Below are 56,350 nucleotides of genomic sequence, written 5' to 3'. Positions count from 1 at the left end.
CGTGACCCGCGTGATATCGACCCAGAAGTTGCCGATGGTCTGCGCGGTATGGCGCGCGAAACCACGAATCAGCGCGATCACAACGACGATACCCGTAGCCGCCGACAGGAAGTTCTGCACCGTGAAGCCGAGCATTTGCGCCAGGTAGCCGACCGTCTGTTCCGGCGAGTAATCCTGCCAGTTCGTGTTCGTGACGAAGCTGACGGCGGTGTTGAATGCGCCGTCGACAGTCATCGCGCCGAACTGTTGCGGATTGCCCGGCAACCAGCCCTGCACGCGTAGCAGCAGATACAGGAAGGCAGCGCCCAACGTGTTGAACGCAATCGTCGCGATCGCGTAGTGTTTCCAGCTCATTTCGCTCGAAGGATCGACGCCCGCGATGCGATACAGCAGGCGTTCGAGCGGCGCGCCGAAGCGCACGGCGCGTGAGCTGCCATCCATCACCTTCGTGATGTAGCGCGAGACGGGCACCGCCGCCGCGAGCAGGACGACCAGAAAGAGCACGCTTTGAAAGACATTGTTCGAGTTCATTCAATGTCCTCCGCGCGCAGGAGCGCATAGACGAGATAGGCGAACAGCAACGCGGTTGCCGAGCCCGAGAGCCACAGGATCCAGGTCATGAGCGCGCTCCCTGGCCACGGCGGAACTGCATCAACTTCTCGCAGCCGGCGATCAATGCAAAGGTCAGCGCTGAAAACAGCACCAGGCCCCCGATGTACAGCACATCCATTTAGAGTTCTCCATGTACGGACTTTGGATGACTGCCAGGATATGCCGATGCACGTAAAGGACGGGTCAAAGCTGGCGGCGGCTGTGTAAAAAACGCGTAAACGTGAAAAGGCCGCGCCCGGTTTCCCGGGCACGGCCTGTGTGGTTGCGTCCTTGCTTCTGTTACGGCGTTACGTCATATCGGCTGGCGCGCTAGCGCCGCATGCGTCAGGGCAGCAACACCGTCGATCCCGTAGTGCGACGACCTTCCAGATCCGCATGCGCCCTTCCGACATCGGCCAGCGCGTAACGCTGGTTCACGCTCGTCTTCACCTTGCCCGTCGCGATGACATCGAAGAGTTCGGTGGCCATCGCATCGTAATCGGCGCGCTTGCCGATGTACGTAAAGAGCGTCGGCCGCGTGAAGAAGAGCGAACCGCGTCCGGCGAACTCGGACGAATCGATCGGCGGCAGCGGACCTGACGCGTTGCCGAAGCTCACGAACATGCCAAGCGGCGCGAGACAGTCGAGCGACGCGGTAAACGTGTCCTTGCCGATCGAGTCATAAACAACCGGCACGCCCGCGCCGTTCGTGATTTCACGCACGCGCTTCGTGAAGTTCTCGCGCGTATAGACGATCGCGTGATCGCAACCGTGCGCCTTCGCGATTTCGGCTTTTTCGTCTGAGCCGACTGTGCCGATCACCGTCGCGCCCAACGCTTTCGCCCACTGGCACGCGAGCAGGCCGACGCCGCCCGCCGCCGCCTGGATCAGGATCGTGTCGCCCGCTTTCACCGGATACGTGCGGCGCAGCAGGTATTGCGCGGTGAGGCCCTGCAGCATCGCCGACGCCGCGTCTTCATAGCTGATGGCATCGGGCAGCTTCACGACCTGCGCGGCCGGCAGCACGCGCTCCTGGGCGTAAGCGCCCGGCGGCCGCGCCACGTAGGCGACGCGATCGCCCACCTTCACGCCCGTCACGCCCGCGCCAGTTTCCGTCACTTCGCCGGCGGCTTCCATGCCGAGGCCGCCCGGCAGCGGCAGCGGATACAGGCCCGTGCGGAAATACACATCGATATAGTTGAGCCCGACCGCGTGCTGACGGATACGGATCTCGCCTTCGCCTGGCTTGCCCACTTCGACGTCGACCCATTTCATTACTTCCGGGCCGCCGGTCCTGTCGAATCGGATCGCTTTCGTCATGGTGTCTCCTGATGTTGCGACTGGCTGCAAAGAATCAGCGTGTCGAGGCTCTGCTTCAGATCTTCTGCGTGAGACGCAGTGTGAGCACGTCGAGGATCATCCGGGCGGTCGAGATGTTCGTCGCACATGGAATGTTGTGCACGTCACAGGCCCGCACCAGCGCGTTGATATCCGGTTCGTGCGGCTGCGGCGTCATCGGGTCGCGCAGGAAGATCACCATGTCGACCTTGCCTTCCGCGAGTTGCGCGCCGATCTGCAGGTCGCCGCCGTGCGGACCCGACAGCATCCGCTCGACCGTCAGCCCGTGCGCCGCGGCGATCCGCGAGCCGGTCGTACCCGTCGCGAGGAGTTCGCAGCGCGCGAGCGTGCTGGCGTATTCGCCGGAGAGCTGGACGATGTCGTCTTTCTTGTGATCGTGCGCGATGAGCGCGACGCGGGTGGTCATGAAGCCATACTCCTGAGTGTGCTTGTTAGGGTTGGTCAATACGTTCGGGCGGAGAACGAAAATCAGAACGTGCCCGGATACGCGCCGCCGTCGATGAGCCAGTTCTGGCCGGTAATGTAACCCGCGTGCGCGCTGCACAGGAACGCACAGGCGCGGCCGAACTCGTCGGACGTGCCGAAACGGCCCGCCGGAATCGACGCCATCCGGCGCCTGCGCGATTCCTCGATCGTGATGTCCTGCGCTTTCGCCTGGGCTTCGATTGTGCCGACAATGCGGTCGGTATCGAACATGCCCGGCAGCAGGTTGTTGATCGTCACGCCCTGCGGCGCGACCTTGCGAGCGAGGCCCGCGACGAAGCCCGTCAACCCCGAGCGCGCGCCGTTCGACAGACCGAGCACGTCGATCGGCGCCTTGACCGCCGAGCTCGTGATGTTGACGATGCGGCCAAAGCCGCGGCTGATCATACCGTCGATCGTCGCGCGCATCAGTTCGATCGGCGTCAGCATGTTGGCTTCGAGCGCGCGGATCCAGTCGTCGTGGGTGAACTGACGGAAGTCGCCTGGCGGCGGGCCACCCGCGTTGTTGACGAGAATGTCCGGTTGCGGGCACGCCGCGAGCGCGGCGGCGCGCCCTTCGGGCGTGGTGATATCGCAGGCGACGGCTTTCACATCGACGCCGCTCGCGGCGCGGATCGCCGCGGCGGTCGCCTCGAGCGTCTCTGCCGTGCGGGCGACGATCACCACGTTCACCCCTTCGGCGGCGAGCGCTTCGGCGCAGCCCCGACCGAGACCCTTGCTCGCCGCGCATACCAGCGCGGTCCGTCCTGCAATGCCCAGATCCATTTCCGTATCCTTTTTGTCAGTGTCGAGGGTTCAGTGCCGAAAGCTCAATGACGGCCTGGCTGGCCTGCCATGCGGCCCTGCGGTGACCATGCGGCCGCACCGATGCCCCGATTCTAGAAGAATCGACGGTGCGCTGCCGGTGCCCGCCTCGCAATCTCCGGTATCTTCCTGCGGCACTTTCGGTAAACTTGCAGCCGTGGTGCGCGCTGCCGGCCGGTTTCCGGCGCAAGGCGACGTGCCAGCCGATCCCTCTTGCCGCCGCCCGCGCATACGCCATGACACAGGACAGCCGTTTTCCCAATCTTTTCATCCTCGACCACCCGTTGATCCAGCACAAGCTGTCGCACATGCGCGACCGGGACACGTCGACGCGCACGTTCCGCGAACTGCTGCGCGAAATCACGCTGCTGATGGGCTATGAGATCACCCGCAACCTGCCGATGACCACCCGGCCGGTCTCGACGCCGCTCGTCGACATCGACGCGCCCGTGATCGCCGGCAAGAAGCTCGCGATCGTGCCGGTGCTGCGCGCGGGCATCGGGATGTCGGACGGGCTGCTGGAGCTGATTCCGTCGGCGCGCGTCGGCCACATCGGCGTGTATCGCGCCGACGATCACCGGCCGGTCGAATACCTCGTGCGCCTGCCGGATCTGGAAGACCGGATCTTCATCCTGTGCGATCCGATGGTCGCGACCGGCTATTCGGCGGTACACGCCGTCGACGTGCTCAAGCGCCGTAACGTACCGGGCGAGAACATCATGTTCCTCGCGCTGGTGGCCGCGCCCGAAGGCGTCCAGGTGTTCCAGGACGCGCATCCGGACGTGAAACTGTTCGTTGCTTCGCTCGATTCGCACCTGAACGAGCACGCGTACATCGTGCCGGGTCTCGGCGACGCCGGCGACCGGCTGTTCGGTACGAAGAACTGAGATCGGGGCGCCGGCGTCAGGCCGGCACCACGGAAAGCTCGAGGCGCTTGCCCAGCGCCGCAAATGCCGACGCGATCGTGTCGATCTTCGTCACGTGGCCGATATCGATGACACGCTGGATTTCCTGCGGCCGGGTATGAAGGCGTCTCGCCAGCTCGGCCGGTGAAACCTTTTGCCTGAGCATTTCGTTCAGCAACAGTACCTTGGCGGCCAGACTTGCCGGCAGTTCGATCAGCGCTTCTCCGCGCCGGGGTTTCGAAGGCGACGGCACCGGGCGCTTGTCCTCGAAATAGAAATCCATCGCAGTAGCCAGCGCGTCGACAGCCATTTCCCGCGCTTCGTCGAGCGTCGCGCCCGAAGTCAGCGCTTCCGGAATATCGCGGAATGAAACGGTGAAGCCGGCCTCGTCCCTTTCGATGCGGGCGGGATAACGAAACATGTAACTCTCCGTGTGTCATGTTCCCGGGCAGTCAGCACGGGCATCAGCAAGCCCCTTGCGGGGCCTGGCCTTATTTACAGTTCAACTGCTTCAGAATGGCCTTTCGAAGCGGCTCAGAAATCTCATGAGCGGGATGCCTCGGCAGCGTTGTCTGCCGACCGTTCAGATATACCTTCAAATGCTTTGTGCCCTGTTCGAAAGTTGCCCCACGGTCAGCGAGCCAGCGTTTGAACTCGCTTTGTTTCACCTTCCCCCCTGTGTCCGTGAACACCCTCATAAATATAAACAAAAATGTTTATATTTGCAATCGCTGCTTCTGCCTGTACCAAACCCACCGCATTTCCCCGCCCTTACCCTCTGCCGCCCCGCGCCGGCATGATAAAATTCGAATCCGCTCATCACGCGGCGCAAACCGGCCTCCACGCTGCGAGGCGCGCCCAAAGCGTCTGTACGCGCGTGATCAGGCAACAAAAACGCATCGACAATCGGATTAATGCGTGCGCCCCACAGGCGCATGCGACGGAGAAAGTAATGGCGGGTCATTCGAAATGGGCCAACATCAAGCATAAGAAAGCGGCGACCGATGCCAAACGCGGCAAGGTCTGGACGCGGCTGATCAAGGAAATCCAGGTCGCGGCCCGCATGGGCGGCGGCGACGCCGACACGAACCCGCGTCTGCGGCTCGCCGTCGACAAGGCGTACGACGCCAACATGCCGAAGGACAACATCAACCGCGCGATCCAGCGCGGCGTGGGCGGTGTCGACGGCGCGAACTACGAGGAAATCCGCTACGAAGGCTACGGCATCGGCGGCGCGGCGATCATCGTCGACACGATGACCGACAACCGCACCCGCACGGTCGCGGAAGTGCGTCACGCGTTCTCGAAGTTCGGCGGCAACATGGGCACGGACGGCTCTGTGTCGTTCATGTTCGATCACGTCGGCCAGTTCCTGTTCGCGCCCGGCACGCCGGAAGACACGCTGATGGACGCGGCGCTCGAAGCCGGCGCCGACGACGTCGTCACGAACGATGACGGCAGTATCGAAGTGATCTGCCCGGCGAACGATTTCCCGAAGGTGAAGGCTGCGCTCGAAGCCGCCGGCTTCAAGGCAGAAGTGGCGGAAGTCACGATGAAACCGCAGACGGAAGTCGAATTCACCGGCGACGACGCGGCAAAAATGCAGAAGCTGCTCGACGCCCTGGAAAACCTGGACGACGTGCAGGAAGTCTATACAAACGCAGCCATCGCCGACGAATAAGCGGCCGCGCGGTACGGCCGGGCGCCCTCTGCGCGCCGCCCGCCGGTTCCGCGCTCCGTGCGTCTGGCGGCGAGTCGAGCGGCCATGGCCGGTTTCACGGTTATCGCGCCAGGGTGATGTCGAAGGTTATAGCACCTCGGGTGCAGTTGTTGCGGCAAACCACGGCCGATGCATGCGCGTCGGCCGTCATTGTTTTTTAGTCTTCGGGGAATCACATGAAGTTACTCGTCGTCGGGTCCGGCGGTCGCGAACACGCGCTCGCATGGAAGCTCGCGCAGTCGCCGCGCGTTCAGCTTGTCTACGTGGCGCCAGGCAACGGCGGCACCGCGCAGGACGAGCGTCTGCGCAACGTTGATATCACCGACCTGAACGAGCTTGCGGATTTCGTCGAGAAAGAACAGATCGCCTTCACGCTGGTCGGGCCGGAAACGCCGCTCGCCGCCGGTATCGTCAATCTGTTCCGTTCACGTGGTCTGAAGATTTTCGGACCGTCGCGGGAAGCAGCACAGCTCGAAAGCTCGAAAGATTTCGCGAAGGCCTTCATGAAGCGTCACGCGATCCCGACCGCCGAATACGAAACGTTCGCCGATGTCGCCGCCGCGCACGCGTATCTGGACTCGAAGGGCGCGCCGATCGTCATCAAGGCTGACGGCCTCGCCGCCGGCAAGGGCGTCGTCGTCGCGACCACGCTCGAAGAAGCGCACGCGGCCGTCGACATGATGTTGTCCGACAACAGGCTGGGCGACGCAGGCGCGCGTGTCGTGATCGAGGAATTCCTGGAAGGCGAAGAAGCGAGCTTCATCGTGATGGTCGACGGCAAGCACGTGCTGCCGCTGGCGTCGAGCCAGGATCACAAGCGCCTGCTGGACGACGATCAGGGCCCGAACACCGGCGGCATGGGCGCGTACTCGCCCGCGCCGATCGTTACGCCGCAACTGCATGCACGCGTGATGCGCGAAATCATCCTGCCCACCGTGCGCGGCATGGAAAAAGAAGGCATCCGTTTCACCGGTTTCCTGTACGCCGGCCTGATGATCGACGCGCAGGGCAACCCGAAAACGCTCGAATTCAACTGCCGCATGGGCGACCCGGAAACGCAGCCGATCATGGCGCGCCTGAAGGGCGATTTCTCGAAGGTCGTCGAGCAGGCGATCGCGGGCACGCTCGATTCGGTCGAACTGGAATGGGATCGCCGTACGGCGCTTGGTGTCGTGTTGGCCGCGCATAATTATCCGGACACGCCGCGCAAGGGCGACCGGATCAGCGACATCCCGGCCGAATCCGCCGATTCCGTGACGTTCCACGCCGGCACGACGCTGAAAGACGGCAAGCTGACCACTTCGGGTGGACGCGTGCTGTGCGTGGTCGGTCTCGCGGATTCGGTGCGCAGCGCGCAGTCGGTGGCCTACGAAACGATCAACCAGATTTCGTTCGACGGCATGCAGTATCGCCGCGACATCGGTTATCGCGCCGTCAACCGCAAGCACTGAAGCCGCAGCGCAGCAATGGCGCCCTTCGCCGGGACGCTACACTTCGGGATGTCACGAGGTGCAGCAGCCTGGCAGAAGCGCGCCCCGTGAACCGCTGCAGGGCCGCTCAGATTGCCACTTCGGCGACCGGCCACGCCTGGCTTCAGGGCGGTTTCGGGTCTGGCGTAGTAGCAGATAACCCGCCCGAAGCTGAACCACGTTTTAGCGGGCCCTTCGCAGGGCCCGGTTTCAGGCGCTTGTTCAGGCTGTTTTACGGGCAACGTCGCGGGCGCGCCGCCCGCTTCAACACCGCCCACTCACGAACCCGCGGCCAGACAATCCGGCCGCCGACCAGCATCCATGACCGATTCAACCTGTGACGTACAGGCCGTCCGCGTGTGGCTCCAGAGCCTGCAGACGCACATCGCCGACACGCTCGGCGCCTTCGACGGCAAGCCCTTCGCGACCGACGCATGGCAGCGCGCGCCCGGCGAAAAGCTGCGCGGCGGCGGCGTCACGCGCATTCTCGAAGGCGGCAACTTCTTCGAGCGCGCGGGCATCGGTTTTTCGGACGTCGCCGGCGACGCGCTGCCGGGCTCGGCCAGCGCGGCGCGGCCACAGCTCGCCGGACGCGGTTTTGAAGCGATGGGCGTGTCGCTCGTGCTGCATCCGCACAATCCGTATTGCCCGACAGTCCACATGAATGTGCGTATGCTGATCGCAACGAAGCCGGGCGAAGCGCCCGTCTTCTGGTTCGGCGGCGGCATGGATCTGACGCCCTACTATGGTTACGAGGAAGACGCGCGGCACTTTCATACGGCCTGCCGCGATTCGCTCCAGCCGTACGGTGCGGACCTGTACCCGCGCTTCAAGCAATGGTGCGACGAGTATTTCTTCCTCAAGCATCGTAACGAGCCGCGCGGCATTGGCGGGATTTTCTTCGACGATTTCGCCGAGCCCGGCTTCGATCGTTCGTTCGAGATGGTGAAGAGCGTCGGCGATGCGTTCCTGAACGCGTATCTGCCGATCATCGAAAAACGCCGCTCGCAGCCGTATGGCGAAGCCGAGCGCGATTTCCAGGCGTATCGACGTGGCCGTTATGTCGAGTTCAACCTGGTCTTCGACCGTGGCACACTGTTTGGGCTGCAAAGCGGCGGACGCACCGAGTCCATCCTGATGTCGATGCCGCCTGTGGTGAACTGGCGCTATAACTGGCAGCCAGAACCCGGCACGCCGGAAGCGCGCCTGTATTCCGATTTTCTCGTGCCGCGCGAATGGGTTTGATGCGGGCCAACGCCCGCCATCCAGCCCGAACGCAGTGTCACGAAAGGACCCGCACCTGAATCCGAACGCTCATCCTGTCGCGCTGCCCCGCCGGATTGGACTGCTTGGCGGCACCTTCGACCCGATCCACGACGGCCACCTTGCGCTCGCGCGGCGTTTCGCCGACGTGCTGCGTCTGACCGAACTCGTGCTGCTGCCCGCCGGCCAGCCGTGGCAGAAAGCAGGCGTGTCGGCGGCGAAGCACCGGCTGGCGATGACGCGCGCGGCGGCTGACTCGCTCGTGCTGCCGGGCGTGAAGGTGCGCGTCGCGACCGACGAGATCGACCACGCCGGCCCGACCTACACGGTCGACACGCTGCAACGCTGGCGCGAGCGTGAAGGCGCGAACGTCTCGCTGTCGCTGCTGCTTGGCGCCGACCAGCTCGTGCACCTCGACACATGGCGCGACTGGAGACGGCTCTTCGACTACGCGCATATCTGCGCGGCGACACGGCCCGGTTTTGAATTGACGACGATCCCGCCAGTGGTGGCCGACGAGATCGCCGCGCGCACGGCCAGCGCGGAAGTTTTGCAGGGCTCCCCCTGCGGCCATCTGCTGATCGATACGACGCTTGCGTTCGACGTTTCGGCCACCGACATCCGCTCGCATCTGCGCGAGCGGCTCCAGCACCACGCGGGCGGCAACACCCAGGACATCGTCGTGAGCCATGTCCCTGAAGCCGTGTGGGACTATATTCTTCAACATCATCTGTACCATCGGTAAACATGGATATTCGCAAACTGCAACGCGTGATCGTCGACGCCCTCGAAGACGTGAAAGCGCAAGACATCAAGGTGTTCAACACCACCCATCTGACCTCGCTGTTCGACCGCGTGATTGTCGCGAGCGGTACGTCGAACCGGCAGACCAAATCGCTCGCGTCCAGCGTGCGTGAGAAGGTCAAGGAAAATGGCGGCGACGTGATCAGCACCGAAGGCGAGGACATCGGCGAATGGGTGCTGGTCGATTGCGGCGACGCAGTCGTGCACATCCTGCAACCGGCGCTGCGCCAGTACTACAACCTCGAGGAAATCTGGGGCGACAAGCCGGTGCGCATCAAGCTGTCGACGCCGAATCCGTTCGGCGGCGCGAGCGCCAGCGAGCCGCTCGACGACGAGGAAGAAGACGAAGCGCCGGCGGCAAAGCCTGCACGCAAGGCGCCGGCACGTCGTCGCTGAACGCTGGCGGGAAGCTGCCGTGAAGCTGCATATCCTCGCCGTCGGTCACAAGATGCCCGACTGGATCGCGACCGGCTTTGACGAGTACACGAAGCGCATGCCGCCCGAGCTGCGCATCGAGTTACGCGAGATCAAGCCGGAGCAGCGCTCGTCTGGCCGTCCGGCCGGGAGCGTGATGGCTGCCGAGCGTGTGAAGATCGAAGCCGCGTTGCCGAAGAACGCACGCATCGTCGCGCTCGACGAACGCGGCCGCGACTGGACCACCGTGCAGCTGGCGGACGCCCTGCCCGGCTGGCAGCAGGATGGGCGCGACGTCGCATTTCTGATCGGCGGCGCGGACGGGCTCGATCCCGATCTGAAGGCCCGTGCAGACATGCTGCTGCGCGTGTCGAGCCTCACGCTGCCGCATGCGATGGTTCGCGTGCTGCTCGCCGAACAGCTTTACCGTGCGTGGACCATCACGCAGAATCATCCCTATCACCGCGCGTGAGCGCCGGGCGGCACACAGCCGCCGCTCCCGATCCCACAGTGTGACGATCCCGCTTTGCTCCGGAGAGGCTCCGGCCAGTTGCGCGCGCTAACAGCGATTTGTTTTCACGAGATCCGTTCATGACTTCGTCGCCCGCTGCGTCTTTTCCGTTCGTTTATCTCGCTTCGCAAAGTCCGCGCCGCCAGGAGTTGCTTCAGCAACTCGGCGTGCGCTTTGAACTGCTGCTGCCCCGCCCCGATGAAGACGCCGAAGCGCTCGAAGCCGAGCTGCCCGGCGAGCGCGCGCATCATTACGTGATGCGTGTATGCGTCGCGAAGGCCGAGGCGGCGCGCGCGCGGCTCGTCGCGGGCGGCCATGCGAATGCGCCGATTCTGGTTGCGGACACAACCGTCACCATCGACGGTGCAATCCTCGGCAAACCCGCCGGCGCCGACGATGCGGTTGCGATGCTCACGCGTCTTGCCGGACGCGATCACGAAGTGCTGACGGCCGTCGCCGCGGTGACGGCGGACGGCACGCTGCTGCCCGCCGTGCTGTCGACTTCACGCGTGCGGTTCGCGGCCGTCACGTCCGATGCGCTGCGGCGCTACGTCGCCACGGGCGAGCCGCTTGGGAAGGCTGGCGCTTATGGCGTGCAGGGCCGTGCAGCGGAGTTTATCGAGCATATCGACGGGTCCTATTCAGGTATCATGGGTTTGCCGCTTTTTGAAACCGCTGCCCTCCTGCGCGCAGCGCGCATCGACTTCTAGAACAAGACCATGAATGAAGAAATCCTGATCAACGTCACGCCCCAGGAAACGCGCGTCGCGCTCGTCCAGCAAGGCGCTGTGCAGGAGCTTCATGTCGAGCGCACGCTCTCGCGTGGCCGCGTCGGCAATGTGTATCTCGGCAAGGTTGTCCGCGTGCTGCCAGGCATGCAATCGGCCTTCATCGATATCGGGCTCGAACGCGCGGCGTTCCTTCATGTGGCTGATATCTGGCATCCGCGCATCGCCGGCGAACCGCAACATCAGGCGCCGCATCAGCCGATCGAAAAGATCGTGTTCGAAGGTCAGTCGCTGATGGTGCAGGTCGTGAAAGATCCGATCGGCACCAAGGGCGCGCGCCTCTCGACGCAGGTCAGCATCGCGGGCCGCACGCTCGTCTATCTGCCGCAGGAGCCGCATATCGGCATCTCGCAGAAGATCGAAAGCGAAGCCGAGCGCGAAGCGATCCGTGCGCGGCTCACGGCTGTGCTGCCGGTCGACGAGAAAGGCGGCTACATCGTGCGCACCATCGCCGAAGATGCGACCAGCGAAGAACTCGCCGCCGACGTCGCCTATCTGCGCAAGACGTGGACGACGATCGTCTCGCAGGGTCAGCGCATGCCGCCCACCAGCCTGCTGTATCAGGACCTGAATCTCGCGCAGCGCGTGTTGCGCGATTTCGTCAACGACGAGAGCTCGCGTATCCAGGTCGACTCGCGCGAAACGTTCCAGATGCTCGCCGAGTTCGCGGCGGAATTCACGCCGGCTGTTTCGTCGAAGCTGCATCACTACACGGGTGAACGGCCGCTCTTCGACCTGTACAACATCGAGACGGAAATCCAGCGTGCATTGTCGCGGCGCGTCGATCTGAAATCGGGCGGCTATCTGGTGATCGACCAGACCGAAGCGATGACCACCATCGACGTGAATACCGGCGGCTACGTCGGCGCGCGCAATTTCGACGATACGATCTTCAAGACGAACCTCGAAGCGGCGCACACGATCGCGCGGCAACTGCGTCTGCGCAACCTGGGCGGCGTGATCATCATCGACTTCATCGATATGGAAAATCTCGAGCATCGCGACCAGGTGCTCGGCGAACTGAAGAAGGCGCTTTCGCGCGATCGCACGCGCGTGACAGTGAACGGCTTTTCGCAGCTCGGCCTCGTGGAGATGACGCGCAAGCGCACGCGCGAATCGCTCGCACACGTGCTGTGCGAGCCGTGCCCGGTGTGCCTCGGCAAGGGTCAGGTGAAGACGCCGCGCACGGTCTGTTATGACGTGCTGCGCGAGATCCTGCGCGAATCGCGTCAGTTCAATCCGCGCGAGTTCCGGGTGGTGGCTTCGCAGCAGGTGATCGATCTCTTCCTCGAAGAGGAATCGCAACATCTGGCGATGCTGATCGACTTCATCGGCAAGCCGGTGTCGTTGCAGGTGGAGTCGAACCTGAGCCAGGAACAGTACGACATCGTGTTGATGTAGACGCCACAAATGGGCCGCGTGTACTCACGCACGGCTTTGGCTCGCTGAACACGTGTGGTTTGCTGGTTTGCCTGCGATCAAGCTCACCGTCAAAGCGGATTCAACTGCAGCGCCCGCCGACGTCCGTTTGCCATCGTGCCTTCTGCCGCACGCGTTCGCGCGTGGCGATTCCGGCAAATCGACCAGATGAGGCACGAATCTCCTGTTTGCACTGGCGATAGCCCGTCTTGCAGGAAACGCGCAGGCAGAGCCGCCCGGCGCAGGCATGGGGTTCACCCTAAGCGTTGTCTCGCGCACCGACGCTATTGCCGATCGTGCACCGTTTTTTTATTGAGATGGTTGGCAGAACGCGAAATTCGTTCTACATTAATCGTCAGACGTAAAAGCACAACAGGTCACCGACCAATAATCCAAAGCGTCACGGGGGCAACATGATGACCTTGATCGACCAGGACATCGCGCACATCACGCGCGTGATGCGGCCATCGTTACATGGAGACCTGGGCGGGCCGATTCTGCCCCCCACCTACTGGCGACAGCGCCTTTACCGGCTGCTCGATACCGATCATCTTTCCAAATCCCAGCTCTGTTCGATTGACAGCCTGCTGCTGCAACTCGAAGAGTTTGTGCGCGCCGGGATTCCACAGCGTGCAGCGGCGGCCGAGTCGACCTCGCATAGCGAGATTCCGGGCGAACTCGTCAGTCCGTAGCCCGCACGCTGTCCTGACAGCGCGATGCAGGTTGTCGTTGAGCCGTCTGGCATAACGGCAGGCACCGCCATCTTCAATTATTTATAGATAATCCTTCAATCTGAGCCCCAATTATCAAACGGGACAGACTGCCTGAAAATGCGTTGGACGTCTTACACAACGCATCTTCAACGGAGCAGTCATGTCCAGTCAATCGTCGAAACTTTCCCGCGTCGCTTTCCTTGCTGCCTTTGCCGCAGCAACCGCGCTTTCGTCCAGGCTCCCGCACACTGCGCATGCCGCGGACGACGTGCTCCCGCATCCGCACCACCTGTCAGTCGGTGGTTCAACGACGCAGACGGCGCCAGTCGTGCTCGCCGCCCGTCGCTACGCTGCGTTCTGGAATACCGGCGACGAAACGTATGCGAAACAGGCGCTGTCGCCGGCGTTCATCGATCGCACGCTGCCAGAAGGCCGTCCGCAAGGCCCCGGCGGCCCGCTTGCCGCATCGAAGGGATTTCGCACCGCTGTGCCGGACCTGACCGCCGAAATCGACGATCTCGTCGTGGCAGGCGATCGCGCGTCAGTGCACCTGCACTTTCGCGGACATTTCACAGGTCAGTTCCAGAACATCAAGGGCGAAGGCCAGACCGTCGATTTCCAGGCGTTCGATCTGTATCGCGTTAAGGACGGCCAGATCGTCGAAAACTGGCACCTCGAAGACAACCTGACCCTGTTGAAGCAGCTGGGCGTGATCAAGCCGTAATGCATCGCACGACACGACTCGGGGTGGTCAAGGCGGCGGTCGTTTCCCTGCGGATCACCTAGAATTCCTGGTATGAGGTCGATCTGGACGGAGGCTGCCATGGCTGAATCGATGGTCAGCATCGTGGTCGGGCTGGCGGCGGTGATCGTCGCCGTCTTGCTGGGGGCGTCGCGCTACCGGCGCGATCATCGCGGGCTCGGCGAACTGCATCACGCACGCGGGCGGCTCGACGGGCACCGCCTCTGGGATCGCATGCGTCACCGGCATTGACGCGGTACGGCAACACCTGCAACGCATCGCGTCGCATCACGCCGCGAAAACCGCCTAATGGAGACGAACATGTCCGACGAACACGCGCCCTGGCAGGTTGTCGAGTACGAAGGCTTCGAGATTCACGCGGCCCCGTTTGCGAAAGACCTGGAAGAAAGCGAACCGCGCCGGGCGCCTGGACCATTTACCTATGTCGGCTACGTGTGCCATCCGGGCGCCGATCCGGCAATTCCGGGGCACGCAGTGCAGTTTCACGCGGACGGGGAAGAAGCGTTCGCGACCGGCGAAGATGCGCTATACGAAGCGGTTCATGTCGGACGCAGTATCATCGATGGCACGCATCCGGATCTGTCGGTGTTGCCGCTGGTGACGGGTGGGGTTTGACGGCACACTTCGCGCTCACCCGACGCGGCAGATTGCGGCCGGGTCACGCGGCAGGGCCACGGGCCCGACGCCAGGATTTCACCTGAGCGCGCCGCTCAGGCTGTCTGCTGCTGATACTGGATGCGATGCAGATGCGCGTAAAGACCGCCCTTCCTGAGTAGCTCCTCGTGGCTGCCCTGCTCCGCAATCTGTCCGGCTTCGAGTACCAGAATGCGGTCGGCGCGTTCGATCGTCGAGAGGCGGTGAGCGATGACGAGAGTCGTGCGTCCCTTCATCAACGTCTCCAGCGCGGCCTGCACGTGACGCTCCGATTCCGAATCGAGCGCTGAAGTTGCTTCGTCGAGAATCAGGATCGGCGCGTCCTTGTAGATCGCGCGCGCGATCGCAAGGCGCTGCCGCTGGCCGCCCGACAGCCGCATACCATTCCCGCCCACGAGCGTATCCAGTCCGGCCGGCATGGCCGACACCGCATCCATCAGGTTCGCCGCACGCAACGCCGCCTCGACGCGCGCGCGATCCGGCTCGTGACCGTAGGCCACATTCGCGGCGATCGTATCGTTGAACAGGACGACGTCCTGACTCACCATCGCCATCTGGCTGCGCAGGTCGTGCAGGTCATATTCCGGAATCGGAACGCCGTCGACCAGAATGGCGCCGCCCGTTGGATCGAAGAAGCGCGGCAGCAGATTCACAAGCGTCGTCTTGCCGCTGCCGGAGGGACCGGCGAGCGCAACCATTTCGCCTGGCTGCACCTTGAACGAGATACTGGCGAGCGTCGGACGATCGACTTCGCCGTAGGTGAACGACACCTCGCGGAACTCAATGTCGCCACGCGCGTTGCAGAGGCTGCGCTCGCCGCCCTGCGGCTCGGCGGGCTCGTCGATCAGGCCAAAGATCAGTTCGGCCGCGGTCATGCCTCGCTGCAGCGGCTGATTGACGTCGATCAGATGCTTGAGCGGCGAAATAACCAGCAACATCGAGGTGACGAACGCAACGAAACCGCCCACCGTCGTCTGGTCGCTCGCCGACTGGACCACCGCGATCGTGATCACAATCGCGAGTGCGATCGATGCGAGGAACTGCGTGAGCGGCTGCGCGAGGCCACCGGAAATCGACATGCGCATCGCGTAGCCCTTCAGGCGCTTGCTCATCGCCGTGAAGCGGTCGATTTCGTACTTTTCGCCGTTATGCACCTTGACGACCTTGTAGCCGCCGACCGTCTCTTCGACGATGTACGACAGTTCGTTCGTCAGCGTCTGATGCTCGCGGTTGAGGCGCCGCAGGCGACGGTTGATCTTGCTGACGAGCCAGCCAATGCCGGGCAGGATCACCGCGACGATCAGCGTGAGGCGCCAGTTCAGATAGAACAGGTAACCCAGCAGGAAGATCACCGTCAGCGAGTCTCGCACCAGCGTAACCATGACCCCCATCAGCACGTTAAGGATCTGGTTGACCTCGAACACGATTGCGTTGATCACCGTGCTCGCAGTTTCCCGCTGGAAAAACGAAGCGCTCGTGTGAATCATGCGTTCGAACATCTCCAGCCGAAGTTGCAGCAGGATGCGATTCGATACGTAGGCAAGCAGATAGCCCGACGCGTATTGCGCAAGACCACGCACGAGCGCGAGGCCGATAACGGCAACCGGAACAAACCACTTCGCGCTATTGCTGCCGTGCTCGCCGAACCCGTGGTCGAGCAGCGGCTTCAGCAGCGCCGGAATACCGGCTTCGGTCGCCGCGACAATGCCCATCGTCGCGACCGCAAGCACCACGGCCCCGATCAACGGCTTGATAAACGGCCACAGACGCCTCAAGACCGCAGCCGACGAGGTCCGCTCCGTGCCGCCCACCGTTTTCCGTAGTGTGTTCTGCGTTTCCAAGAAATTCCCTTCTGTTACCTGTAAGCCCGCGAGCGGGGCCAGATCGTGACCGCACCGGTGCGTTTTACGCGGTTACCGGCCAGCGACGATCTCCGCCGGCTGCGGCGCCGGCACAGCCTCGACGCGCGTGCCGCGATAGATGATGGCCAGCATGGTCGCCCACAGCAATGCAACCAGCGACACGTTCATCACCAGCGAAAAGACGTCGATGCTGAGGCCGAAAATGATGACCGAGCCCGTCGTCGCGAGGCCGCAGTAGGCGGCGGTCGAGACCGTGCTGTCGGTCGATTTGCAGTTCCTCAGAAAATACAGCATCGGCCCGAAATACACGAGAAGAAGGCACACCACGCCGATTGCGCCCAGTTCCGCGATGGTCGAGAAAAACTCGCTGTGGGCCCGGTCGTTCACGATCACCTGCGACGCCTGTCCCGCGTCGGCCAGCGACTGCAACGAGCGCTTGAAATGGCCCTTGCCGACGCCGAATACCGGATTCTGTGCGAAGAGTTCCGTCGACGCGCGCCACAGCTGCAGGCGCTGCCCGATCGACGAATCCGCGTCGCCCTTTTCGAGCCTGGCAAAATCGGTCGATGTATCGGTCAGCCGCTGCCGCACGACGTGCGTCGACACCAGCGCCGTGGCGCACACGACGAGCACGCTGCAGACCGCGAGTACGCGCATGCGGTGACGGGTCCAGCCGAAATTCGCAGCGCACAGCCACGCCAGCAGCGGCAACGCGAGCCACCCGCCGCGTGTGCCCGACAGATACGACGCGTAACATCCTGCCAGCAGCGCGACGGTCTTGACGACGATCGCCGTCCGGCGATACGAGGTGTCCCAGCGGATCGACAGTAACGCGAGAAATCCCAGCAGCAGCGCCGTGTTCCCGAATGGAATCGGGTTCGTATAGTCGTTGCCGAGGCGATGTGTATCGCTCCACGTCTGGTGGATGCCGCTGATAATCGCCCAGCCGCCCGCGCCCAGCGCACCGGCGGCACATCCCCAGCCGATCAGGACGAGTCTTCTCGTCGATACCGTGCATAGCAACAGGAAGACCGGCAGGCTCAGGACGAGGCGGGACATCGCGTCAAACTGCTGCGGAAGATAGTAATGCTCAACGATCTGCTGCAAGGGGAGCACGATCGCGAACGCCGCCATACTCCACGCGTAGAGCGGGTACTGCCGCACGGGGTCGAGGTACGCCCGCTCGCCGCGCATCGCGACGAGTTTGCCGATGCCGACCAGCACAAGCAGCACAAAACAAAATGAAGTTCCGCCCCGATAAGTCAGGATTGTTGCAGGCGCAAGAATCAACAGCACAGCGGCGACAGGGGTAATAATTCTGCTAGCTGTCATAGCGCAACGAAAGGGCCATAGAAAACGGGGTCTTTATTGAGAAAAGTCGGTGCATTATAGCGTCCCCGCCCCCAGGGCTCCCCGAGTTTGAACTGAGGGCCGGAGTGGAAGTGCTATCCTCCGCAAACGTCCAGTTTTCAGATTTTTACAATGGTCAAAGCCGTACCTGATGGACTTCCCGCCCCGCGCGCCAGCCTGCTGCTGATTGCATACAACCAGGAATCGACGATCGCCGCGGCGATTGACGGCGCGCTCAGCCAGACGTACTCCCCGCTGGAAATCATCATTTCCGACGACGCCTCGACCGACCATACCTTCGACGTGGCCCGGCGCTGCGTCGACGCCTATTCGGGCCCTCACACGGTGCATCTGCGGCGCAATCCGTCGAATCTCGGGATCAGCGCGCACCTGAGTCTGCTGGCCGGGGCCGCGACGGGCGAGTTGCTGTTCGTTGCCGCCGGCGACGACATCTCGCTGCCCGAACGGTGCCAGGCCGTGGTCGATCTGTGGATTGCCCATGGCCGCCGGCCCGACCTGATCGCCACAGACCTCTGCGACCTCGACGCCGAAGGCCGGGTTCACGACGTGCTCGAAGTGACCGATCTCGGCCCTTACAACACTTTCGACGACTGGGCGAGCCGTCGCCCGCACGTTGTCGGCGCGGCGCACACATGGTCACGACGCCTCTTCGACGTATTCGGCGGTATGGAACCGGGTATCTATGGCGAAGACCAGATCATGACGTTTCGCGCAATCGTGTCCGGCGGCGCCCTGACGCTGCGCAAACCGCTCGTCCAGTATCGCCGCGGCGGCCTCTCGCGCAAACGCAAGTGGAAGTCGCCCGACGCATACGTGGTCCGTATCAAGCTTGCGAACCGCAACGGGGTCGGCGAAACACGCCAGCTGATCCACGACGCCGAACTTGCCGGCTCCGGCGACGCCATGCGCGCGCTACTCGCGCGCAAGTCCGCGCGCGAGCGGTATACAAGCGGCGTCTTCGATACGTCATCGCTTCTCACGCGACTCGCGCTCGTGCTGAAAAGCCATGACGTGTCGCTCGGGTTCCGTTTGCGCATGTTCGTGTACGCAACCTGCCCTTCGCTCTACAAGCCGTTTTTCTTCGTGAAATGGCACCTGCGCCGCTAGTGGTCGCAGGTGCCGGCCGCGACAATGGCCGCTGCGTTCGACACGCCCGCTATACTCGCGTCGGCGCTCTCCTCCACCCGGCTAACTGACGATCGTCCACCGACTCCATGGCGGAAAACACACTTGGCGTTGCCCTGATCACGCACAATGCGGCGGCACGGCTCGCGCAATGCCTCGAAGCGCTGTCGTTTGCCGATGACATCGTCGTCGTGGATAGCGGCAGCACGGATGACACGGTATCCATTGCCCGTGCCCACCGCGCGCGCGTGATTGTCGCGGCCGACTGGCCAGGCTTCGGGCCGCAAAAGAATCGCGCAGTAGCCGCGCTTTCGACTGACTGGATTCTGTCCATCGATGCCGACGAGATCGTGTCGCCGGAACTCGGCACGTCAATTCTCGCCGCGGTCCGCTCGCCTTTAGTCGATGTCTACGTCGTCGACCGGCTGTCGAGTTTCTGTGGACAATGGGTTCATCACAGCGGCTGGTACCCGGACTGGATTCCGCGACTTTTCCGGCGCGGCGCCGCGCGCTTCTCCGACGACCTCGTGCACGAGCGACTGGTGTTCGAGACGGCAGCCTCGCGACTGGAAGGCAAACTGCTCCACTACTCTTACGAGGATTTTGGAACGGTACTGCGAAAGCTCGATGCCTATTCGGACGCAGGTGCCCGGCAACGCCACGCGGCGGGTCAGCGCGCCAGCTTCGGCAAGGCTCTCGCGCGCGGCGCGTGGGCTTTCCTACGGACTTACCTGCTGCGACGCGGCTTTCTGGACGGCCGCGCGGGCTTCATGATCGCGGTCTTCAACGCAGAGACCGTCTACTACCGGTTCCTGAAACTCGATGCACTGAATCGCCAACGCGACGTCGCGTGAAATTGCGGGGCTTCAGCGCGACTGCGTCGCCCGAACCTGAACGACGAGATCGAGCAACGCATTGACGTGCGGCGCAACGCCCGGGTCGTAGCTGATCGACACCGGCCCCGGCGGCATGCGATCCGCGCTGGCGGCGCTGTCAACGGCCTGGGCTAGCGCCTGCCGCAGACCTTCGACGTCACCCGGCGCGAACACGATGCTCGCTTCGCCCGACAACACCTCACTGCACCCGACGTTCGACGACAGGATGATCGGCGTTCCGCACAGTACCGATTCGACGCCGACAAGGCCGAATGGCTCGTAATTCGACGCGAGAATCGAGTAGTCGGCTGCTCGATACCAGTCCTCGATGTTCTTCGCGTAGCCGATAAACCGGACACGCGACGATGTGCGCTCCGGTGCGCGCCCGGCGACGGCGACAACGACAGGCAAGGTTGTCTCGCGCAATGCCGCTTCGATCAACGGCAGTCCTTTTCGCTCGTGACTGCTTGACGGAAACAGCAGTACCACTTCGTCATCGGCAAAGCCAAACTGCCGGCGCAGGTCGGCGCGGGTGGCCTGATCGACTGGCGTAAAGCGTTGCGTGTCCACCGGCGGATACAGCAGACGGATTTTCTCGTCGGCCACGCCGTAGAGCTCGATGAGTTCATCGCGCATCAGCCGTGAATGCGCCATGATGAATCGTGCCTCATCGTATTGCCGCTGTTCGAGGTCGATCTGCGCACGATCCGAACGCTTAAGTCGACGCCCGGATGCACGCAGATATCCGCGATGCGTGCCGCCGCAGATCGCGATTTCCGACGAATCCACGCGATTGCAGCCAACCAGCACATCGACATTCTCCGCCCGTCTTGCGCGGCGCAGATTCCACGAGAAGTAGTGGTCGCGAAGTTTGCCCGGAAGCCAGTTCACGGCGATGCGATGTGGATCGACCAGCCGGAATTCAGGCAGCGAGCGGTCGAACCGGCGGGCGAAAACGACTGGCTCGATGCCTTCGGCGCTCAGTCCGCGCACGAGATCCATCGCATACCGCTCGAGGCCGCCGCTGTGACGAAACGCATTGCATGAGAGCCCAATCTTGCCAGGCACTGCATCACGGACATCCTGCCCGCGGACATGCCGTTCGACGGCCGTCGTACCCGTCGCCATCAATACACAATCTCAATCGAACTACCCGCGAACTCGCCGCGCAACGCCGCGATGAGTTCGTCGGTGGGCTTGACGCGCCAGGCGTCGCCCAGACGCACTTCGCCTTCCGCGTGCTCGCTGCGGTAGACGACCTGCACGGCGAGACCGTTGGGGATGTGGACGGGCGTACGCTGGCGGTCGCCGCCACCATAACCACCACCTCCGTTGCCCCCGCGACCGCCACCACCGCCGCCACGCGTGACCGCCGGCGCCGGCGCGGCCTTCGCAGCTTCTTCGGGGCCTGCGCAATGCGCTTCCAGCACGCGACGCAGCGCGATCGCATCCGCATTCCCGTTCATTTCGAGCTTCACTGCCTGCGCATACCGGCTACGCGCGCGCTCCAGATCCATCACGGTATCGACGGTGAAGCGGATCCCGCCCGTGAACGCATCGTTGCGTGCCTGACCTAGCACCACCAGCAGCTCGTCTTCCCTGAAGAGCTGCTTGTGCGCCTCGAACGTTTCGTTGAACACCGTGACTTCGCACTGGCCCGTACCGTCATCCAGCAGCGCGATCAGCATCTTGCCGCGCTGGGTCATCTGTGTGCGCAGCGACGCGATCACGCCCGCCACCAGCTTGTCGCGCCCTTCCTTCAGCTCGCCAATCTTCTGACGCACGAAGCGGCGCACTTCCCCCTTGTACGCATCGAACAGGTGGCCTGACAGATAAAAGCCAAGCGCCGCCTTCTCTTCCTGCAGCTTTTTCTTTTCCGCCCATGCCGGTTCATCGACGAGCTCATGCCCTTGCGAAGGCTCGTCACCCATGTCGAACAGGCCAGCCTGCATCGCGTTGGCGCTGGCCTGATCGGCCGCCTCCATGGCGAGCGACACCGACGCGATCAGCTGCGCGCGGCTGTCATGCAGCAGATCGAACGCACCCGCGCGAATCAGCGCTTCGACCGTGCGGCGGTTCACCACGCGACGGTCAATACGGTTGCAGAAATCGAAGATATCGATAAACGGGCCGTCTTCGCGCGCACGAAGGATTTCTTCAATCGCGTTCTGACCGCTGCCCTTGATCGCGCCAAGACCATAGCGGATCGTTTTCGAGCGCTTGCCGTCGGTTTCCGCAACCGGCTCGAAGCGATACGCCGACTGGTTGATGTCCGGCGGCAAAACCTTCATGCCGTTCGAGATGCAGTCTTCGAACAGGATCTTGACCTTGTCGGTGTCGTCCATGGCGAGCGACATATTCGCCGCCATGAATTCAGCCGGATGGTGCGCCTTGAGCCACGCCGTGTAGTACGCGAGCAACGCATAGGCAGCCGCGTGTGACTTGTTGAAGCCGTAGCCCGCGAACTTCTCCATCAAGTCGAAGATCTCGTCGGCCTTTTCGCCTGTAAGGCCATTTTTCGCCGCACCTTCGCGGAACAACGCGCGGTGCTCGGCCATTTCCTCGGCCTTCTTCTTGCCCATCGCGCGACGCAACAGGTCGGCGCCACCCAGCGAATAGCCGCCGATGATCTGCGCCATCTGCATCACCTGCTCCTGATAGACCATGATGCCGTAGGTCTCTTTCAGAACAGGTTCGACGCGCGGGTCCGGATACTCGACGACTTCGCGCCCGTGCTTGCGCGCGCAGAAGCTCGGGATCAGGTCCATCGGGCCCGGACGGTACAGCGCCACGAGCGCGATGATGTCTTCGAAGCGGTCAGGCTGCGCATCCTTCAGCATGCCTTGCATGCCGCGGCTTTCGAGCTGGAACACCGCGACCGTATTCGCCTTCTTCAGGATCGAGAACGACGCAGGGTCGTCGAGCGGCACCTGCGCGAGCGACCAGTCCTGCTTCGAAGGGTCGAGACGCCGGATGTAGCGCTCGGCCCAGTCGAGAATTGTCAGTGTGGTGAGACCCAGAAAGTCGAACTTCACGAGGCCGACGGCTTCAACGTCGTCCTTGTCGTACTGGCTCACGACGCCGCTGTCGTCGCCCTGCGTGTACAGCGGACAGAAATCGGTCAGCTTGCCAGGCGCGATCAGCACGCCGCCCGCGTGCATGCCGACGTTGCGCGTCAGGCCTTCCACGCGTTGCGCGAGCTCGAGCAGCTGGTGCACTTCGTCTTCATTGTCGAAGCGCTCCTGCAGCAGCGGCTCTTCCTTCATCGCGTCGGCGATCGTGACGTGCTTGCCCGGCTTGAACGGAATCAGCTTGGCGATGCCGTCGGTGAACATATAGCCGAGATCGAGCACACGTCCGATATCGCGCACCGCGGCCTTCGCGGCCATCGTGCCGAACGTGGCGATCTGCGAGACTGCATCGGCGCCGTACTTCTGCTTCACGTACTGAATGACGCGGTCTCGCCCTTCCTGGCAGAAGTCGATATCGAAGTCAGGCATCGATACCCGTTCCGGATTCAGGAAACGTTCGAACAGCAGGTTGTAGCGCAGCGGGTCGAGATCGGTGACGCCCAGCGCGTAAGCGACCAGCGACCCCGCGCCCGAACCCCGGCCCGGGCCGACCGGCACGCCATTGTTTTTCGCCCAGTTGATGAAGTCGGCAACGATCAGGAAGTAGCCAGGAAAGCCCATCTTGATGATCGTGCCGCACTCGAATTCGAGGCGCTGGAAATACGTATCACGCTGCGCTTCGCGTTCGGCGACGTTCGGATACAACTGCTCCAGGCGCTTCTCCAGGCCATCTTTGGACAGCTGGACGAGATAGTCGTCAAGCGACATGCCATCGGGTGTCGGAAACAGGGGCAGCTTTGGCTTGCCGAGCTCGAGCGTCAGGTTGCAGCGCTTCGCGATTTCGACGGTATTCGCAAGCGCCGACGGAATATCCGCGAAGAGCGCGGTCATCTCCTCCTGCGTACGGAAGTACTGGTCAGTCGTAAAGCGCTTCTGACGGCGCGGATTGGCGAGCATGTCGCCTTCCGAGATACAGACGCGCGCCTCGTGCGCCGTGAAGTCGTCCGGCGTCATGAACTGCAACGGATGCGTGGCGACAACCGGCAGCTTCAGCGCCGCAGCAATCGCGACGGCCTGCTGCACATACGCTTCGCCGCCCGGCTGGCCGCAGCGTTGCAGTTCGATGTAGAAACCACCCGGAAACAGCTTCGCCCAGCGTTGCGCGTTGCGCTTCGCGGCTTCTTCATTGCCTGCGGCAAGCGCAAGACCGATGTCGCCCTGCTGCGCGCCCGAGAGTGCAAGCAACCCTTCGCCGAGACCTGCTTCAAGCCAGCTGACGTCCACTTCGGCACGCCCGCGATACTGGTTCGTAAGCGACGCCTTCGAAAGCAGTTCGCAAAGATTCAGATAGCCGCGCCGGTTCCTGACGAGAAGCACGAGACGCGAAGGCTTGTCGCGGTCGTCGGGATTCGTGATCCAGACGTCGCAACCGGCAATGGGTTTGACCCCTTTGCCGCGTGCTTCCTTGTAGAAACGAACGAGACCGAACGCGTTGCCGAGGTCGGTGAGTGCGAGCGCGCCCTGACCGTCTTTGGCAGCGGCCTTGACGATGTCGTCAAGGCGCACGATGCCGTCGGCAATCGAGAATTCGGAGTGGACGCGGAGATGGACAAAGCGGGGATCTGACATGGGCCACATTGTAACTCCACCCTCCCGAACATTTGAGCCGAAAACCGGGCCGTTAGCCATCCGGCCAGGGGCGACGACGGCGCGCGCCACGTCACGTCGGCGGTCACGGCCAGAGGTGAAGCCGGCGGCGTCCGGCTCGCGCGGCGCGGGTCCGGCAACTTGCGCTCGATCATTGGCCATTCGGCCAGCTTGCCGGCGTATTCGCAGGATGAGGGATAATACGGGTTCTAGGCTTCCTGCCGTGGCCCCGCCGCACCGTATCGCGCCGTATCGCACGATTTACGTTGTGAGTCGCACCTTCAGCGCCGGCGGCCACCCATTACTGCTGGACCATCATGAGTATCGTTAATCTCGCTGCCTATCAATTCGCGACGCTCGACGACATCGTCGCGTGGCGCCCTCTCGTCACTGACCGCTGCAACGCGCTCGGCCTGCGCGGAACGATCCTGCTCGCGCCGGAAGGTATCAACCTGTTCGTGGCCGGCACGCCGGAAGCCGCGCGCGACTTCATCGCCTACATTCGCCACGATCCGTTGTTCGAAGGGCGGTTCGAGGGTCTGCAGTTCAAGGAAAGTGTTTCGGAAAAGCAGCCGTTTCGCCGCATGCTGGTCAAGCTCAAGCGCGAAATCATCACGATGAAGAAACCGGCCATCCGTCCGGAACTCGGCCGTGCGCCGTTCGTCGACGCACCCACGCTCAAGGCCTGGCTCGACCGCGGCCATGACGACGCGGGCCGCCCTGTCGTGATGCTCGACACCCGCAACGCATTCGAAGTCGACGTCGGCACGTTCGACAATGCGCTCGACTACCGCATCACGAAGTTCAGCGAATTCCCGGAAGTCATCGAACAGAACCGCGCCGACCTCGAAGGCAAAACGGTCGTATCGTTCTGCACCGGCGGAATTCGCTGCGAAAAAGCCGCGATTCACATGAAGGAAGTCGGGATCGAGAACGTCTATCAACTCGAAGGCGGCATCCTGAAGTATTTCGAGGAAGTCGGCGGCGCACACTATCACGGCGAGTGCTTCGTTTTCGATTACCGCACTGCACTCAATCCGCAGCTTGAGCCTACTGCCACAGCGCAGTGCTTCGGCTGCCGCGCGGTCGTCAGCCCCGAGGCGCAAAAGTCCCCGCTGTACACGCCTGGCAAAACCTGCCCCGAATGCCATCCCGAAAGGAATCGCGCACAGGCGGCGTAACCAGCCATATGACAGCGCTTGAAGTGCCTGCGACCACCAACGGCGCGCAACGCCCGGCGTATCGGGGGCGCTTCGCGCCCTCGCCAACGGGTCCGCTGCATTTCGGCTCGCTCGTCAGCGCGCTCGCCAGCTGGCTCGATGCGCGCGCCCATGGAGGCGCGTGGCTCATCAGAATCGAGGACGTGGATGCGCCGCGCACCGTCCCAGGCGCAGCGGAGGACATCCTCGCCACACTCGCCCGCTTCGGCATGCATCCGGACGAACCTCCGGCATGGCAAAGCCAGCGCGCCGGGCGCTACCAGCAGGCGCTGGACCAGCTCGAACATGACGGCTTCGTTTATCCGTGTGGCTGCACGCGCAGGGAAATCGCGGATTCGCTGGCCCATGCGCACGCGCGGAATACAACGCTCGCGTATCCCGGCACGTGTCGCAGTGGTCTGCGCGGCAAGCCTGCCCGCGCGTGGCGTCTGAGAGTACCGGACGGCGACGCGGCCATCATCACGTTCAACGACGTCTGGCAAGGTCCGCAAACGCAGAACCTGGCAACGGAAGTCGGCGATTTCGTGCTGAAACGGGCGGACGGCCAGTGGGCATATCAACTGGCGGTCGTCGCAGACGATGCAGACGCGGGCATCACGCACATCGTGCGGGGTGCGGACCTGCTCGATTCGACCGCGCGTCAGATCTTCCTGCAGCGTTGCATGGGCGTGCCCACGCCGGTGTATCTGCACGTGCCGGTCGTCACGAATGAACTGGGCGAGAAACTGAGCAAGCAGACCGGCGCAACCCCACTGGACGCCGACAATCCGCTCGCCGCACTGCTCGCGGCGGCGGCGCATCTAGGTCTGAAGCTGGGAAGTCGTACGCCAGGCGGATCGCTGGATACGTTCTATCAAAACGCCACGAGGGCGTGGTCCGAGCGCCTTGCGCAACCCGGAACGGGCGAAGTTCGCGAAACGGGCGGAACGCACGAATTGCCCTGATAGCGCATCACCATCAAAAGCACCACAGCGCGAAGTCCAGACAAAGGCGCAGCGCGCACTCCACCTGCACCACACCCCGCAACACAAACGCACAGCATCGGCCCGATGATCAACAATCCGTTATCGGGCCGGTAACATCACGTCGATGTCGTCTTGCGCGGCATGCCGAGACCGCCGAGCAGTGCAGCAAGCGGTTGCCGCGAAGCCGGCTTTTGCGGCGCGACAGCGGCATCATCCTGCTTTTTCGTCGAAGGCGACGGCTCGTAGGGCTTCAGGAAGAAATCGTCGACGGGCGGCGCCGCGTGGCGATGGTGATGCGGACGCTCGAACGTGCCGCCAGCACCGGCCGTGCGGCGACGCGCCGGACGTTCGTCGCGCTCGCGCCGCCCGCCCCGCTCTTCGTGATGATGACGCACAGGCACGTCGACGTGCAGATGCTGCACCTCGAGCGGACGCTTGATCAGCTTCTCGATGTCGGCCAGCTGTTTGCGCTCGTTCGGGCTGCACAGCGAAAGCGCGTCGCCCGAGGCCCCCGCGCGGCCGGTACGGCCGATACGGTGCACGTAATCTTCCGGGTTCCACGGCAGGTCGAAGTTGATCACGGCCGGCAGTTCCACGATGTCGAGACCGCGCGCGGCCACGTCGGTGGCCACCAGCGCTTCGATTTCGCCGCGCTTGAACGCGTCGAGTGCCTGCATCCGCTCGTTCTGCGTGCGGTCGCCGTGAATGGCGGTCGCCACCACGCCGTCGCGTTCGAGCGAGCGCGCAAGACGGCTCGCGCCGATCTTGCTGTTACAGAACACGATCACCTGCTTCAGGCCGCGATCGCGAATCAGTTTCACCACCGCGCCGGTCTTGTCGCCTTCCGCTACTTCATAGACAACCTGCGTGACGTTCGTCGCCGTCGAATTGCTGCGCGCGACTTCGATCGTCTGCGGATTGCGCAGATACGTTGCAGCCAGCTTCTTGATTTCGCCGGAGAACGTGGCCGAGAACAGCAGCGTCTGGCGCTCTTTCGGCAGCAGGTTCAGGATGCGTTGCAGGTCGGGCAGGAAGCCCATGTCGAGCATGCGGTCGGCTTCGTCGAGCACAAGCATCTGGACCTGGCCGAGATTCGCAGTCTTCTGCTGGACGTGGTCGAGCAGGCGTCCCGGCGTCGCGATCAGGATTTCCACGCCGCGCCGCAATTCGGCTGACTGGGGGTTCATGTCGACGCCGCCGAACACGACTGCGCTACGCAGCGACGTGTGCTTCGCATACGCCTGCACGTTCGCGGCGACCTGGTCGGCGAGTTCGCGCGTCGGTGTGAGAATCAGCGCGCGTACCGGATGGCGCGCGGGCGAGGCGCTCGTGCTGGCTTGCGGCAACAGACGCTGGATGATCGGCAGCGAAAAGCTCGCAGTCTTGCCGGTTCCGGTCTGCGCGGCGCCCATCACGTCGCGGCCAGCGAGCACAACTGGAATGGCTTGCGCCTGAATCGGCGTCGGCGTCGTGTAGCCCGAGTCCGTGATGGCCTTCAGGATATCGGCGTGAAGGCCGAACTGGTCGAAGGTCGGTGTATCGGTACTGGGCGTGACGTCTGTGTCGGACATGGTGGCTTTCGCTAAAAATGCGCCTGCGGCTAAGCGTGGCAGCGGGCAAGGCCGCAGAGGGCATCAGGATGAAGGCGGAGCCACGGCATGCCGCACGGGACCCGAAGAAACAGGAGAAAGAATGCGGCCGGCTCCGGCCGACGGAAACATCCGCCGGAAAGGGCGGTATTGTAGCACTTCAGCAAAAACACTCATGGCGCAGCCGCCGGCTTTCTGCTCTGCCCCGTCCCACAGCCGTCGCGTCGGCCGCGCCGGGCGCCGGGGACAGATCCCGGCGCGTCGAGCGTACCGCGTTCACACGACAGTTGCGTGACGCCCGCCCGCGGTCGCAAAACCACCGGCACAACCGGCCCATCGCGTCAGGAAACGCCCGTTCACCACGTCTCGCGCATCACCATCAGACGGATTTCGGTCATGTCCTCGATTGCGTAGCGGATGCCCTCACGCCCGAGGCCCGAATCCTTCACGCCGCCATACGGCATGTTGTCAACGCGAAACGACGGCACATCGTTGATCACGACGCCGCCCACGTCGAGCAGGTCCCACGCGCGATGCGCATGCGCGAGCGAATCGGTGAAGACGCCCGCCTGCAGGCCGAAATCGCTGTCGTTGACGGTCGCAAGCGCGTCGTCGAAGTTCTCGAAGCGCTCCAGAATCGCCACCGGCCCGAACGCCTCCTTGCGGTACAGATCCTGATCGCGATGCACGTTTTCGAGCAGGGTGGCTTCGAACATCGTGCCCTCCACCTTGCCGCCCGCGACGATCTTCGCACCCGCCAGCACCGCCTTTTCCATCCAGCCGGCCAGCCGGTTCGACTCCGATTCCGAGATCATCGGGCCGACGAACGTCTTTTCGTCCTTCGGATCGCCCATTTTCAGCGTCTTCGTCTTCGCGATCAGTTTGTCGCGCAGCGCGTCGTAGATATCCGTATGGATCAGGATGCGCTGCACGCCGATGCAGCTCTGCCCCGACTGGTAGAACGCGCCAAACGCGAGACGCTCGACGACGTAATCGAGCTTGTCGCGCTGGTCGCCGTCGACGACCGCGGCCGCGTTGCCGCCCAGCTCCAGGATCACCTTTTTCTTGCCGGCTTTCTGCTTCAGATCCCAGCCAACCGCCGGCGAACCGGTGAACGACAGCAGCTTGAAACGCTCGTCGGTCGTGAAGAGATCGGCGCCGTCGCGATGCGCGGGCAGGATCGAGAACGCGCCCTTCGGCAGATCGGTTTCCGCGAGAATTTCGCCGATGATAAGCGCGCCGACCGGCGTACGGCTTGCCGGCTTCAGCACGAACGGCACGCCCGCGGCAAGCCCGGGCGCGACCTTGTGCGCCGCCAGATTGAGCGGAAAATTGAACGGCGAGATGAACGAGCATGGCCCGATCGGCACGCGCTTCGTGTAGCCGTGGTATCCCTTTGCGCGCGGTGAAATCATCAGGTTGATGATTTCGCCATCGATGCGCACCGACTCTTCCGCGGCGACCTTGAACGTGTCGATCAGACGCGTCACTTCACCGCGCGAATCGTTGATCGGCTTGCCCGCTTCGATGCACAGCGCCATCGCCAGTTCGTCGTAGCGCTCGCGAAAGCGCGCCACACAATGTTCGAGCACGGCCTGACGTTTGAACGGCGGGAACTCGCGCATGTCCGGCATCACGTCAACGGCCGCGCCGATCGCTTTATCGATGGCTTTCGCGTCGGCGAGCGCGACGCGCGTCGCCACTTCGCCGCTGAACTTGTCGGTGACTTCGAGATCGGTGTTCGCCGCGACCGGTTCGTTCGCGAGATAGTACGGGTAGGACTTCTTCAGCATGTCGCGTTCTCCCTTCAACGATTCAGTGAGCCCCGGTGTGCTTCAGTGTTCCTCTGTGCGCCTCGTACGCGCACGTCAGATCTGCGCGCTCAACCGCTTGATCTCGCGATTCAGCACGCGTTCGTTATCGGAGTAGTCGATCGGCAGATCGATCACGTGTACACCCGGCGTAGCGAAACATTCGCGCAGGAGCGGCGCGAATTCGGACGCGGCCTCGATCCGGTGCCCCTGCGCCCCGTAACTCTTCGCGTAGGCGACGAAATCGGGGTTGCGCAGCGTCATGCCGTAATCGGGGAAATTCATGTTTTCCTGCTTCCAGCGGATCATGCCGAACGCGTCGTCGCGCAGGATCAGGACCACGAGATCGAGCTTGAGCCGCACCGCGGTTTCAAGTTCCTGCGAGTTCATCATGAAGCCGCCGTCGCCGCACACAGCCATCACCTTGCGGTCCGGATGCACGATTTTCGTCGCGATGGCGGACGGTAATCCCGCGCCCATCGAAGCGAGCGCGTTATCGAGCAGGATGGAATTCGGTTCATGCGCGCGGTAGTAGCGTGCGAACCAGATCTTGTACATACCGTTGTCGAGACACACGATGCCGTCAACGGGCGTCGTCTCGTACACGTCGTTGACGATGCGCACGGGATACATCGGAAAGCGGTCGTCGTGCAGGCCTTTCACGAGATGCGCCTCGAAATGTTCCTTGATCTCCTTGAAGCGCGTGAAGTCCCAGTGCTCCTGGCGCGACTTCAGGCTTTCCTTCAGTTGCCATACCGCGTTCGCGATATCGCCCACCACTTCGATCTGCGGGAAATAGACGGTGTCGACCTCGGCGCCGAGGAAATTCACGTGAATCACGGTCTTTTCGCCGGCTTCGCCGCTGCGCATGAAAAACGGCGGCTTCTCGATCACGTCATGGCCGACGTTGATGATGCAGTCCGCGTGTTCGATCGCGCGGTGCACGAAGTCGCCGTCGGAGAGCGTCGCGTTGCCAAGCCACATCGGATGCGATTCGTCGATCACGCCCTTGCCCATCTGCGTCGTGAAAAACGGAATGCCGATCTGGTCGACGAACTCGCGCAGCATGCGCGTCGTAGTCTTGCGATTGCCGCCGGCGCCGATCATCAGTAACGGATGCTTTGCCTTCGTGATCGCCTCGACGGCATGCGCGACCGCCTTTTCTTCCGCGATGGGCCGCCGGCTGAAACTCTTTGGAATCGGCTTGCCGTCGCCCTCTTCGTGCGCGACGTCTTCGGGCAGCTCCAGATGCGTGGCGCCGGGCCGCTCTTCCTCGGCCTGGCGGAACGCCTCGCGCACCGACGCCGGAATATTCGCGATCGATACGATTTGCCGCGTGTACTTCGTGAGCGGTTCCATCATCCGCACGACGTCGACGATCTGGAAATGGCCCTGCTTGCTCGCCTTGATCGGCTTTTGCCCGGTGACCATCAGCATCGGCATGCCGCCCAGTTGCGCATAGGCCGCGGCCGTGACGAAGTTGGTCGCACCCGGGCCGAGGGTCGCGAGACAGACGCCCGTGCGGCCAGTCAGACGGCCATAGGTCGCGGCCATGAAGCCGGCGGCCTGCTCATGACGCGTAAGGATCAGACGGATTTTCGAGCGGCGCAGCGATTCGAGGAGATCGAGGTTTTCTTCGCCGGGGATGCCGAACACGTACTCGACACCTTCAGCTTCCAGCGACTTGACGAACAGATCCGAAGCTTTCATTGAGAGTCTCGCTTGACGAACGGGCACGGGCACGCGGCCTGCGCGATGTGATCCGGGACGGACGGGCTAGGTCGAAGTCGATGACGCACTCGCTACGAACGGGCGCAGCACGTTCAGGTGCGAGTCAGTCAGCTTACTCCCTGAGGGCGAAAGATGTGCGCGAGCGGACAGCGCCCCGTCGCAGGACGCGATAAGACCGGAACGAACCCAATGAAAAAGCGATACGAATGAACGCTCAGCCGGGGCAGCGAGAAGCGATGTGAAACGATGTGAAGCGGCGAGGACTAGCGGATGATCGTCACGCAGTCGGACAGGATGGGCGGCGCATTCTCGCCCTGCATGGCGTCGTAGAGATCGGCGTGCGGCCCCTTCGTCCACCATGTATAGCTGGCCGCCTGATACTTCACGCCCGACGCCGACAGCGTGTTGACGAACAGCATCTGCTGTCCCTTGACGGGCACGAGCGCGAAGCTCTGGCCGTTGGCCGCGTTCCAGTACGTGACGTGCAGGATCCGGCCGGTCGCGCAAGTGTATTTGCTCGTATGGCGGTTCTTCGTCTGGATGTCCGCGAAATGAAACGAATCGGCCGCTGCCGCCAAAGCCGGACTGCCCACGACGATCGCGCCGAGTACCCACGATGCAACCACGAATCCTGTCTTCATCGAATGCCTCAGGTCAGATGGCAGAGTGCGATTCACGCATGACGGCCATGCGTCATGGATCGATCACGTCCGCGCATGCGTCGGTGGGCGCGGCGGCAACGTGACCCACCACCGGCACGATCTTCAGGCCCGCCGATGCGATCCGGCACGGCGCGAACGTTCGATCCGCACGTCCGCGCCGCGTGTACAACTATTGCGCGGAAACGGGCCGCACGGCAGCGGCAGCCTGTTTCGCGCGCGCACGCGCCTCGTCGGTGGTGGCGCCGGTTGCAAGCGCCACGCCCATGCGGCGCTTCGTGAAGCTCTCCGGCTTGCCGAAGAGACGCAGATCCGCGTTCGGCACGGCCAGCGCTTCGGCAACGCCTTCGAACGCGATGCCCGCTTCCTCGAGGCCGCCGTAAATGACCGCCGACGCACCCGGCTCCCGCAGCGACGTATCCACCGGCAAGCCAAGAATTGCGCGCGCGTGCAGTTCGAACTCGGAAAACCGTTGCGTACACAGCGTGACGAGACCCGTGTCGTGCGGACGCGGGCTCACTTCCGAAAACCATACGTCGTCGCCAGCGACAAAAAGTTCCACGCCGAAGAGTCCACGGCCACCCAGCGCCGTCGTCACTTCGTGGGCGATTTCGCGCGAACGCTGCAGCGCGACGGGACTCATCGGCTGCGGCTGCCACGATTCGACGTAGTCGCCCGCCACCTGCACGTGGCCGATCGGATCGCAAAAATACGTGGTGGTTTCGCCCGTCGCCGGATCGGCCGCGCGCACGGTCAGTTGCGTGATCTCGTAGTCGAAGTTGATAAAGCCCTCGACGATCACGCGCCCGCCCTTCACGCGCCCGCCCGCCTGTGCATATTGCCAGGCAGGCTCGACGTCGGCATCGCTCCTGAGCACCGACTGCCCCTTGCCCGACGAAGACATCACCGGCTTCACGACGCATGGATAGCCGACCTTCGCGATGCCCGCCTTCAGTTCGTCGAGCGAATCGGCGAACGCATAGGGCGACGTGGCGAGCCCGAGTTCTTCCGCCGCGAGACGGCGGATGCCTTCGCGGTTCATCGTGAGTTGCGTAGCGCGTGCGGTCGGGATCACGACGGTGAGGCCGTCGGCTTCGATCGAGGCGAGCGCATCGGTGGCGATGGCCTCGATTTCCGGCACGATCAGATGCGGCTTTTCCTGCTCGACAAGCGCGCGCAGCGCGGCGCCGTCCGTCATGTCGATCACGTGCGCGCGGTGCGCGACCTGATGGCCGGGCGCATCGGCATAACGGTCGACGGCGATCACTTCGACGCCGAGGCGCTGCAGCGCGATGATCACTTCCTTGCCCAGTTCGCCTGCGCCGAGCAGCATGACGCGCGTTGCGGATGTCGACAGCGGCGTGCCGATCCGTTGACCGATCTGCATGGGGTCTCCAGAGAGAAATGAAAAGATAACAGGCGATGTTAACATGCGCTCGCGCGCGGCCTGCCGAGTGCGTTACCCTTACGCCTTCGCCAGTTTTGAAGAGGAACGACGTCATGACCTTCCGGTCTTTCGCGCGACATCACGCGCTTTCCGTCGCCCCGCTGCTTGCCCGCGCTCGCGCCTTCTTCCATGGTTCCGGCGCCCTCGCCCGCGCCGCGTCCGGGTTGCCGTGGCGCGCGCCCGTGGCCGCGCTCTGCCTCGCCAGCCTCGTGACCGCCTGTTCGCTTCCCGTGCACACCGACGCCTCCGCCGAAGCGCCCGATCCGTTCAATCCGGCCGCCACCCAGTTGCTCGACGACACGACGTGGGAGCTGACCGGCTGGAAGCAGGCGGACGGCACGATGCGCAACGTGCCGCACGGCGACAACGGCGAACCCGTCACGCTGACGCTTTCGACCGCCAGCGGCCAGCGTCGCGCGAGCGGCTTTTCCGGGTGCAACCGCTATATGGGCACGTATATGTTGAAGGACGGCAAGCTGTCGTTCGGACCCCTCGCCGGCACGCGGATGGCGTGCACGACGCCAGGCGGCCAGATTGAAGGCGCCTATCTCGACGCGCTCGCCCATATCGACCGTTCGGGCGTGCAGATGCGCGCGCCACAGGAGTTGCAGCTGATTCCCGAAAACGGCGACACGCTCACGTTCGCGCGACGCGGACCATGAGCGTCCGCGCGACGGATGCCTTTCCGGTGCGCGGCGCTGCGGGTGTGGGGTCGCGCTGGCAGCGCGGCTTGCCGCGGATTTTGCCGCAGTATCTATCGCGATTTTTGTGCCCACGCTCCGGCGCCCGCCTTCGAAGCGTCCCGCTTCACCGGTTAAACTTGACGGATTGCGTTTTCACGCGTCCGTCTTTCGTTGATGTCTAGCATGCACACGGTAGTCTTCAGCTGGTTCGGCGCGTCGGCCGTCTGGTTTATTCCCCTCTTGTGGCGTCTCGTGAAATCCGTTCTGCCGGGTGGCGTCGGGCTGCGCGGTCCGGGCACGATCCGTCTGTGGCTCGGCTTCATTTGCGTGATGGTGACGAGCTGCACGCTGGAGGCATCGCTCGTTCATATTCAGGGCATCGACGGTTTCGGGCACGCGCTTGCGTCCGGGTTCGCGCATCTGCTCGGACCGGTCGCGCTGCCGCTCGTGATGGCGGCCCTGCTGCTCGTGTGCGTGCCGTGGCTCGTCGGCTTTCGCTGGTCGCAGGCGGCTCTGTGGGCCGACGGCGCGTTCGGCCTTGGCCTCTCGCGTACCTTCTCGAAACGCGATGAAGACACGCGCTCACGCCCGCGTTCGCGCCGCCAGGGCGCTGGCAGTGGCGACGTGCCGTCCGCACACGCAACGCCGACGCGCACGATGTCGCCGAAGTCCGATGGTCGCTACGCGCGCCCGGTGGGCTGGCGGCCGCCGGCAGTCGGACGCGGTACGACAGCGGGCGCGGCTGGCGCAGGCGTGGCGGCATCGACGGGTGATGCACGCGCGGCAGGATCGCAAGCGGGTGCTGGCCGGCTTCCAGGCGCGCACGTGGATGCGTCGCGGACCACTGACGTCACGACCCGCGCAACAGCCTCGATGACGCCGCCACGACCAGGCGCGCGTGCTGCATCGTGGACGCCGTCGGAACCCACCGCGCCGACGGGCTGGCTTCGCGATACGACCGCGACATCGGCTTCGCATGCTTCTGCGGCGGGTTCGGGTTCGACAGTTGCCCGTGCAGGCGGTGATGCGTTGCGCGCGGGTCGACTTGCTGCGGGCGCGGGTTCGGCGGCAGTGAATATGCAAGGCGCTGTGGCGGCTGCGGCGACAGTTCCGGGTCCGGATGTGTCGAAGGCGTCTGGCGCTGTGCGCAACGCTTCCGGCTCATCGTCCAGTTTCGCGTCCGGTGCCGCGCAGGGTTCCGTGCCGGGTGCAGCATCGACGGTTCGTTCCGATACAGCGCCTCGCGCAGATGCGACGTCCGGCAGTGCTTCGACACCGGGCATGGCCCGCCCCGTTTCAGGAGCGGCGCTGACACCGTCTCGCGTCGGGCAGCAACCTGCACCGGGCACTGCCAGCGCGCCGGCCTATTCGCGTCCGTCGATCAGCGCGCCACGCGTCAGGCCGCCCGCCAGCGTGCAGGAAACGTTGCGCAGCATCGAGGAAAACGCAGCCCGCTGGACAACGCTCGCGGGCGCCGGTCTCGCACGCATCAATGCGGCGGAAACCGGGGACACGGGTGCGAACGCAGCCTCTGAATCAAAGACACTGGATCATGCGACCGGCCTTACGCCGCCGGACCTGCCGCTGGTCGACAGGGCTAACGAGCCGGCACTGTCCGCTGACGTTCACGCTCAACCAGCATCCACACCGACCCTGATCGCTGACGCGGCCACTGAAGAAGTCCAGCCAGTTGCGGAGCGCGTCGAAAACGGATCAGCGTCGGCTGCAATGACGGCTTCGACGGATCATGTCGCGACGGACGACGCCGAGCCGCAATTCGCAGCGCCGGTACTCGAAACGTCAATCGATTCTGCAACCGCGATTGCGGCCCCCGCGGGCATCGCGCCCGCATCGGCGACAACGCCCGATACATCCGCAGACCATCACTCCGCGCCGCAAAACGACGCCGGGTCGGCTCGGCCCGTCGCGGCGACCGTCGCGCCCATCGCGTCCATTACACCGGCCACTCAGGTCGTCGCGCCGTGGGACACCGCAGACGAGGACGTCCACGACATCGCCGAAATGCGAACCGGCTCGTCGATGACATCGCGTCATCACACGCCGACGCCACCGCACAGTAGCGACGCAGCACCACGCGCCGCCGCACGTTCGCTGCACGTCGTGAGCGCAGCTGAAGCGGACTCGCCAGCGCAGCCCGAACCCTCCCCTGCTCCGTCGAACGTCGTTCGCTTTCCTGTCGCGCCGCTCAACGCTGCGACGCCAGATTTATCAGCGGAGCACGCCGAACCAGCAGCGCAAGCCCAAGCAGAAGAAGCCGAAGAAGATACCGACGAAGCAACGCTCAACGCCACCGAAGCCCCGCCCGCGGCGTCCGTGATCACGCCGGCGCCGCCGCGCGGGCATGCGCCGACCGGCTTCGAGTTCCATGCGCCGGCGGCATCGATGGTCGAACTGCCTTCGCTCGATCTGCTCGAACGCACCCCGTCCGACGTCGAACCGATTTCGGAAGCAAAGCTCGCCGAAACCGGCCAGCTGATCGAGCAGCGTCTGCAGGAATTCAAGGTGCCGGTGACGGTGGTCGGCGCGTCGGCCGGCCCGGTGATCACGCGCTTCGAAGTCGAGCCCGCGCTCGGCGTGCGCGGCAGCCAGATCGTCGGGCTGATGAAGGATTTGTCGCGCGGTCTCGGTCTTACATCGATTCGTGTCGTCGAGACGATTCCCGGCAAGACCTGCATGGGGCTCGAGCTGCCGAACGCGAAGCGCCAGATGATCCGCCTGTCGGAAATTCTCGAAGCGGGCGTCTACCAGAACTCGCGCTCGAACCTGACGCTCGCGATGGGCAAGGACATTACCGGGCATCCGGTCGTCGCCGATCTCGCGAAGGCGCCGCACATGCTGGTCGCGGGCACAACCGGCTCGGGCAAGTCGGTGGCGATCAACGCAATGATCTGCTCGCTGCTCTACAAGGCGACGCCCGAAGAAGTGCGCCTCATCATGATCGACCCGAAGATGCTCGAACTGTCGGTCTATGAAGGCATTCCACATCTGCTCGCACCCGTCGTCACCGACATGAAGCTCGCCGCAAACGCGCTCAACTGGTGCGTCGGCGAAATGGAGAAGCGCTACCGGCTGATGTCGGCCGTCGGCGTGCGCAATCTGGCGGGCTTCAACCAGAAGATCCGCGACGCCGAAGCAAACGGCAGGAAACTCGGCAACCCGTTCTCGCTGACGCCAGAAGCGCCGGAGCCGCTCGCACCACTGCCGCTGATCGTGGTCGTCATCGACGAGCTCGCCGACCTGATGATGGTCGCCGGCAAGAAAATCGAAGAGCTGATCGCACGCCTCGCGCAGAAGGCACGCGCCGCCGGCATTCACCTGATTCTCGCGACGCAGCGCCCTTCGGTGGATGTCATCACGGGTCTCATCAAGGCGAACATTCCGACGCGCGTCGCGTTCCAGGTGTCGTCGAAGATCGATTCGCGCACGATTCTCGACCAGATGGGCGCGGAGTCGCTGCTCGGTCAGGGCGACATGCTGTTCCTGCCGCCCGGCACCGGCTATCCGCAGCGCGTGCATGGCGCGTACGTCGAAGATGAGGAAGTCCACCGCATCGTCGAACACCTGAAGCAGTTCGGCGAGCCGCAGTACGAAGAAGGCATTCTCGATGGCCCGGCAACGGAAGGCGCGACGCAGGATCTGTTCGGCGAAACGCCGGACGCCGAAGCCGATCCGCTGTACGACGAAGCCGTGGCGTTCGTCGTGCGCACGCGGCGCGCGTCGATCTCGTCGGTGCAGCGGCAATTGCGCATCGGCTACAACCGTGCGGCGCGCCTCGTCGAGCAGATGGAAACCGCCGGCCTCGTTTCAGCGATGGGCATCAACGGCAGTCGCGAAGTGCTGGCGCCGGGTCCCGCCGAGTAGTGGTCAGGTAGCGGCCCGGTAGCGGCCGGATAAACACGTGACGACATCACGACATCGCGGGGCGCATGAAGATGCGCCCCGCTCTTTTTTTGCGCTAGTTCGGCGCGACCAGCTTGAAATCCACCGGCGCGGGGATATCGAAGCGCTTCGGGTTTGCGCCGAGCAATCCCGTATCCGCATCACGGCGGAACACATACACGGTATCGCTGTTCTGGTTGCCCACAATCAGCCACTTGCCGGTCGGATCGATCACGAACTCGCGCGGCGATGCGCCGAGCGTCGACTGATGCCCGACGAGCTTCAGATGCCCGCTGGCGGCATCAACCGCGAAGATCACGATCTCGTTCGCATCGCCCCGATTGCTCACGTAGACAAAGCGCCCATCCGACGACAGATGGATCGCCGCTGCGCCCACCGCACCCTTGAAACTAGGCTTCGTGAGCGGAACGGACTGCAGCAGCGTGAGCGTGCCATCGTGGTAGCGCAACGTGTCGACAGTCGCGGCCATCTCGCTCGTCAAATACGCGTACTTGCCATCCGGGCCAAACACCAGATGACGTGGCCCGGAGCCCGGCTTGAGCGCCGTGTAGCGCGTTTCCGTGGGCCCGAACAAACCGCGGCTGCCATCGGGCGTATAGCGATACGAATAGACCTTGTCCGTGCCAAGATCCTGCGCGAAGAGATAACGGCCATCCGGCGAGAAGACCGTGGAATGCACGTGCGCATTGTCCTGCCGCCCCTTCACCGGGCCACCGCCATCATGATGAACGGTCAGCACGGCCGCGCCAACCTGGCCATCCGGCTGAAGCGGAAATACCGAGAAGCTGCCGCCCGGATCGGCTGCGACCGAATAGTTGGCGGTCGTCAGATACTTGCCGTCCGGCGAGATGCTCAGGTAACACGGATCGTTGCCTTCCGATGAGACCTGATTCAGAAACGTCAGCTGCCCGCTTTGCGGATCGAAGCCGAACGCGCTGATGCCGCCGCGCTGGTTCGCCGGTCCGTTGTCGCCAGGCAGCTCGTTGACCGCGTACACGTGACGCCGGTCGCCGCTCACCACGAGATACGACGGGTTCACCGTCTTCGCCGAGGAAACCGGCGTCATGTCGCCGGTATTCGTATCGAAGTGGTACACGTAAATGCCTTCACTCTTGCCGGCGGTGTAGGTGCCGACCAGCAGGTCGTACACGCCATCGGCGGGAACGGCGGCGGCGCCCTGGCCGAACGCCTGGGTTGCAACGATAGAGACCATGAGTACGAAACCTTTTATTATCGAGCGGGCAGACGGTGGCACGGCGTATGCTGCAGCGCGGTGACGGAAATGCATGACGGGCTCCTTTGACATCGTTCCGGTTTGACGGGTGTCACTGGTCTGCCACGCGTTCTGTGTGATTGTTCTGTGCTTCGGCAAGTATAGGAGCGTTGCGCCGCAACGCACAGCCGCAAAGGCTGACAGCCAGATTTCAGTCGCCGTGCGGGTCCCGCTGCAGGCGGGTTTCGCGTCTCCAGACGCGCCGCGAGGTGTCTTCGCGTCATGCGTCATGCGTAGGTCGGGCAGGTTGTACTTTCAATAAAAACAGTTTCAACCCGTGGAGTTTTCATGAACGTCACACTCAGTCTTGGTCCGCTCGTCTCCCTCATCGCCGGCATCCTGATTCTCGTCATGCCGCGACTGCTCAACTACATCGTCGCGCTGTATCTGATCATCATCGGGATCATCGGGCTCTTCGGCATGGGGAGTACGCATTTCTGATCCACACGACAGTGGCAGACATGCGCAGGCACGCACACGTTCGTCACGCGGGCAGCCAATGCATTCTGCGAAGTCGTCGTGGACGCGGGCGGCGCTGACCGCCGCCCGTTGCGTGCCGTCGGGCTGAGGCTACCGGGTTGCCAGGCGCTCAGCCGTTCGACAGCTGGTCGAGGCGCAGCTTGCCCTGCAGCGACAGGCTACCGACGGCATAATGACCGTCGCTTTCCTGATAACGCTTGAAGCATGCGCGTTCGACAAGGAACGCCGCTGCCGTTTCCATCCCGTTGCGGGAAAGACCGAGCCGGTCGGGGTCGAGCGGGAGCATCGCGTCGTCGGCGAGGCTGCTGGCGGCGGCAAGAATGGTGATGCAATCCGATTTCGACGGGTTCAGCATGGCTTCAATCCTCGAAAAACAGCGTTGCGTGAAAGGGTTTTGGAGCGATACGAAACGGCAGGAAAAGTGCAACACACGAATATGACAGCGGGCATGTCAGACAGTGCCCGCACGCAATATCCCAATTACTGGACAGACGACGGGATTGTAAGCAGCCATATGTCAGAACGCCAGTCATCGTTGTCGATATTTCACGCTGAACCCGTCGCTTTCGCGCGGGTCCACGCACAACGCCGTGACTGAGTCCGGCTGATCCTCTCCATCTGCATCCGACGCGCTCCTCACTTTTCTCTCCATGCCCTCACTCATTGAAGACTACGCACTCGTCGGTGACGGCCACACGGCCGCGCTGATCGCCCGCAACGGTTCCGTCGACTGGCTCTGCTGGCCGCGCTTCGATTCCGGCGCCTGCTTCGCCGCGCTGCTCGGCACCGAGGACAACGGCCGTTGGCTGATCGCTCCCGTCGTCGACGAAGGCGCGCCCCCACCTGTTTCGTCGCGTCGTTATCGCGGCGAAACGCTGATTCTCGAAACTGATTTCGAAACGCCCGAAGGCGCCGTCACCGTCATCGATTTCATGCCGCCGGGCAACGGCACATCGGAACTCGTGCGGATTGTCGTCGGCAAACGCGGGACGGTGCGCATGAAGATGGAACTGGTGCTGCGCTTCGACTATGGCTACTCGGTGCCATGGGTCAGCCGTCTCGCCAGCGACAGCGGCATCAAGGCCGTCGTCGGCCCTGACACCGCCGTGCTGCGCACGCCAGTCGACCTGCGCGGCGAGAATCTGCGAACCGTTGCCGAATTCACGGTGACGGCCGGCGAACGCGTGCCGTTCACGTTGACTTACACGTCGTCGCATTTACGTACGCCGCCCGCCCGCGATCCGCACACCGCCCTTGCCCGCACCGAAAACTACTGGCTCGAATGGTCTGCGCGCGGCACGGTCGCCGGCCGCTGGGCCGTGCCGATCCGCCGCTCGCTGATTACGCTGAAGGCGCTTGCCTACGAACCGACGGGCGGCATTGTCGCCGCGCCGACCACTTCGCTGCCCGAGCATCTCGGCGGCACGCGCAACTGGGATTACCGCTACTGCTGGCTGCGCGACGCGACCATCACGCTGCTCGCGATGATGCGCGGCGGTTACTACGACGAGGCGCGTCTCTGGCGCCAGTGGCTGGGCCGCGTGATGGCGGGCTCGCCGCAGCAATTGCAGATCATGTATGGCATCGCCGGCGAGCGCCGGCTGCCGGAGTTCGAACTCGACTGGCTGTCGGGCTATCAGGGCGCCAAACCGGTGCGCGTCGGCAACAACGCGGTAGACCAGCTGCAACTCGATGTCTACGGCGAAGTGATGAACGCGCTGCATCTGGCGCGTGTCGGCGGTCTGCAGGCGGACGAAACCGCATGGAACATCCAGTGCTCGATGCTCGTGCACCTCGAAAAGATCTGGAATCAGCCCGACGAAGGCATCTGGGAAACCCGCGGCGGCCGCCAGCATTTCACGTTCTCGAAGGTGATGGCATGGGTCGCGTTCGATCGCGCGATCAAATCGGCCGAATCCTTCAATCTGCCGGCGCCGCTCGATCACTGGCATGCGGTGCGCGCGCAGATTCACACAGATGTCTGCGAAAAGGGCTATAACGCAACGTTAAACGCGTTCACGCAGGTGTATGGCGGCGACGAACTCGACGCCAGCGTCCTGCTGCTGCCGCTGCTCGGCTTCCTGCCGCCGTCGGACCCGCGCATCGCGGGCACGGTCGCGGGCGTTGAAAAGTTTCTGCTGCATGACGGCTTTGTGATGCGCTATCGCACGACCGAGTTCGACGACGGCCTGCCGCCCGGCGAAGGCACGTTTCTCGCCTGCAGCTTCTGGATGGTGGACAACCTGGCGTTGCAGGGCCGCGTGAAGGAAGCGACGGAGATGTACGAACGGCTGCTCTCGCTCGCGAACGATGTCGGGCTGCTTTCCGAGGAATATGACCCGGCCGCGAAGCGACTCGTTGGTAATTTTCCCCAGGGCTTCTCCCATGTGGCCCTGGTTCATACGGGCCTGAATCTGATGAAACACGAACAGGAAATGGCGAAAGCAACAGGCCAGCCCGCGCACGACAGCCCCGCCCAGAGCGGGGAAACGGCCGGTGCACGGGCCGCAACGCTGGAAGCGCTTCCAGGCGCAGGACCCAAACCGTGATTCATTTGCCTTCGATCCGTGCGGCAGGGCACGATTGCTGCATTGCACAATCGATGATTGTCCGATATCATGAATTTCAAATATCGGCCGATAACCAGTGGTCCTTACACGGTCCACATACCCATAACGGCCCGCCGCAACGCATTACGCGTTATTGCGCAGCCCCACGCGAACAACACTAACGCCGGAGCACCCATGCTCTATCAACTGCACGAATTCCAGCGGGCGCTTTTGAGCCCGCTCACCGCCTGGGCCCAGGCTGCGTCGAAATCCTTCGCGAATCCGGCAAGTCCGTTTGCCTATGTGCCGGGCGCGACCCGACTGTCGGCTGGCTACGAACTCCTCTATCGCCTTGGCAAGGACTACGAGAAACCCGAGTTCAACCTTCACCAGATCGTAAAGGACGGCCACAAGATTCCGATCGTCGAACAGACCGTCATCGAGAAGCCGTTCTGCCGCCTGCTGCGCTTCAAGCGCTACGCCGACGACAGCGACGCGGTCACGCAACTGAAAGATGAGCCGGTCGTGCTGGTATGCGCCCCGCTGTCGGGCCACCACTCCACGTTGCTGCGCGACACGGTGCGCACGCTGCTGCAGGACCACAAGGTCTACATCACCGACTGGATCGACGCGCGCATGGTGCCGATCGAGGATGGTGCGTTCCATCTCGACGACTACGTTGAATACATTCAGGAATTCATCCGCCACATTGGCGCGAAAGATCTGCACGTGATTTCGGTGTGCCAGCCGACCGTGCCGGTGCTCGCGGCGATCTCGCTGATGGCGAGCCGCGGTGAAGACACGCCGCGCACCATGACGATGATGGGTGGCCCGATCGACGCCCGCAAGAGCCCCACAGCAGTCAATTCGCTCGCCACGCAGCACTCGTACGAGTGGTTCGACAACAACGTGATCTATACGGTGCCGCCGAACTATCCGGGTGCCGGCCGCAAGGTCTATCCGGGCTTCCTGCAGCACACCGGCTTCGTCGCAATGAATCCGGAACGGCATGCGGCTTCGCACTGGGACTACTACCAGAGCCTGATGCGTGGCGACGAGGAAGATGCCGAGCAACATCGCCGCTTCTACGACGAGTACAACGCCGTGCTCGACATGGCTGCGGACTATTATCTGGAGACGATCCAGATCGTGTTCCAGGAGTTCCGCCTCGCGGAAGGAACGTGGGAAGTGGCCGGTGAACCGGTGCGTCCGCAGGACATCCATCGCACGGCGCTCTTCACGATCGAGGGCGAGCTCGACGACATCTCCGGCAGCGGCCAGACGCGTGCCGCGCAGGAGCTGTGCAGCGGCATTCCGGAAGAAAACAAGCAGCATTTCACTGCCGAAAAGTGCGGCCACTACGGCATTTTCTCGGGCCGCCGCTGGCGCACCATCATCTATCCGCAATTGCGCGATTTCATCCTCGCGCACAACAAGCCGCTCAAGGCCGAACGCAGGGAAAAAGAAGCGCAGCAGGCATAACGCTGCGACGCATGCGACCGCGGCGCCAGTGATTGGCGCCGCGGTCGCATCTGGAAGTCAAAGCGCGTGACCCGACGTGAACCTAGCGTCGCATCAGGTAAGCCAGCAGCAACTCGGTATTCATCTGCATGATTTCGCTGCGCTCGCTCGCCGAGCTGAAATCGCGGCCGAGCGTCGCTTCGAGCGTGAAGCGGTTCGACACGATGTAATACCCCATCCCCGACAACGTCACATAGAAACGCAGCGGATCCACGTTCGTGCGGAAGAGCCCCGCACGCTGGCCACGCTCCAGGATGTTGCCGAGCGTCGCGACGATCGGCGAGATCATTTCGCGGATGCGCGTCGACTTGTGTATGTAGCGCGCCTCATGCAGGTTTTCGTTGTTCACGAGACGCAGCAGTTCGGGGTGATCGCGGTAGTAGTCCCAGACGAAATGCGCGAGTCGCGTGATCGCCTCGACGGGCGCAATGCCGCCGAGATCGAGCGTGCGTTCGGCTTCGGTCAGCGCGCTGAACGCGTGCTCCAGGACCGCGGTGAACAGCTGCTCCTTGCTACCGAAGTAGTAATAGAGCATGCGCTCATTCGTTTCCGCGCGGCGGGCGATCTGGTCGACGCGTGCGCCGAACAGCCCACCATTTGCAAATTCCTCGGCCGCCGCGAGCAGGATGCGGCGACGGGTGCCTTCAGGATCTCTTTTGATTTTCGGCTGATTCATGGTGGCATCGTGCTTCGTGAGCCGCGTTATCCGGATCGTGCCGCCGGCCTCTCTCCTCGGCCAGGAACCTGCGGCACTGAACGGGCGCGCCATGGTTGGGGGACACCCTGTTGCGGTCTTTCGAGAAAGCGCTTCGATTATGGCACATGGTTTGCGAAGCACAATCAGGGAAATCGGCGATAATCCCTTATTTGGCGCAAGCCCCGTCGCGCAAGCGCTCCAGCCTTGTCGCACACCGCCGCCGCGCGCCCCGGCCGGGCCGTTTTCACGCCCCGCACGGGCCGCCGGCCAGCCCTGATGTCGTGACCGTGACTGATTCCATAACACTAGCCGATCGCATCGAAGATCTGCTGCCCCAGACGCAATGCACAAAGTGCGGCTACGCCGGTTGCCGCCCCTATGCCGAAGCCATTGCCAGCGGTGAGGCCAGCTACAACCAGTGCCCGCCTGGCGGCGCCGAGGGCATCGCGCGCCTTGCCGCCCTGCTCAGCCGGCCGCTGATCCCGCTCAACCCGGAGAACGGCGTCGAACGCCCGCGTCCAGTCGCCGTCATCGACGAAACCTTGTGTATCGGCTGCACGCTGTGCATGCAGGCGTGCCCGGTCGATGCAATCGTCGGCGCGCCTAAACAGATGCACACGATGATCGCGGCGCTCTGCACCGGGTGTGATCTCTGCGTCCCGCCCTGCCCCGTCGACTGTATCGCGATGGTGCCGGTCACCGGCGAGCACACCGGATGGGATGCGTGGTCGCAACCGCTTGCCGACGCCGCCCGCGAACGCTACGAAGCGCGCGCGGCGCGGCTTGCGCGCGAACGCGAGGCCGCCGAAGCGCGCGCGGCGGCGCGTCGCGCGCCGGGTGCTGCGCCGTCCGCCGCGGCTGCTTCGCAGGCGGCTGCGACGGCTGACGCCCCCGCCGCGCTTTCCGCTACGCCCGCCGACGATCCCGAAGCGAAGAAACGCGCGATCATCCAGGCCGCGCTCGAGCGGGCCCGCAAGAAGAAGGAAGAACTCGCCGCGCAGGGCCAGGGTCCGCAGAACACGCAGCAGGTCAGCGCCGATGTCCAGGCGCAGATCGACGCGGCCGAAGCACGCCGCCGCCGGCTTGGCATCGCCCAGGATGGCGTCGACCCCGGTCCGGCGGCGCCCGCAGCAGAGGATGCCGCCCGCAACCCGTCACCGGAATCCTGACCGCCAGCATGAACGCCAACAAACGCCGCGCGATCTTCGAGACGCTGCAGGAGCTCAACCCGCATCCAACCACCGAGCTCGAATACACGACGCCATTCGAGTTGCTGATCGCCGTCATGCTGTCGGCGCAGGCCACCGACGTATCGGTCAACAAGGCGATGCGCAGGATGTTCCCGGTCGCGAACACGCCGCAGGCAATCTTCGCGCTCGGCGAAGAAAGCGTCGCCGATTACATCAAGACAATCGGGCTATATCGCACGAAGGCGAAAAACGTCATCGCGACCTGCCGCATCCTGCTCGACCAGTTCGGCGGCGAAGTGCCGGACGACCGCGAAGCGCTGGAGAGTCTGCCCGGCGTCGGTCGCAAGACCGCGAACGTGGTCCTGAACACCGCGTTCGGCCATCCGGTGATCGCCGTCGATACGCATATCTTTCGGGTTGCCAATCGAACCGGACTCGCGCCAGGCAAGGACGTGCGCGCGGTTGAAATCGCGCTTGAGAAGTTCACGCCGCCTGCGTTCCAGCACGATGCACATCACTGGTTGATCCTGCACGGGCGATATGTATGTAAGGCACGCCGGCCCGAATGCTGGCACTGCGTCATCGAGCCGTTGTGCGAGTACCGGCCGAAAACGCCTCCGCCGGAGCTTTGAGCGCCGCTGCCGCCGCTTCCGGTCAGGACACGCAATCGCCAGAACGTGCGCCGTCAGCGGCCATTTGCCCAACGACGTAAAATGGCGGCTTGCCGTTGCGACAAGCACGCCGTCCCCATTCGATACCGCCCACGATGTTCAATCCCAGCCGCGACGAAGTTCGCCTCTTTTTCACCGACACCTGGCGCAAACAGCGCGCGGGCGAAATCCTGACGCCGCTCGAAGCAATTGCCGCGGACTGGATCGTCGAGCATCCCGAGTATCACGTCGACCTCACCAACGCCGAAGCCGCGCCGTCGCAGGATTACTCGCCGGAGCGCGGGCAGACGAACCCGTTCCTGCATCTGTCGATGCATCTGGCGATCACCGAACAGCTGTCGATCGACCAGCCGCCCGGCATCCGTGCAGCACACGAGCGCCTCGCCTCGCGGCTCGGCTCGACGCACGACGCGCAGCACGCCATCATGGACTGCCTTGGCGAAACGATCTGGGAAGCGCAGCGCACTGGCACGCCGCCGGACACCGACGCCTATCTCGCCCGCATCGAGCGTCGCGCATCACGCGACTGACCCGCGCCAGCGCCAGGTCGCCCGAAAGCAGAAAAACCTGAACCACAAAACAGAACACCCCGCCGGAGAGCGGGGTGTTCTGTTTCAACCTGCTGAAAAACGCGCCGTGCTTACTTCTTCTGCACGAGGTCGCCGTCGATCGATTCGATGTACGCGCCGATGTCCTTCATGTCGCTCGGCGACAGGCTCTGCACCTGCGCCTGCATGATCGGGTTGTTGCGCCCGAGGTGCGGATTGCCGTTGCCCATCTGATACTGGCGCAGCGCCCAGTAGATGTAGTCGGCATGCTGGCCGCCAAGCTTCGGATATTCCGGGCTCACCGGCTTGTTCAGGTTCGGACCGTGGCAGGCCGCGCAGTTGTGCGCTTCGGTGAGCACCTTGCCGTTCGCCGCGTCGGCGGCATGCGCCGCGTTTGCTGCGACGAGCCCGCTGAATGCAACCGTTGCGACCGTCGCGCACGCTGCCTTCAATACCGTGTGGAGTGCCTGATGGGGCTTCTTCATGAATTCTCCTATCCCGCGAATGTGGTGAACTGTAGGTGACCTGTATCGATCACTTGTCGGGATTGTTCTTCGAAGAGGACGTCTGCGCCGCGTAATACGCCGCGACATCGGCGATGTCCTGATCCGACAGCGACGACGTAATGGCATGCATCGTTTCGAAGTGGCGGTCACCCTTCCGGTAGGCGCGCAGCGCGCTTTCGAGGTAGGCCTGGTTCTGGCCGCCCAGCTTCGGCACCCGGTAGACCTCCGGGTACGCCGTGCGGTATTCGGGGATGCCGTGGCAGCCGATACACATCGCGACCTTGCCCTGGCCCGCCTTCGCGTTGCCAACGACATCCGCTGCCTGCGCGCTGGCTGCAAAGCCTGCGAGCGCTGACAGCGCTGCGATCACGAGGTGTTTGCCGACGATTTTGTTCATAGGTTCTAACCTGGCATGAGGGGAAAACGGGCGCCCGGAAAAGGCAACGGCCTGCGCCGTTATTCTTGTAGAGGTGCCACGCAGGCCAAAAAAATCGCGCTAATTGTACCGCGACGCTGCGCCGGGCGTCCACATGGCGGGCGCGAGGCCACCGCGCCACACCTGACAGGCATGCCGCCGCACGCTGCGCGGGCACATGAATGGCCCGTTGAAGGCCCATCGAAGGCACTGCACGGACACACCGCCAGCACAGGCAAACGCTGCCTGCGCCGGGTTCACACCCTACCCGAGCCCGCTTCGGCGGAACAGGGCTTCTGACTTATACTGGTCTTTTTCCAAGAGAGCAGTTCGCCATGCGCTTCGAAGGCTCATCGCAGTACGTCGCCACCGACGACCTCAAACTCGCGGTCAACGCCGCGATGACGCTCAAACGTCCGCTCCTCATCAAGGGCGAGCCGGGCACGGGCAAAACCATGCTCGCCGAAGAAGTCGCGGCGGCGCTCGGCATGCCGCTCCTTCAGTGGCACATCAAGTCGACCACGAAGGCGCAGCAGGGCCTCTACGAATACGACGCGGTTTCGCGCCTGCGCGATTCGCAGCTCGGCGACGAGCGCGTCAAGGACATCCGCAACTACATCGTCAAGGGCGTGCTGTGGCAGGCGTTCGAATCGGACGAACAGGTCGTGCTGCTGATCGACGAGATCGACAAGGCCGACATCGAATTCCCGAACGACCTGCTGCGCGAACTCGACCGCATGGAGTTCTACGTGTACGAAACGCGCGAACTCGTGAAGGCGAAACAGCGTCCGCTCGTCATCATTACGTCGAACAACGAGAAGGAACTACCCGACGCGTTTTTGCGCCGCTGTTTCTTCCACTACATCCGTTTTCCCGATGCCCAGACGATGCAGCAGATCGTCGAGGTCCACTATCCGGGCATCAAGAAGGAACTGCTGGCCGCCGCGCTGCAGAGCTTCTTCGAGCTGCGCAACGTCTCGGGCCTGAAGAAAAAGCCGTCCACGTCCGAACTGCTCGACTGGCTGAAACTGCTGCTCGCCGAAGACATCCCGCCCGAAGCGCTGCGCTCGCCGGACCAGAAGCAGATCATCCCGCCGCTCCACGGCGCGCTCCTGAAGAACGAGCAGGACGTCAGCCTCTTCGAGCGCCTCATTTTCATGAACCGCAACAACCGCTAGAAAGGCGCCTGGCCTGAAGCGCGGGGTGCGACAGAATGTCGCGGCCTGCCTGCCTTGCCGGGAATGCCGTCAATCGAACACGTCTGGAGAACCGCATGAGCCGCTGGATCGAGCCCGTTACGTTGAAAGGCCAGCATGTCACGCTTGAGCCGCTGACCCTCGACCACGAAAAGGCCATCGCTGCCGCAGCAGCCGACGGCGAGCTGTGGAAGCTCTGGTACACCTCGGTGCCCGCTCCCGAACACGTGCGATCATGGATCGAGGCCGCGCTCGCCATGCGCGACAACCTCGGTGCGCATCCGTTCGTGGTGCGGGATGCGGCGGGCGATGTTGTCGGCGCAACGCGTTTTTTCAACGTCGATTCCGTCAATCGCCGGCTCGAAATCGGTCACACGTGGTACGCGAAACGCGTGCAGCGCACGCCGCTCAACACTGAGGCAAAGCTCCTGCTGCTCACGCATGCGTTCGAATCGCTCAATGCGATCGCCGTCGAGTTCCGCACGCATTTCATGAACCATCAGTCGCGCACCGCAATTGCCCGGCTTGGCGCGAAGCAGGACGGCATCCTGCGCAACCACCAGATCGGCAAGGATGGCGTGCTGCGCGACACCGTCGTGTTCTCGATCATCGAATCGGAATGGCCCGCCGTGCGCGCCCATCTGAAGTACAAGCTCGCGCGCTGAAGCGCCGTTCATCAATCGCGCAACAGCACTCGCAAACATGGCAATACACGGGCCCGGACACGCAGAGGAAACAGCATGCTGATCGACTTCTTCTATACGTTGCGCACCGCGAAGTTGCCGGTTTCGGTGAAGGAATACCTGACGCTTCTCGAAGCGCTCAAGGCGAACATCATCGCGCCGTCGCTCGACGATTTTTACTATCTCGCGCGCCTCACGCTTGTGAAGGACGAGCAGTATTTCGACCGCTTCGACCAGGCATTCGGCGAGTATTTCCGCGGCGTCGCGGGCAAGACGGAGCTCGCGTTCGACATCCCGCTCGACTGGCTGAAGAAGAAACTCGAACGCGACTTCACGCCCGAAGAGAAAGCGCAGATCGAGGCGATGGGCGGCCTCGACAAGCTGATGGAACGCCTGAAAGAGCTCTTCGAAGAACAGAAAGGCCACCACGAAGGCGGCAACAAATGGATCGGCACGGGCGGCACGTCACCGTTCGGCCACGGTGGCTATAACCCCGAAGGTATCCGCATCGGCGGCGAGGCATCGGGCAATCGCAGCGCCGTGAAAGTGTGGGAAGCGCGCGCGTACAAGGATTACGACGATCAGGTCGAGATCGGCACGCGCAACATCAAGATCGCGTTGCGCCGCCTGCGTCGCTTCGCGCGCGAAGGCGCCGCCGAGGAACTCGATCTGCCCGACACGATCCGCAGCACCGCGGCGAACGCCGGCTGGCTCGACCTGAAGATGGTGCCCGAGCGGCACAACAACGTGAAAGTACTGATGCTGCTCGACGTCGGCGGCTCGATGGACGATCACATCAAGCGCACGGAAGAGCTGTTCTCGGCGACCAAAGCCGAATTCAAGCACCTCGAGTTCTACTACTTCCACAACTGCGTCTACGACTATCTGTGGAAGAACAACCGCCGCCGTCACGCCGAACGCACACCGACGTACGACGTGCTGCACAGGTTCACGCCCGACTACAAGCTGATCTTCGTCGGCGACGCGACGATGAGCCCGTACGAAGTCGTGCAGGCGGGCGGCTCGGTCGAGTACAACAACACCGAGCCGGGCGCCGTGTGGCTGCGGCGTCTCGCCGACCAGTTCCCGCATCACGCGTGGCTCAATCCCGAACCGGAAGGTCTGTGGGAATACCGCCAGTCGGTTTCGATCATCCGCGAGGTGCTCGGCCAGCGCATGTATCCGCTGACGCTCGCCGGCCTCGAATCCGCAATGCGCGTGCTCAGCAAATAACGCCTCGTTCATCCTTCTCACGAAAGAAAGAATCCGCATGACGCAGTCTTCCACGCCCGAACTCTCCCCTGCCGCCGCACGTCCCGCGAAGCTGCGGCCGTTTGCCGATACCTCGGTGTCGGCGGTCGTCGCCGGTTTCGTCGCGATGATGACGGGCTACACGAGTTCGCTCGTCCTGATGTTCCAGGCCGGCCAGGCCGCGCATCTCACCGATGCGCAGATTTCATCGTGGATCTGGGCGCTGTCGATCGGCATGGCGCTCACCACGATCGGGTTGTCGCTGAAATTCCGGGCGCCGGTTGTCATCGCGTGGTCGACGCCGGGCGCCGCGCTGCTCGTGACGTCGCTGCCGCACGTCGCCTATCCGGAGGCAATTGGCGCGTTCATCGTCTGCGCGTTGCTGTTGACGGTAGTCGGTTTGACCGGCTGGTTCGACACGCTGATGAAGAAGATTCCGGCGGGTATCGCGTCGGCGCTGCTGGCGGGCATTCTCTTTGAGATCGGCATCGCGATTTTCCGCGCGGCGCAGTTCCAGACCGCGCTCGTGCTCGTGATGTTCTTCACGTACCTCTTCATCAAGCGCGTCGCGCCGCGCTACGCGATTGTGACGACGTTGATCGTCGGCACCGCGGTCGCCGGCGCGCTTGGCCTCCTCAACTTCAGCCAGTTTCATATCGCGCTGGCGCACCCGGTACTCACGATGCCGGCGTTTTCGGTTTCCGCGATCGTCAGTATCGGCATTCCGCTCTTCGTGGTGGCGATGGCGTCGCAGAACGTGCCAGGCATCGCCGTGCTGCGCGCAGACGGCTACACGACGCCTTCCGCGCCGCTCATCGCCACGACGGGCATCGCTTCCCTGATCCTCGCGCCGTTCGGCTCGCACGGCATCAATCTTGCGGCGATCACGGCGGCGATCTGCACGGGTCCAGAAGCACACGAAGATCCCGCGAAGCGCTATACCGCGGCTGTCTGGGCTGGCACGTTCTACCTGATCGCCGGCGTTTTCGGCGCGACGATCGCGGCACTTTTTGCTGCACTGCCAAATGCGCTGATTGTGTCGGTGGCGGCGCTCGCGCTGTTCGGCTCGATCATGAGCGGCCTTGCCAACGCAATGCAGGACGTGAAGCAGCGGGAAGCCGCGCTCGTCACGTTCATGGTGACCGCCTCGGGACTGACGCTGCTGTCGATCGGCTCCGCTTTCTGGGGTCTGGTCGCGGGCGTCCTCACGCAACTCGTTCTGAATGCGCGACGGGCGTAGCCGCGCCGCACCGGCTGTACCCTGTAAAAACCCTATCACCCGATCCGCCATAGAATAGCGTTATTGGGCGGCGCTTCGCGGTAAGCTTCATGGTTCCATCGCATGAACGCCGCATGATGACCGCTGCCGCAGCGGCATGGCGGCAGTCCCATCTTTCCCTGGACCACGGCGCGTGCGCGCCCAGAAGGCTCGACATGACAACCGCACTCGATCAGCTCAAGCAGTACACCACCGTCGTCGCAGATACGGGCGACTTCCAGCAACTCGCGCAGTACAAGCCGCAGGACGCGACGACCAATCCGTCGCTGATCCTCAAGGCCGTGCAGAAGGACGACTACCGGCCGCTCCTCGAAAAAACCGTCCGCGATCACGCATCGAAGCCGGTCGGCGCCATCATCGACCAGCTGCTGATCGCCTTCGGCACCGAAATTCTCAAGATCATCCCGGGCCGCGTCTCGACTGAAGTCGATGCACGCCTGTCGTTCGACACGAAAGCATCGATCGACAAGGCCCACGAACTGATCGGCTTCTACAAGGCCGCCGGCATCGGCCGCGAGCGCGTGCTGATCAAGCTCGCGTCGACGTGGGAAGGCATCCGCGCAGCCGAAGTGCTGCAGAAAGACGGCATCAAATGCAACATGACGCTGCTGTTCTCGCTGGCGCAGGCGGCCGCTTGCGCTGAGGCGGGCGCGCAGCTGATCTCGCCGTTCGTCGGCCGGATCTACGACTGGTACAAGAAGAACGCCGGCAGCAACTGGGACGAAGCGCGCGACGGCGGCGCGAACGACCCGGGCGTGCAGTCGGTGCGCCGCATTTACGCGTACTACAAGAAATTCGGCTACCCGACCGAAGTGATGGGCGCGAGTTTCCGCACAACCTCGCAGATCACCGAACTGGCCGGCTGCGATCTGCTGACGATCAGCCCGGATCTGCTGCAAAAGCTGCAGGACAGCACGGACAAGGTCGAGCGCAAGCTGTCGGCGGATACGGGCAAGAGCGAGAACATCGCGCGCGTGCCGGTCGACGAGCCCTCGTTCCGCTTCCTGCTGAACGAAGAAGCGATGGCGACGGAAAAGCTCTCGGAAGGCATCCGCACGTTCGCCGCCGACGCGGTCAAGCTCGAAAAACTCATCGAAAGTCTGCGCTAGGGTCCACGTCGGGTCGCGCCGGAAATATCGCATAACGCGTACCCGACAGACGGCCTCCCTGCCTGCGTTTTACCTGCGCGTGACCCGCTTGCGGTCGCGCGCACGCCCTCAGCGTCTCACACGCTCCTCTGCGCTTTTCACACCTCCTCACACACTGTCACAAACGCGCGCGAGACGGCGTCTACAATCGTCTGAACGGTCGCTTGCCGGCGCATGCCCGCACAACGGGACGGCCGGTAGCACTGTCTGCGCGGATACCCCGCGACACACCCAGGGAGACGACGATGCAAGTTCAGCCTTATGTGTTCTACAACGGTCGCTGTGAAGAGGCGATGAAGTTTTACGGCGAGAAGCTCGGTGCCGAAGTGCTGTTCCAGATGCGCTTCAAGGATGCGCCGCCGTCCGAAGGACAAACCATGCCGCCGGGCAACGAAGAAAAGATCATGCACACGTCATTCAGGATCGGCTCGACCGAACTGATGGCGTCCGATGGCGAGTGCAACAGCGCATCGCCGCGGCCGGCCGGCTTCAGCCTGTCGCTCACTGCCGACGACGTCCCCTCCGCCGAGAAGTACTTCAACGCACTGGCCGATGGCGGCACCGTGATGATGCCGTGGCAGGCGACGTTCTGGTCGAAGGGCTTCGGCATGGTCGTCGACAGGTTCGGCATTCCCTGGATGGTGACCGTTCCGCACGAAGGCGGTTAAGCCTTCGCAACCGGCATCCTCATGCAGCACGCGTGCGACCGCCGCTCACGCGGCGACCCGCGTGCGCTGTTCGATATTCCAGTTCGTCTCAGTTTCCAGCAGCAACGCCCGCAGGCTGTCGACCTGCTCCGCCAGCCGCAGACCAAGCCAGTATGGGCCGTGCAGGTCCACGGGCAGGTTGGTGAGCAGCCCGGGGTCCGGCGCTATCGCAGTCGCCGACGCGCCGGGAATATGAAAACGCGTCGCCCCGGCGAAGCGCAATGCGCGCGCCATGCCGAGCAGCGCGGTGCACACGGCGTTCACCTCGATGCCACATTCACGCGCGAAGGCTGCACGGCTTGCGGCATCGAGATGCGCGATCGTGCCCGTCGACATCAGCTCCAGTGCACTCAGCAGCGCGCGGTGCAGGCGCTGGATGTCCTCGAGCCGCGCTTCCGGCACGTCGATCTCCTTCGCCACCGAGGGAATTAGCGCCCGCAACTGCACGAGCCGCACGTTGAGCGCGAGGAACGTCTTCAGGGTCTCGTCGGTGGATGGTGGCGTGTCGCCACGCACCAGACGCGCATAGAGGCGCGCGCAGGTACGCAGGTTGTCGGCCAGCAGGTAGCGCCACGAGTACGTCGCGTGCAGCGGCAGTGCGAAGGAAAACGCGAGCGCGATCACGATGCCAATCAGCACGTTCAGTGTGCGCCAGAGACCCACGTCCATCAGGTTCTCGCCGTGACCCGCGACGATGCACATCGTGATCGCCGTCAGCAGCGCGACGTAGCCCGGCTTTCCGATCGCGAACCACGCGCAGATCGCCGCCGCCACCGACATCAACACATAGGTGAGCGGCAACGAGCCGATCAGGTTGCGCTGCAGGATCATCAGAAGCCCGATCGACGCACCAAGCAGCGTGCCCGCTGCCCGCTCGGCGGCTTTCTTGCGGATGTTGCCGTGATGTTGGAGGCCGCCGATCACCACCAGCAGCGTCACCGATGCCCAGATGCCGTGCGGCACGTCGACGCCGGTCGTCGCGAGTATCGACACCAGCATCGCCAGCCCGACGCGCAGGCTGTGGAAGAGCTTCGCGTGACGGTACCGGTAGTACGGGGAGACGATCGTGCGCAGGAGGCGCCGGGCGCGACCGGGGCGGGCGCGACGGGTTTGAAGGCGGTCGGAATCGGCAGTGGCCATGCGTATCGAAGCGGGTTTCAGGTGAAGACGTCGAAGGACGTGCGCGTCGAACGTCCAGTATCCCGCACCGGAAGCAGAAACGCCCGCAACTTTCGTTGCGGGCGTTTCGGGTTCAGCCGGCTTTCCGGAAGCGCGCCGTGCGCCGCCGGATGTCTTTCGATCAGCTTTCGACGACGTCCAGATAGTCTTCCGGACGCGTGCGGTCTTCAGCTTTGGCCATGCCGAGCGCGCGCACCAGGATGCTCACGACCACCGACACCACCAGGTTCACGATCAGCGACCACACTGCCGCGTAGCCCGGAATCGCGAGGCCAAACAGGTGAATCGTGAAGATCGAACCCGCCAGCTTCAGCGAAATCGCCATCCACGTGCCGGTTGCGATGCCGACTGCCCAGCCGACCAGCAGGCCGCGGTAGTCGAGCACGCGCGTATAGAGGCCGAGCACGATTGCCGGCAGCG

At 63.5% G+C, this 56,350-nt stretch carries 55 protein-coding genes and 1 pseudogene (2 of these 56 cut by a window edge); 31 read left to right on the top strand and 25 right to left on the bottom strand.

From position 1 onward, the window contains the following. The 6 genes from kdpA to LPA36_RS03840 form a co-directional block, all read right to left on the bottom strand. Positions 1-531 carry the 5' portion of a potassium-transporting ATPase subunit KdpA gene (gene kdpA, locus LPA36_RS03865; RefSeq protein ID WP_228874811.1) on the bottom strand. Its footprint begins 1,275 nt before the window's first position, so only the first 531 of its 1,806 coding nucleotides appear in the window; the start codon lies at positions 529-531; the stop codon falls past the left edge of the window. Continuing rightward, on the bottom strand, positions 528-620 hold the full coding sequence (gene kdpF / locus LPA36_RS03860; protein WP_090531426.1) for a K(+)-transporting ATPase subunit F: 93 nt from the start codon (positions 618-620) through the stop codon (positions 528-530). The genes kdpA and kdpF overlap by 4 nt, the downstream gene beginning before the upstream one ends. Then, the gene (locus tag LPA36_RS03855) at positions 617-730 is read right to left on the bottom strand and encodes a potassium ABC transporter ATPase (RefSeq protein WP_090531428.1); all 114 of its coding nucleotides are present in this window, start codon (positions 728-730) and stop codon (positions 617-619) included. Before LPA36_RS03855 ends, kdpF begins: the two co-directional genes overlap by 4 nt. 206 nt (positions 731-936) lie before the next feature. Further along, complete coding sequence (locus LPA36_RS03850) at positions 937-1,911, bottom strand: quinone oxidoreductase family protein (protein WP_228874810.1); 975 nt, start codon at positions 1,909-1,911, stop codon at positions 937-939. Positions 1,912-1,966: 55 nt separating this feature from the next. Next, positions 1,967-2,356: a methylglyoxal synthase gene (locus LPA36_RS03845; RefSeq protein ID WP_228874809.1), complete on the bottom strand. Its 390-nt coding sequence runs from the start codon at positions 2,354-2,356 to the stop codon at positions 1,967-1,969. Positions 2,357-2,418: 62 nt separating this feature from the next. Further along, a complete protein-coding gene (locus LPA36_RS03840) occupies positions 2,419-3,198 on the bottom strand; it encodes an SDR family oxidoreductase (RefSeq protein ID WP_228874808.1) in 780 nt (259 codons plus the stop codon). A 275-nt stretch (positions 3,199-3,473) separates the two neighbouring features. Between LPA36_RS03840 and upp the strand changes: the two genes are divergently transcribed. Further along, positions 3,474-4,124, top strand: a complete 651-nt coding sequence (upp, locus tag LPA36_RS03835; RefSeq protein WP_228874807.1) for a uracil phosphoribosyltransferase — start codon at positions 3,474-3,476, stop codon at positions 4,122-4,124. A 16-nt stretch (positions 4,125-4,140) separates the two neighbouring features. On the opposite strand, the gene LPA36_RS03830 is transcribed toward upp, so the two are convergent. Both LPA36_RS03830 and LPA36_RS03825 read right to left on the bottom strand, forming a co-directional pair. Continuing rightward, positions 4,141-4,563 carry a type II toxin-antitoxin system HicB family antitoxin gene (locus LPA36_RS03830; RefSeq protein ID WP_228874806.1) on the bottom strand — a complete coding sequence of 141 codons (423 nt, stop codon included), beginning with the start codon at positions 4,561-4,563 and terminating at the stop codon, positions 4,141-4,143. 70 nt (positions 4,564-4,633) lie between these two features. Further along, positions 4,634-4,840, bottom strand: coding sequence for a type II toxin-antitoxin system HicA family toxin (locus LPA36_RS03825; RefSeq protein WP_324250878.1), 207 nt, complete (start codon positions 4,838-4,840; stop codon positions 4,634-4,636). Positions 4,841-5,094: 254 nt separating this feature from the next. Between LPA36_RS03825 and LPA36_RS03820 the strand changes: the two genes are divergently transcribed. The 12 genes from LPA36_RS03820 to LPA36_RS03765 all read left to right on the top strand — a co-directional run bounded on the left by LPA36_RS03820 (position 5,095) and on the right by LPA36_RS03765 (position 14,621). Next, on the top strand, positions 5,095-5,823 hold the full coding sequence (locus LPA36_RS03820; protein ID WP_228874804.1) for a YebC/PmpR family DNA-binding transcriptional regulator: 729 nt from the start codon (positions 5,095-5,097) through the stop codon (positions 5,821-5,823). A 215-nt stretch (positions 5,824-6,038) separates the two neighbouring features. Continuing rightward, complete coding sequence (gene purD, locus LPA36_RS03815) at positions 6,039-7,313, top strand: phosphoribosylamine--glycine ligase (RefSeq protein WP_228874803.1); 1,275 nt, start codon at positions 6,039-6,041, stop codon at positions 7,311-7,313. 339 nt (positions 7,314-7,652) lie between these two features. Then, on the top strand, positions 7,653-8,576 hold the full coding sequence (gene hemF, locus LPA36_RS03810; protein ID WP_228874802.1) for an oxygen-dependent coproporphyrinogen oxidase: 924 nt from the start codon (positions 7,653-7,655) through the stop codon (positions 8,574-8,576). A gap of 34 nt (positions 8,577-8,610) precedes the next feature. Beyond that, positions 8,611-9,339 (top strand): nicotinate-nucleotide adenylyltransferase, encoded by a 729-nt coding sequence (locus LPA36_RS03805; RefSeq protein WP_228874801.1) that lies wholly within the window; start codon positions 8,611-8,613, stop codon positions 9,337-9,339. Between the two features lie 2 nt (positions 9,340-9,341). Further along, positions 9,342-9,794, top strand: coding sequence for a ribosome silencing factor (gene rsfS, locus LPA36_RS03800; protein WP_228874800.1), 453 nt, complete (start codon positions 9,342-9,344; stop codon positions 9,792-9,794). Positions 9,795-9,813: 19 nt separating this feature from the next. Next, entirely contained in the window at positions 9,814-10,284 is a 471-nt protein-coding gene (gene rlmH, locus LPA36_RS03795) for a 23S rRNA (pseudouridine(1915)-N(3))-methyltransferase RlmH (protein WP_228874799.1), read from the top strand. A gap of 119 nt (positions 10,285-10,403) precedes the next feature. After that, positions 10,404-11,033 carry a Maf family protein gene (locus LPA36_RS03790; RefSeq protein WP_228874798.1) on the top strand — a complete coding sequence of 210 codons (630 nt, stop codon included), beginning with the start codon at positions 10,404-10,406 and terminating at the stop codon, positions 11,031-11,033. A 9-nt stretch (positions 11,034-11,042) separates the two neighbouring features. Beyond that, positions 11,043-12,512 carry a ribonuclease G gene (gene rng, locus LPA36_RS03785; RefSeq protein WP_228874797.1) on the top strand — a complete coding sequence of 490 codons (1,470 nt, stop codon included), beginning with the start codon at positions 11,043-11,045 and terminating at the stop codon, positions 12,510-12,512. A 431-nt stretch (positions 12,513-12,943) separates the two neighbouring features. Next, positions 12,944-13,222, top strand: a complete 279-nt coding sequence (locus LPA36_RS03780) for a hypothetical protein (RefSeq protein WP_228874796.1) — start codon at positions 12,944-12,946, stop codon at positions 13,220-13,222. A gap of 181 nt (positions 13,223-13,403) precedes the next feature. Further along, positions 13,404-13,967 (top strand): ester cyclase, encoded by a 564-nt coding sequence (locus LPA36_RS03775; RefSeq protein WP_228874795.1) that lies wholly within the window; start codon positions 13,404-13,406, stop codon positions 13,965-13,967. 99 nt (positions 13,968-14,066) lie between these two features. After that, positions 14,067-14,237, top strand: a complete 171-nt coding sequence (locus LPA36_RS03770) for a hypothetical protein (protein WP_228874794.1) — start codon at positions 14,067-14,069, stop codon at positions 14,235-14,237. A gap of 69 nt (positions 14,238-14,306) precedes the next feature. Further along, on the top strand, positions 14,307-14,621 hold the full coding sequence (locus tag LPA36_RS03765) for a hypothetical protein (protein ID WP_228874793.1): 315 nt from the start codon (positions 14,307-14,309) through the stop codon (positions 14,619-14,621). A 95-nt stretch (positions 14,622-14,716) separates the two neighbouring features. On the opposite strand, the gene msbA is transcribed toward LPA36_RS03765, so the two are convergent. After that, positions 14,717-16,501 (bottom strand): lipid A export permease/ATP-binding protein MsbA, encoded by a 1,785-nt coding sequence (gene msbA, locus LPA36_RS03760; protein WP_228874792.1) that lies wholly within the window; start codon positions 16,499-16,501, stop codon positions 14,717-14,719. 72 nt (positions 16,502-16,573) lie between these two features. Further along, positions 16,574-17,755, bottom strand: a complete 1,182-nt coding sequence (locus tag LPA36_RS03755; RefSeq protein WP_228874791.1) for an O-antigen ligase family protein — start codon at positions 17,753-17,755, stop codon at positions 16,574-16,576. A gap of 249 nt (positions 17,756-18,004) precedes the next feature. Between LPA36_RS03755 and LPA36_RS03750 the strand changes: the two genes are divergently transcribed. Then, positions 18,005-19,000 (top strand): glycosyltransferase family 2 protein, encoded by a 996-nt coding sequence (locus LPA36_RS03750; RefSeq protein ID WP_228874790.1) that lies wholly within the window; start codon positions 18,005-18,007, stop codon positions 18,998-19,000. Positions 19,001-19,107: 107 nt separating this feature from the next. After that, the gene (locus tag LPA36_RS03745) at positions 19,108-19,872 is read left to right on the top strand and encodes a glycosyltransferase family 2 protein (RefSeq protein ID WP_228874789.1); all 765 of its coding nucleotides are present in this window, start codon (positions 19,108-19,110) and stop codon (positions 19,870-19,872) included. A gap of 12 nt (positions 19,873-19,884) precedes the next feature. Here the strand turns inward: LPA36_RS03745 and LPA36_RS03740 are convergent, their stop codons facing one another. After that, the gene (locus tag LPA36_RS03740; protein ID WP_267478893.1) at positions 19,885-20,961 is read right to left on the bottom strand and encodes a glycosyltransferase family 4 protein; all 1,077 of its coding nucleotides are present in this window, start codon (positions 20,959-20,961) and stop codon (positions 19,885-19,887) included. 59 nt (positions 20,962-21,020) lie between these two features. Next, a complete protein-coding gene (gene dnaE / locus LPA36_RS03735) occupies positions 21,021-24,602 on the bottom strand; it encodes a DNA polymerase III subunit alpha (protein ID WP_228874788.1) in 3,582 nt (1,193 codons plus the stop codon). 326 nt (positions 24,603-24,928) lie between these two features. Here dnaE and LPA36_RS03730 point away from each other — a divergent pair, with 326 nt between their 5' ends. Both LPA36_RS03730 and gluQRS read left to right on the top strand, forming a co-directional pair. Further along, the gene (locus LPA36_RS03730) at positions 24,929-25,792 is read left to right on the top strand and encodes a sulfurtransferase (protein WP_228874787.1); all 864 of its coding nucleotides are present in this window, start codon (positions 24,929-24,931) and stop codon (positions 25,790-25,792) included. Positions 25,793-25,800: 8 nt separating this feature from the next. Beyond that, positions 25,801-26,775: a tRNA glutamyl-Q(34) synthetase GluQRS gene (gene gluQRS / locus LPA36_RS03725; protein WP_228874786.1), complete on the top strand. Its 975-nt coding sequence runs from the start codon at positions 25,801-25,803 to the stop codon at positions 26,773-26,775. 137 nt (positions 26,776-26,912) lie between these two features. On the opposite strand, the gene LPA36_RS03720 is transcribed toward gluQRS, so the two are convergent. The 6 genes and pseudogenes from LPA36_RS03720 to purT form a co-directional block, all read right to left on the bottom strand. Then, positions 26,913-28,367 (bottom strand): DEAD/DEAH box helicase, encoded by a 1,455-nt coding sequence (locus LPA36_RS03720; RefSeq protein WP_228874785.1) that lies wholly within the window; start codon positions 28,365-28,367, stop codon positions 26,913-26,915. A 374-nt stretch (positions 28,368-28,741) separates the two neighbouring features. Further along, entirely contained in the window at positions 28,742-30,178 is a 1,437-nt protein-coding gene (locus tag LPA36_RS03715) for an aldehyde dehydrogenase family protein (protein WP_228874784.1), read from the bottom strand. Positions 30,179-30,253: 75 nt separating this feature from the next. Further along, positions 30,254-31,906 carry an acetolactate synthase large subunit gene (locus LPA36_RS03710; RefSeq protein WP_228874783.1) on the bottom strand — a complete coding sequence of 551 codons (1,653 nt, stop codon included), beginning with the start codon at positions 31,904-31,906 and terminating at the stop codon, positions 30,254-30,256. Between the two features lie 284 nt (positions 31,907-32,190). Next, positions 32,191-32,568, bottom strand: a complete 378-nt coding sequence (locus tag LPA36_RS03705; protein ID WP_228874782.1) for an MliC family protein — start codon at positions 32,566-32,568, stop codon at positions 32,191-32,193. A gap of 52 nt (positions 32,569-32,620) precedes the next feature. Beyond that, positions 32,621-32,722, bottom strand: a pseudogene (locus tag LPA36_RS29495) (DUF6726 family protein); the annotation flags it as partial. A gap of 36 nt (positions 32,723-32,758) precedes the next feature. Continuing rightward, positions 32,759-33,973, bottom strand: coding sequence for a formate-dependent phosphoribosylglycinamide formyltransferase (purT, locus tag LPA36_RS03700; RefSeq protein ID WP_228874781.1), 1,215 nt, complete (start codon positions 33,971-33,973; stop codon positions 32,759-32,761). Between the two features lie 113 nt (positions 33,974-34,086). Here purT and LPA36_RS03695 point away from each other — a divergent pair, with 113 nt between their 5' ends. Both LPA36_RS03695 and LPA36_RS03690 read left to right on the top strand, forming a co-directional pair. Continuing rightward, on the top strand, positions 34,087-34,695 hold the full coding sequence (locus LPA36_RS03695) for an META domain-containing protein (protein ID WP_228874780.1): 609 nt from the start codon (positions 34,087-34,089) through the stop codon (positions 34,693-34,695). Positions 34,696-34,899: 204 nt separating this feature from the next. Next, entirely contained in the window at positions 34,900-38,598 is a 3,699-nt protein-coding gene (locus LPA36_RS03690; RefSeq protein ID WP_228874779.1) for a DNA translocase FtsK, read from the top strand. A gap of 94 nt (positions 38,599-38,692) precedes the next feature. Here the strand turns inward: LPA36_RS03690 and LPA36_RS03685 are convergent, their stop codons facing one another. Next, on the bottom strand, positions 38,693-39,925 hold the full coding sequence (locus tag LPA36_RS03685) for a lactonase family protein (RefSeq protein WP_228874778.1): 1,233 nt from the start codon (positions 39,923-39,925) through the stop codon (positions 38,693-38,695). Between the two features lie 273 nt (positions 39,926-40,198). On the opposite strand from LPA36_RS03685, the gene LPA36_RS03680 reads away from it, so the two are divergent. Next, the gene (locus LPA36_RS03680; protein ID WP_228874777.1) at positions 40,199-40,351 is read left to right on the top strand and encodes a DUF3096 domain-containing protein; all 153 of its coding nucleotides are present in this window, start codon (positions 40,199-40,201) and stop codon (positions 40,349-40,351) included. Between the two features lie 148 nt (positions 40,352-40,499). Here the strand turns inward: LPA36_RS03680 and LPA36_RS03675 are convergent, their stop codons facing one another. Further along, entirely contained in the window at positions 40,500-40,745 is a 246-nt protein-coding gene (locus LPA36_RS03675) for a hypothetical protein (protein ID WP_228874776.1), read from the bottom strand. A gap of 295 nt (positions 40,746-41,040) precedes the next feature. On the opposite strand from LPA36_RS03675, the gene LPA36_RS03670 reads away from it, so the two are divergent. Then, positions 41,041-42,939, top strand: coding sequence for a glycoside hydrolase family 15 protein (locus LPA36_RS03670; protein WP_228874775.1), 1,899 nt, complete (start codon positions 41,041-41,043; stop codon positions 42,937-42,939). A 195-nt stretch (positions 42,940-43,134) separates the two neighbouring features. Then, positions 43,135-44,421: a polyhydroxyalkanoate depolymerase gene (locus tag LPA36_RS03665; protein WP_228874774.1), complete on the top strand. Its 1,287-nt coding sequence runs from the start codon at positions 43,135-43,137 to the stop codon at positions 44,419-44,421. An 82-nt stretch (positions 44,422-44,503) separates the two neighbouring features. Here LPA36_RS03665 and LPA36_RS03660 read toward each other — a convergent pair whose 3' ends face one another. After that, on the bottom strand, positions 44,504-45,136 hold the full coding sequence (locus LPA36_RS03660; RefSeq protein ID WP_228874773.1) for a TetR family transcriptional regulator: 633 nt from the start codon (positions 45,134-45,136) through the stop codon (positions 44,504-44,506). Between the two features lie 302 nt (positions 45,137-45,438). Between LPA36_RS03660 and rsxB the strand changes: the two genes are divergently transcribed. The 3 genes from rsxB (at position 45,439) to LPA36_RS03645 (ending at position 47,548) form a co-directional block, all read left to right on the top strand. Next, positions 45,439-46,326, top strand: a complete 888-nt coding sequence (gene rsxB / locus LPA36_RS03655; protein ID WP_228874772.1) for an electron transport complex subunit RsxB — start codon at positions 45,439-45,441, stop codon at positions 46,324-46,326. Between the two features lie 8 nt (positions 46,327-46,334). Next, positions 46,335-46,979, top strand: coding sequence for an endonuclease III (nth, locus tag LPA36_RS03650; RefSeq protein WP_228874771.1), 645 nt, complete (start codon positions 46,335-46,337; stop codon positions 46,977-46,979). Between the two features lie 134 nt (positions 46,980-47,113). After that, positions 47,114-47,548: a DUF1841 family protein gene (locus tag LPA36_RS03645; protein WP_228874770.1), complete on the top strand. Its 435-nt coding sequence runs from the start codon at positions 47,114-47,116 to the stop codon at positions 47,546-47,548. 110 nt (positions 47,549-47,658) lie between these two features. On the opposite strand, the gene LPA36_RS03640 is transcribed toward LPA36_RS03645, so the two are convergent. Together LPA36_RS03640 and LPA36_RS03635 are read right to left on the bottom strand one after the other, a co-directional pair. Further along, entirely contained in the window at positions 47,659-48,051 is a 393-nt protein-coding gene (locus LPA36_RS03640) for a c-type cytochrome (protein WP_228874769.1), read from the bottom strand. Positions 48,052-48,100: 49 nt separating this feature from the next. After that, positions 48,101-48,469, bottom strand: a complete 369-nt coding sequence (locus LPA36_RS03635) for a c-type cytochrome (RefSeq protein ID WP_228874768.1) — start codon at positions 48,467-48,469, stop codon at positions 48,101-48,103. A 353-nt stretch (positions 48,470-48,822) separates the two neighbouring features. Here LPA36_RS03635 and LPA36_RS03630 point away from each other — a divergent pair, with 353 nt between their 5' ends. From LPA36_RS03630 to LPA36_RS03605, 6 genes are all read left to right on the top strand, one after another. Next, positions 48,823-49,665 carry an AAA family ATPase gene (locus LPA36_RS03630; RefSeq protein WP_228874767.1) on the top strand — a complete coding sequence of 281 codons (843 nt, stop codon included), beginning with the start codon at positions 48,823-48,825 and terminating at the stop codon, positions 49,663-49,665. A gap of 95 nt (positions 49,666-49,760) precedes the next feature. Further along, positions 49,761-50,348 carry a GNAT family N-acetyltransferase gene (locus tag LPA36_RS03625; protein WP_228874766.1) on the top strand — a complete coding sequence of 196 codons (588 nt, stop codon included), beginning with the start codon at positions 49,761-49,763 and terminating at the stop codon, positions 50,346-50,348. 75 nt (positions 50,349-50,423) lie between these two features. After that, positions 50,424-51,599, top strand: a complete 1,176-nt coding sequence (locus LPA36_RS03620; protein WP_228874765.1) for a vWA domain-containing protein — start codon at positions 50,424-50,426, stop codon at positions 51,597-51,599. Positions 51,600-51,636: 37 nt separating this feature from the next. Continuing rightward, entirely contained in the window at positions 51,637-52,857 is a 1,221-nt protein-coding gene (locus LPA36_RS03615; RefSeq protein WP_228874764.1) for a benzoate/H(+) symporter BenE family transporter, read from the top strand. Positions 52,858-53,051: 194 nt separating this feature from the next. Further along, positions 53,052-54,005: a transaldolase gene (gene tal / locus LPA36_RS03610; RefSeq protein ID WP_228874763.1), complete on the top strand. Its 954-nt coding sequence runs from the start codon at positions 53,052-53,054 to the stop codon at positions 54,003-54,005. 284 nt (positions 54,006-54,289) lie between these two features. Beyond that, a complete protein-coding gene (locus tag LPA36_RS03605) occupies positions 54,290-54,712 on the top strand; it encodes a VOC family protein (RefSeq protein WP_228874762.1) in 423 nt (140 codons plus the stop codon). Between the two features lie 45 nt (positions 54,713-54,757). Here LPA36_RS03605 and LPA36_RS03600 read toward each other — a convergent pair whose 3' ends face one another. Next, positions 54,758-55,891, bottom strand: coding sequence for an FUSC family protein (locus LPA36_RS03600; RefSeq protein ID WP_228874761.1), 1,134 nt, complete (start codon positions 55,889-55,891; stop codon positions 54,758-54,760). A gap of 160 nt (positions 55,892-56,051) precedes the next feature. Then, positions 56,052-56,350, bottom strand: the 3' end of a protein-coding gene (gene mctP / locus LPA36_RS03595) for a monocarboxylate uptake permease MctP (RefSeq protein WP_228874760.1). Its footprint extends 1,252 nt past the window's final position; 299 of the gene's 1,551 nt are visible here — the last part of the coding sequence; the start codon falls outside the window, past its right edge; it ends in the stop codon at positions 56,052-56,054.

Origin of the sequence: Paraburkholderia saeva (genome assembly GCF_907164555.1) — a bacterium.
GTDB lineage: Bacteria > Pseudomonadota > Gammaproteobacteria > Burkholderiales > Burkholderiaceae > Paraburkholderia > Paraburkholderia saeva.
Note: the sequence above shows the minus strand (reverse complement) of the source record. Positions and strands in the feature narration are given on the sequence as shown.

Excerpts from the sequence above, each read along its gene's own strand:
- LPA36_RS03705 (WP_228874782.1), bottom strand. The coding sequence starts at position 32,568 with ATGAAGACAGGATTCGTGGTTGCATCGTGGGTACTCGGCGCGATCGTC.
- dnaE (WP_228874788.1), bottom strand. The coding sequence starts at position 24,602 with ATGTGGCCCATGTCAGATCCCCGCTTTGTCCATCTCCGCGTCCACTCC.
- LPA36_RS03600 (WP_228874761.1), bottom strand. The coding sequence starts at position 55,891 with ATGGCCACTGCCGATTCCGACCGCCTTCAAACCCGTCGCGCCCGCCCC.
- rng (WP_228874797.1), top strand. The coding sequence starts at position 11,043 with ATGAATGAAGAAATCCTGATCAACGTCACGCCCCAGGAAACGCGCGTC.
- kdpF (WP_090531426.1), bottom strand. The coding sequence starts at position 620 with ATGACCTGGATCCTGTGGCTCTCGGGCTCGGCAACCGCGTTGCTGTTC.
- LPA36_RS03605 (WP_228874762.1), top strand. The coding sequence starts at position 54,290 with ATGCAAGTTCAGCCTTATGTGTTCTACAACGGTCGCTGTGAAGAGGCG.
- LPA36_RS03745 (WP_228874789.1), top strand. The coding sequence starts at position 19,108 with ATGGCGGAAAACACACTTGGCGTTGCCCTGATCACGCACAATGCGGCG.
- LPA36_RS03625 (WP_228874766.1), top strand. The coding sequence starts at position 49,761 with ATGAGCCGCTGGATCGAGCCCGTTACGTTGAAAGGCCAGCATGTCACG.
- rsfS (WP_228874800.1), top strand. The coding sequence starts at position 9,342 with ATGGATATTCGCAAACTGCAACGCGTGATCGTCGACGCCCTCGAAGAC.
- LPA36_RS03855 (WP_090531428.1), bottom strand. The coding sequence starts at position 730 with ATGGATGTGCTGTACATCGGGGGCCTGGTGCTGTTTTCAGCGCTGACC.
- LPA36_RS03665 (WP_228874774.1), top strand. The coding sequence starts at position 43,135 with ATGCTCTATCAACTGCACGAATTCCAGCGGGCGCTTTTGAGCCCGCTC.
- LPA36_RS03790 (WP_228874798.1), top strand. The coding sequence starts at position 10,404 with ATGACTTCGTCGCCCGCTGCGTCTTTTCCGTTCGTTTATCTCGCTTCG.
- LPA36_RS03820 (WP_228874804.1), top strand. The coding sequence starts at position 5,095 with ATGGCGGGTCATTCGAAATGGGCCAACATCAAGCATAAGAAAGCGGCG.
- LPA36_RS03850 (WP_228874810.1), bottom strand. The coding sequence starts at position 1,911 with ATGACGAAAGCGATCCGATTCGACAGGACCGGCGGCCCGGAAGTAATG.
- LPA36_RS03675 (WP_228874776.1), bottom strand. The coding sequence starts at position 40,745 with ATGCTGAACCCGTCGAAATCGGATTGCATCACCATTCTTGCCGCCGCC.
- nth (WP_228874771.1), top strand. The coding sequence starts at position 46,335 with ATGAACGCCAACAAACGCCGCGCGATCTTCGAGACGCTGCAGGAGCTC.
- LPA36_RS03630 (WP_228874767.1), top strand. The coding sequence starts at position 48,823 with ATGCGCTTCGAAGGCTCATCGCAGTACGTCGCCACCGACGACCTCAAA.
- purT (WP_228874781.1), bottom strand. The coding sequence starts at position 33,973 with ATGCAGATCGGTCAACGGATCGGCACGCCGCTGTCGACATCCGCAACG.
- LPA36_RS03775 (WP_228874795.1), top strand. The coding sequence starts at position 13,404 with ATGTCCAGTCAATCGTCGAAACTTTCCCGCGTCGCTTTCCTTGCTGCC.
- LPA36_RS03645 (WP_228874770.1), top strand. The coding sequence starts at position 47,114 with ATGTTCAATCCCAGCCGCGACGAAGTTCGCCTCTTTTTCACCGACACC.
- LPA36_RS03845 (WP_228874809.1), bottom strand. The coding sequence starts at position 2,356 with ATGACCACCCGCGTCGCGCTCATCGCGCACGATCACAAGAAAGACGAC.
- LPA36_RS03680 (WP_228874777.1), top strand. The coding sequence starts at position 40,199 with ATGAACGTCACACTCAGTCTTGGTCCGCTCGTCTCCCTCATCGCCGGC.
- LPA36_RS03685 (WP_228874778.1), bottom strand. The coding sequence starts at position 39,925 with ATGCATTTCCGTCACCGCGCTGCAGCATACGCCGTGCCACCGTCTGCC.
- LPA36_RS03830 (WP_228874806.1), bottom strand. The coding sequence starts at position 4,563 with ATGTTTCGTTATCCCGCCCGCATCGAAAGGGACGAGGCCGGCTTCACC.
- hemF (WP_228874802.1), top strand. The coding sequence starts at position 7,653 with ATGACCGATTCAACCTGTGACGTACAGGCCGTCCGCGTGTGGCTCCAG.
- LPA36_RS03780 (WP_228874796.1), top strand. The coding sequence starts at position 12,944 with ATGATGACCTTGATCGACCAGGACATCGCGCACATCACGCGCGTGATG.
- purD (WP_228874803.1), top strand. The coding sequence starts at position 6,039 with ATGAAGTTACTCGTCGTCGGGTCCGGCGGTCGCGAACACGCGCTCGCA.
- LPA36_RS03730 (WP_228874787.1), top strand. The coding sequence starts at position 24,929 with ATGAGTATCGTTAATCTCGCTGCCTATCAATTCGCGACGCTCGACGAC.
- LPA36_RS03640 (WP_228874769.1), bottom strand. The coding sequence starts at position 48,051 with ATGAAGAAGCCCCATCAGGCACTCCACACGGTATTGAAGGCAGCGTGC.
- LPA36_RS03825 (WP_324250878.1), bottom strand. The coding sequence starts at position 4,840 with ATGAGGGTGTTCACGGACACAGGGGGGAAGGTGAAACAAAGCGAGTTC.
- LPA36_RS03715 (WP_228874784.1), bottom strand. The coding sequence starts at position 30,178 with ATGCTGAAGAAGTCCTACCCGTACTATCTCGCGAACGAACCGGTCGCG.
- LPA36_RS03840 (WP_228874808.1), bottom strand. The coding sequence starts at position 3,198 with ATGGATCTGGGCATTGCAGGACGGACCGCGCTGGTATGCGCGGCGAGC.
- LPA36_RS03660 (WP_228874773.1), bottom strand. The coding sequence starts at position 45,136 with ATGAATCAGCCGAAAATCAAAAGAGATCCTGAAGGCACCCGTCGCCGC.
- LPA36_RS03690 (WP_228874779.1), top strand. The coding sequence starts at position 34,900 with ATGCACACGGTAGTCTTCAGCTGGTTCGGCGCGTCGGCCGTCTGGTTT.
- LPA36_RS03720 (WP_228874785.1), bottom strand. The coding sequence starts at position 28,367 with ATGTCCGACACAGACGTCACGCCCAGTACCGATACACCGACCTTCGAC.
- LPA36_RS03635 (WP_228874768.1), bottom strand. The coding sequence starts at position 48,469 with ATGAACAAAATCGTCGGCAAACACCTCGTGATCGCAGCGCTGTCAGCG.
- tal (WP_228874763.1), top strand. The coding sequence starts at position 53,052 with ATGACAACCGCACTCGATCAGCTCAAGCAGTACACCACCGTCGTCGCA.
- LPA36_RS03620 (WP_228874765.1), top strand. The coding sequence starts at position 50,424 with ATGCTGATCGACTTCTTCTATACGTTGCGCACCGCGAAGTTGCCGGTT.
- LPA36_RS03695 (WP_228874780.1), top strand. The coding sequence starts at position 34,087 with ATGACCTTCCGGTCTTTCGCGCGACATCACGCGCTTTCCGTCGCCCCG.
- LPA36_RS03670 (WP_228874775.1), top strand. The coding sequence starts at position 41,041 with ATGCCCTCACTCATTGAAGACTACGCACTCGTCGGTGACGGCCACACG.
- LPA36_RS03750 (WP_228874790.1), top strand. The coding sequence starts at position 18,005 with ATGGTCAAAGCCGTACCTGATGGACTTCCCGCCCCGCGCGCCAGCCTG.
- LPA36_RS03765 (WP_228874793.1), top strand. The coding sequence starts at position 14,307 with ATGTCCGACGAACACGCGCCCTGGCAGGTTGTCGAGTACGAAGGCTTC.
- LPA36_RS03770 (WP_228874794.1), top strand. The coding sequence starts at position 14,067 with ATGGCTGAATCGATGGTCAGCATCGTGGTCGGGCTGGCGGCGGTGATC.
- gluQRS (WP_228874786.1), top strand. The coding sequence starts at position 25,801 with ATGACAGCGCTTGAAGTGCCTGCGACCACCAACGGCGCGCAACGCCCG.
- upp (WP_228874807.1), top strand. The coding sequence starts at position 3,474 with ATGACACAGGACAGCCGTTTTCCCAATCTTTTCATCCTCGACCACCCG.
- LPA36_RS03710 (WP_228874783.1), bottom strand. The coding sequence starts at position 31,906 with ATGAAAGCTTCGGATCTGTTCGTCAAGTCGCTGGAAGCTGAAGGTGTC.
- LPA36_RS03615 (WP_228874764.1), top strand. The coding sequence starts at position 51,637 with ATGACGCAGTCTTCCACGCCCGAACTCTCCCCTGCCGCCGCACGTCCC.